General features: G+C 45.5%; 44 protein-coding genes and 1 pseudogene (1 of these 45 running past the window's edge). 21 read left to right on the plus strand and 24 right to left on the minus strand.

Annotation, left to right across the window (positions count from 1 at the left end; genetic code table 11):
- Together ACVBIK_RS14215 and ACVBIK_RS14220 are read left to right on the plus strand one after the other, a co-directional pair.
- Window positions 1-180 (plus strand): integrase core domain-containing protein (locus ACVBIK_RS14215; RefSeq protein WP_447169942.1); only part of this gene is annotated, 180 nt, incomplete at its 5' end.
- Between the two features lie 377 nt (window positions 181-557).
- Window positions 558-1,574, plus strand: a complete 1,017-nt coding sequence (locus ACVBIK_RS14220; RefSeq protein ID WP_447169943.1) for a murein transglycosylase domain-containing protein — start codon at window positions 558-560, stop codon at window positions 1,572-1,574.
- 96 nt (window positions 1,575-1,670) lie between these two features.
- On the opposite strand, the gene ACVBIK_RS14225 is transcribed toward ACVBIK_RS14220, so the two are convergent.
- Complete coding sequence (locus tag ACVBIK_RS14225; protein ID WP_447169944.1) at window positions 1,671-2,819, minus strand: alpha/beta hydrolase-fold protein; 1,149 nt, start codon at window positions 2,817-2,819, stop codon at window positions 1,671-1,673.
- Between the two features lie 398 nt (window positions 2,820-3,217).
- Between ACVBIK_RS14225 and mtnC the strand changes: the two genes are divergently transcribed.
- Window positions 3,218-3,898 carry an acireductone synthase gene (mtnC, locus tag ACVBIK_RS14230; protein ID WP_447169945.1) on the plus strand — a complete coding sequence of 227 codons (681 nt, stop codon included), beginning with the start codon at window positions 3,218-3,220 and terminating at the stop codon, window positions 3,896-3,898.
- A gap of 54 nt (window positions 3,899-3,952) precedes the next feature.
- Here the strand turns inward: mtnC and ACVBIK_RS14235 are convergent, their stop codons facing one another.
- Both ACVBIK_RS14235 and ACVBIK_RS14240 read right to left on the minus strand, forming a co-directional pair.
- The gene (locus ACVBIK_RS14235) at window positions 3,953-4,882 is read right to left on the minus strand and encodes a hypothetical protein (RefSeq protein ID WP_447169946.1); all 930 of its coding nucleotides are present in this window, start codon (window positions 4,880-4,882) and stop codon (window positions 3,953-3,955) included.
- A gap of 336 nt (window positions 4,883-5,218) precedes the next feature.
- Window positions 5,219-5,968, minus strand: coding sequence for a DUF4344 domain-containing metallopeptidase (locus ACVBIK_RS14240; RefSeq protein ID WP_447169947.1), 750 nt, complete (start codon window positions 5,966-5,968; stop codon window positions 5,219-5,221).
- 120 nt (window positions 5,969-6,088) lie between these two features.
- Here ACVBIK_RS14240 and ACVBIK_RS14245 point away from each other — a divergent pair, with 120 nt between their 5' ends.
- Both ACVBIK_RS14245 and ACVBIK_RS14250 read left to right on the plus strand, forming a co-directional pair.
- The gene (locus ACVBIK_RS14245) at window positions 6,089-6,520 is read left to right on the plus strand and encodes an acyl-CoA thioesterase (protein ID WP_447163125.1); all 432 of its coding nucleotides are present in this window, start codon (window positions 6,089-6,091) and stop codon (window positions 6,518-6,520) included.
- Between the two features lie 94 nt (window positions 6,521-6,614).
- Window positions 6,615-6,887 (plus strand): GNAT family N-acetyltransferase, encoded by a 273-nt coding sequence (locus ACVBIK_RS14250; RefSeq protein WP_447159130.1) that lies wholly within the window; start codon window positions 6,615-6,617, stop codon window positions 6,885-6,887.
- 49 nt (window positions 6,888-6,936) lie between these two features.
- Here ACVBIK_RS14250 and ACVBIK_RS14255 read toward each other — a convergent pair whose 3' ends face one another.
- The gene (locus ACVBIK_RS14255) at window positions 6,937-7,341 is read right to left on the minus strand and encodes an acyl-CoA thioesterase (protein WP_447163126.1); all 405 of its coding nucleotides are present in this window, start codon (window positions 7,339-7,341) and stop codon (window positions 6,937-6,939) included.
- A gap of 286 nt (window positions 7,342-7,627) precedes the next feature.
- The gene (locus ACVBIK_RS14260) at window positions 7,628-9,424 is read right to left on the minus strand and encodes an AMP-dependent synthetase/ligase (protein ID WP_447162258.1); all 1,797 of its coding nucleotides are present in this window, start codon (window positions 9,422-9,424) and stop codon (window positions 7,628-7,630) included.
- Window positions 9,425-9,916: 492 nt separating this feature from the next.
- Between ACVBIK_RS14260 and ACVBIK_RS14265 the strand changes: the two genes are divergently transcribed.
- The 5 genes from ACVBIK_RS14265 (at window position 9,917) to ACVBIK_RS14285 (ending at window position 14,017) form a co-directional block, all read left to right on the plus strand.
- A complete protein-coding gene (locus ACVBIK_RS14265; protein ID WP_447169948.1) occupies window positions 9,917-11,500 on the plus strand; it encodes an alpha/beta hydrolase in 1,584 nt (527 codons plus the stop codon).
- Between the two features lie 10 nt (window positions 11,501-11,510).
- Window positions 11,511-12,245 carry an ABC transporter ATP-binding protein gene (locus tag ACVBIK_RS14270; RefSeq protein WP_447169949.1) on the plus strand — a complete coding sequence of 245 codons (735 nt, stop codon included), beginning with the start codon at window positions 11,511-11,513 and terminating at the stop codon, window positions 12,243-12,245.
- 24 nt (window positions 12,246-12,269) lie between these two features.
- A complete protein-coding gene (locus ACVBIK_RS14275) occupies window positions 12,270-13,406 on the plus strand; it encodes an ABC transporter permease (protein ID WP_447163128.1) in 1,137 nt (378 codons plus the stop codon).
- 85 nt (window positions 13,407-13,491) lie between these two features.
- Window positions 13,492-13,743 (plus strand): superinfection immunity protein, encoded by a 252-nt coding sequence (locus ACVBIK_RS14280; RefSeq protein WP_447162262.1) that lies wholly within the window; start codon window positions 13,492-13,494, stop codon window positions 13,741-13,743.
- Window positions 13,744-13,786: 43 nt separating this feature from the next.
- A complete protein-coding gene (locus ACVBIK_RS14285) occupies window positions 13,787-14,017 on the plus strand; it encodes a hypothetical protein (protein WP_447162263.1) in 231 nt (76 codons plus the stop codon).
- An 88-nt stretch (window positions 14,018-14,105) separates the two neighbouring features.
- Here ACVBIK_RS14285 and ACVBIK_RS14290 read toward each other — a convergent pair whose 3' ends face one another.
- Window positions 14,106-15,113: a GlxA family transcriptional regulator gene (locus ACVBIK_RS14290; protein ID WP_447162264.1), complete on the minus strand. Its 1,008-nt coding sequence runs from the start codon at window positions 15,111-15,113 to the stop codon at window positions 14,106-14,108.
- A 144-nt stretch (window positions 15,114-15,257) separates the two neighbouring features.
- Between ACVBIK_RS14290 and ACVBIK_RS14295 the strand changes: the two genes are divergently transcribed.
- Window positions 15,258-15,551: a hypothetical protein gene (locus ACVBIK_RS14295; protein WP_447162265.1), complete on the plus strand. Its 294-nt coding sequence runs from the start codon at window positions 15,258-15,260 to the stop codon at window positions 15,549-15,551.
- 78 nt (window positions 15,552-15,629) lie between these two features.
- On the opposite strand, the gene ACVBIK_RS14300 is transcribed toward ACVBIK_RS14295, so the two are convergent.
- Entirely contained in the window at window positions 15,630-17,288 is a 1,659-nt protein-coding gene (locus tag ACVBIK_RS14300) for a methyl-accepting chemotaxis protein (RefSeq protein ID WP_447169950.1), read from the minus strand.
- Window positions 17,289-17,589: 301 nt separating this feature from the next.
- The gene (gene mog / locus ACVBIK_RS14305; protein ID WP_439268080.1) at window positions 17,590-18,123 is read right to left on the minus strand and encodes a molybdopterin adenylyltransferase; all 534 of its coding nucleotides are present in this window, start codon (window positions 18,121-18,123) and stop codon (window positions 17,590-17,592) included.
- A gap of 345 nt (window positions 18,124-18,468) precedes the next feature.
- Between mog and ACVBIK_RS14310 the strand changes: the two genes are divergently transcribed.
- Both ACVBIK_RS14310 and ACVBIK_RS14315 read left to right on the plus strand, forming a co-directional pair.
- On the plus strand, window positions 18,469-19,794 hold the full coding sequence (locus ACVBIK_RS14310) for a BamA/TamA family outer membrane protein (RefSeq protein ID WP_447169951.1): 1,326 nt from the start codon (window positions 18,469-18,471) through the stop codon (window positions 19,792-19,794).
- Between the two features lie 23 nt (window positions 19,795-19,817).
- Window positions 19,818-20,744, plus strand: coding sequence for a hypothetical protein (locus ACVBIK_RS14315; RefSeq protein ID WP_447169952.1), 927 nt, complete (start codon window positions 19,818-19,820; stop codon window positions 20,742-20,744).
- Window positions 20,745-20,805: 61 nt separating this feature from the next.
- Here ACVBIK_RS14315 and ACVBIK_RS14320 read toward each other — a convergent pair whose 3' ends face one another.
- Window positions 20,806-21,276: an NlpC/P60 family protein gene (locus ACVBIK_RS14320; protein ID WP_447169953.1), complete on the minus strand. Its 471-nt coding sequence runs from the start codon at window positions 21,274-21,276 to the stop codon at window positions 20,806-20,808.
- Window positions 21,277-21,438: 162 nt separating this feature from the next.
- On the opposite strand from ACVBIK_RS14320, the gene ACVBIK_RS14325 reads away from it, so the two are divergent.
- Window positions 21,439-21,600: a hypothetical protein gene (locus ACVBIK_RS14325; protein ID WP_447162270.1), complete on the plus strand. Its 162-nt coding sequence runs from the start codon at window positions 21,439-21,441 to the stop codon at window positions 21,598-21,600.
- Between the two features lie 387 nt (window positions 21,601-21,987).
- Here the strand turns inward: ACVBIK_RS14325 and ACVBIK_RS14330 are convergent, their stop codons facing one another.
- The 5 genes from ACVBIK_RS14330 to ACVBIK_RS14350 all read right to left on the minus strand — a co-directional run bounded on the left by ACVBIK_RS14330 (window position 21,988) and on the right by ACVBIK_RS14350 (window position 29,826).
- Window positions 21,988-23,133 (minus strand): ABC transporter permease, encoded by a 1,146-nt coding sequence (locus ACVBIK_RS14330; protein ID WP_447163132.1) that lies wholly within the window; start codon window positions 23,131-23,133, stop codon window positions 21,988-21,990.
- Entirely contained in the window at window positions 23,130-24,053 is a 924-nt protein-coding gene (locus ACVBIK_RS14335; RefSeq protein WP_447169954.1) for an ATP-binding cassette domain-containing protein, read from the minus strand. The genes ACVBIK_RS14330 and ACVBIK_RS14335 overlap by 4 nt, the downstream gene beginning before the upstream one ends.
- Entirely contained in the window at window positions 24,050-25,000 is a 951-nt protein-coding gene (locus ACVBIK_RS14340) for an HlyD family secretion protein (RefSeq protein WP_447169955.1), read from the minus strand. The genes ACVBIK_RS14335 and ACVBIK_RS14340 overlap by 4 nt, the downstream gene beginning before the upstream one ends.
- 228 nt (window positions 25,001-25,228) lie before the next feature.
- Window positions 25,229-27,073, minus strand: coding sequence for a phytase (locus tag ACVBIK_RS14345; RefSeq protein ID WP_447169956.1), 1,845 nt, complete (start codon window positions 27,071-27,073; stop codon window positions 25,229-25,231).
- A gap of 14 nt (window positions 27,074-27,087) precedes the next feature.
- A complete protein-coding gene (locus ACVBIK_RS14350; protein WP_447169957.1) occupies window positions 27,088-29,826 on the minus strand; it encodes a TonB-dependent receptor in 2,739 nt (912 codons plus the stop codon).
- Window positions 29,827-30,176: 350 nt separating this feature from the next.
- Between ACVBIK_RS14350 and ACVBIK_RS14355 the strand changes: the two genes are divergently transcribed.
- From ACVBIK_RS14355 to ACVBIK_RS14365, 3 genes and pseudogenes are all read left to right on the plus strand, one after another.
- Window positions 30,177-31,109: a GGDEF domain-containing protein gene (locus ACVBIK_RS14355; protein ID WP_447169958.1), complete on the plus strand. Its 933-nt coding sequence runs from the start codon at window positions 30,177-30,179 to the stop codon at window positions 31,107-31,109.
- On the plus strand, window positions 31,110-32,147 hold the full coding sequence (locus ACVBIK_RS14360) for a helix-turn-helix domain-containing protein (protein WP_447169959.1): 1,038 nt from the start codon (window positions 31,110-31,112) through the stop codon (window positions 32,145-32,147).
- 142 nt (window positions 32,148-32,289) lie between these two features.
- Window positions 32,290-32,403: pseudogene (locus ACVBIK_RS14365) on the plus strand (YkgJ family cysteine cluster protein); the annotation flags it as partial.
- Here the strand turns inward: ACVBIK_RS14365 and ACVBIK_RS14370 are convergent.
- The 7 genes from ACVBIK_RS14370 to ACVBIK_RS14400 form a co-directional block, all read right to left on the minus strand.
- A complete protein-coding gene (locus tag ACVBIK_RS14370; RefSeq protein WP_447169964.1) occupies window positions 32,364-32,912 on the minus strand; it encodes a hypothetical protein in 549 nt (182 codons plus the stop codon). The pseudogene ACVBIK_RS14365 and the gene ACVBIK_RS14370 overlap by 40 nt on opposite strands.
- Window positions 32,913-33,091: 179 nt before the next feature.
- Window positions 33,092-33,682 (minus strand): OmpA family protein, encoded by a 591-nt coding sequence (locus tag ACVBIK_RS14375; RefSeq protein WP_447162274.1) that lies wholly within the window; start codon window positions 33,680-33,682, stop codon window positions 33,092-33,094.
- Between the two features lies 1 nt (window position 33,683).
- Window positions 33,684-34,979 (minus strand): TolC family outer membrane protein, encoded by a 1,296-nt coding sequence (locus ACVBIK_RS14380; protein ID WP_447162275.1) that lies wholly within the window; start codon window positions 34,977-34,979, stop codon window positions 33,684-33,686.
- Window positions 34,980-34,991: 12 nt separating this feature from the next.
- Entirely contained in the window at window positions 34,992-36,305 is a 1,314-nt protein-coding gene (locus ACVBIK_RS14385) for an HlyD family type I secretion periplasmic adaptor subunit (protein WP_447162276.1), read from the minus strand.
- Complete coding sequence (locus ACVBIK_RS14390; RefSeq protein ID WP_447169960.1) at window positions 36,302-38,425, minus strand: type I secretion system permease/ATPase; 2,124 nt, start codon at window positions 38,423-38,425, stop codon at window positions 36,302-36,304. The genes ACVBIK_RS14385 and ACVBIK_RS14390 overlap by 4 nt, the downstream gene beginning before the upstream one ends.
- On the minus strand, window positions 38,422-49,338 hold the full coding sequence (locus ACVBIK_RS14395) for a T1SS-143 repeat domain-containing protein (RefSeq protein WP_447169961.1): 10,917 nt from the start codon (window positions 49,336-49,338) through the stop codon (window positions 38,422-38,424). The genes ACVBIK_RS14390 and ACVBIK_RS14395 overlap by 4 nt, the downstream gene beginning before the upstream one ends.
- 483 nt (window positions 49,339-49,821) lie before the next feature.
- Window positions 49,822-51,006: an NAD(P)/FAD-dependent oxidoreductase gene (locus ACVBIK_RS14400; protein ID WP_447169962.1), complete on the minus strand. Its 1,185-nt coding sequence runs from the start codon at window positions 51,004-51,006 to the stop codon at window positions 49,822-49,824.
- A gap of 96 nt (window positions 51,007-51,102) precedes the next feature.
- Here ACVBIK_RS14400 and ACVBIK_RS14405 point away from each other — a divergent pair, with 96 nt between their 5' ends.
- Complete coding sequence (locus tag ACVBIK_RS14405) at window positions 51,103-51,291, plus strand: hypothetical protein (RefSeq protein ID WP_447162280.1); 189 nt, start codon at window positions 51,103-51,105, stop codon at window positions 51,289-51,291.
- A gap of 83 nt (window positions 51,292-51,374) precedes the next feature.
- On the opposite strand, the gene gpsA is transcribed toward ACVBIK_RS14405, so the two are convergent.
- From gpsA to ACVBIK_RS14420, 3 genes are all read right to left on the minus strand, one after another.
- Window positions 51,375-52,394 carry an NAD(P)H-dependent glycerol-3-phosphate dehydrogenase gene (gene gpsA / locus ACVBIK_RS14410; RefSeq protein WP_447169963.1) on the minus strand — a complete coding sequence of 340 codons (1,020 nt, stop codon included), beginning with the start codon at window positions 52,392-52,394 and terminating at the stop codon, window positions 51,375-51,377.
- 4 nt (window positions 52,395-52,398) lie between these two features.
- Window positions 52,399-52,884, minus strand: coding sequence for a protein-export chaperone SecB (secB, locus tag ACVBIK_RS14415; protein ID WP_012157402.1), 486 nt, complete (start codon window positions 52,882-52,884; stop codon window positions 52,399-52,401).
- A gap of 230 nt (window positions 52,885-53,114) precedes the next feature.
- The gene (locus ACVBIK_RS14420; protein WP_447162282.1) at window positions 53,115-53,549 is read right to left on the minus strand and encodes a rhodanese-like domain-containing protein; all 435 of its coding nucleotides are present in this window, start codon (window positions 53,547-53,549) and stop codon (window positions 53,115-53,117) included.
- Window positions 53,550-53,790: 241 nt separating this feature from the next.
- On the opposite strand from ACVBIK_RS14420, the gene gpmM reads away from it, so the two are divergent.
- The 3 genes in view from gpmM to ACVBIK_RS14435 are tightly spaced (at most 33 nt apart) and all read left to right on the plus strand, a layout consistent with a single transcriptional unit that may run on beyond the window.
- Window positions 53,791-55,335, plus strand: a complete 1,545-nt coding sequence (gene gpmM, locus ACVBIK_RS14425; RefSeq protein ID WP_447162283.1) for a 2,3-bisphosphoglycerate-independent phosphoglycerate mutase — start codon at window positions 53,791-53,793, stop codon at window positions 55,333-55,335.
- 10 nt (window positions 55,336-55,345) lie between these two features.
- Window positions 55,346-56,479 (plus strand): murein hydrolase activator EnvC family protein, encoded by a 1,134-nt coding sequence (locus ACVBIK_RS14430; RefSeq protein WP_447162284.1) that lies wholly within the window; start codon window positions 55,346-55,348, stop codon window positions 56,477-56,479.
- A gap of 33 nt (window positions 56,480-56,512) precedes the next feature.
- Window positions 56,513-57,671, plus strand: partial view of a S41 family peptidase gene (locus ACVBIK_RS14435; RefSeq protein ID WP_447162285.1) — the 5' portion only. It continues 47 nt past the right edge of the window; the window shows 1,159 of its 1,206 coding nt (coding positions 1-1,159); the start codon lies at window positions 56,513-56,515; the stop codon falls past the right edge of the window.

Here is a 57,671-nt window from a genome sequence, read left to right on the forward strand (position 1 = left end):
GCGGTAATAGAGCGTTTTTTTAGGAGCTTTAAAACAGAGTGGATGCCTAAATACGGCTACAACAGTTTTAAGGAAGCTAAGTTCGACTGCATCAACTATATCTTGAAGCACTACAATACAAAACGGGGTCATAGTTATAATAATTACATGACACCAACAGCGGCCGAAATGGCTGCGTAAATACGCATCCCCTGTTGGTGTACAGTTTTAGTTGACCACATCAGGATCAACAACTTCGTCAGGGCGGCAGGGGTGATCCAAGAGGGGATTGCTGTTGTCCCCCTTTTGGCCGTGTGTGAGCTGGAAGCTCACGACCTTTATCAAGCACAGCTTGATTAGCCGTAAATATGGGATGGAATCCCACGACTTTGGTTGTTAGACGAAGTCTAACTATAGAGTTCAGGCGTAGCCTGATAGATTTATCAAACGAAGTTTGATGATTAAAAATGAAAAGTTAGCCATCAGCTAACGCCTGAGCAATTACCATTGTATAATCACCCCACAAAAACCTAACCCACTGATAAATGTCTAAATACCTATCACAGCTACTTATACTCGTGTTCAGCGTAATCGCTATCGCCATAGCGAATCACGCTAGCGCTAACAGTAGCAAATTAGACTTGAGCGACTACGATGCCGATGTCGCGGCATTGCTACAGGAGTATCAGGGGCAAGATGCTAACTCGCGGCCAATCGTACCGTCTGTTTTGGTGTTTAATGAGAGCGAACAAGCCTCAACCTACGTCGACTTTAAACGTGGTTTAATCTTGGTCGAAACCAGCAGTAAAGCGCAGCTAAAAGAAGCTGTGGTACAGGTGCTGCTGACCCAAATAGACCCTAAGGTTATCGATGCTAAAACCGCACAAGACTTTGGTTTAATAGGTAAAAAGAAAAAGCCCTTCTTTTGGGGGCAAGTACTCGACCAAGAAGGTAAAGCGATTGAGTTTCAATGGCGGGCATCGCGTTACGCCGACCACCTAGTCGCTAAAAGTAAACGGGTTAACTCGCGCTTTAGAGTCGCGATTCACATGGTGAAAGAACACACCACCATCGCCGGTAACAAGTACATCAACTATGCCCGCAGTGCGAGCCGTAAACACGGCATTAGCACAGATTTAATTATGGCGATTATTGAGACCGAAAGCTCGTTTAATCCACTAGCACGTTCACGCTCGAATGCACTTGGCCTGATGCAGATTAAAGCCAATACCGCAGGTCGTGACTATTTCAGCTTAATCCAAGGCTATAAACATACGCCGTCATCGGCTTACCTTTATGATCCATCCAAAAATATCGAGGTGGGCACTGGCTACTTAAAGATACTCTCAAGCCGCTACCTTAAGGGGATTACCCATCCTAAGAAACGTGAGTACGCGGTGATCTCCAGTTATAACGGCGGTGCGGGTAATCTGTGGAAGAGTCTCGACTCTAGGGGGAATCGCACCAAGGCCTTAGCGCGGATTAATAAGATGACGGTCAGCGAATTTTATTGGTTTTTGACTAACCGCCATAACCGCCAAGAAACGCGTAACTACTTGAAAAAAGTCAGTAGCAAGCAGAAAAAGTACCTTTAACTGCGCTTAAAAAACGTAAAACGCTAACCAAAAGGCTAGCGTTTAAGTTGCCATAAAGGCTCGGGGCTTAAAGGTTAGAAATTTAAGCGTTAGGAGTTAGAGCTTGCTCTGCTGCTTATACATAGCCAGCTTTTCCGAATACTTCTTTTTATAAAAAGAGTGGTTAGTTTTATCTAGCGCTAATCCTTGATATTTTATCGCTTGCTCAAAATCCCCGAGCTTTGCATAAGCGCCAGCAACAGCGTCATAGGCGGAAACCGTTTTAGGATCATCAGTGATTGCCACTTTATATACTTCAATCGCCTTAGTCGGTTCTGTTTCAAGGTAAGAATCACCCAGCTTAATCAATGAGCGAGTCGCTGGCACTTTAAAACCGTATTTTTGCTCAGATAAAAACTGGTAATGCGCCACAATAGCTTGTGGACCTTGCTTAGAAATCTCTGAATCTGCCGTCAATACTTGATGATAGTCATCAAACAAGGCTTCAATCGCATAAGCGGCTGCCAGCACAGGCTGAGTCATATAGTAACTGCCATCAAAACGCTTAATGCGGTAATCCAAAGTATCATTGGCGTTGGCTTCAAGAATGGCTTCCATTTCTGCAAATGCAGCAAGCTGCTGTTGATCATGTTTGCTGTCATTAGTCGTCATAAACAAAAATCGAGGATTACCTTGCATATCAGCAAGCTTTTTCGGCGCATCTTTAATGACATAGGCAAAATCTTTACTTAGCACAGGGCTTGCTACAAAGTAGGCATTAAACAAGCTGGGGCGATTGATTAAGGTATATAATCCCAGCCCTGCATTACCGGTAAAGCCATTTAAAATGCGAAAACCATTAGTGCGGTATTGCTTGTCGATAGCGGGCAGTAGGTTTTGTTCGAGGTAATCGAGTAACTGTTGATTACCGCGTTCTTCAATCGCTGCGCTTTTTAGTTCGCCTAAGCCTTGATGGCCATCAGGCGCCGTGACGATTATCGTCTCTAACCAGGGCCAATCACCGTTATGGCTCATCCAGTCATGCATGCCCGCGAGCAAGGCTTGGCTTCGTGGATGAAAATCAACTAGCACGATATATTCTTTATCTGGTTTGGTGCCATAACTGGGCGGTAACGTCACAGTAAACTCTGCGGGTTCGATTAGCTCTGAAGTTACTGTTAATGGCTCTACCACGCTATGTGTGGCGCTTACATTAGCACTGAAGAGTGGCACGAATAAGCACGCGATAAAAAATATTCTGGTCATTTTCGATCCTTGAAGTTTACTCATTTAAAGCTAGCTATCTAGATCTAGCCATTTAAATTAGCGCCGTTGCCGCCACTCGCTAGCTAGCTAGCTAAGTAGTTAAGCAAATCGTTAAATAACTGACCAAGTTAACAGTAGATTACTTAATAAACAACTACGACTCAGGGTTTAGACAAAATGAACCACGAGCAATCAAAATAACCGCTGCGAGTGTTTTAATGAATAACTCAGCTTGGTTAGTCAATATTAGATATTAGTCGCCAACAATCAGAAAAAACTGTAAATTTAGTACAGGGTGAGCGCCGATTACACTAGCCAGCCGAGCTAATTCAGCTTAGGATCTGAGCACTAAATCGATCTCGACTACAGTAATCCACATTGCGGAGTAACCAAACATTATGGGTATCAGAGCCATCGTCGTAGATACAGCCGGTACGACTACCGACCTTAACTTTATTGAGGATATACTATTTCCTTATTCAGCTAAGGCCTTACCCGCTTTTCTGGAACAGAATCAACATAATGTACTCGTAGATAACTGCATTTGCGATGTGCAAGATATCGCACTGGAGCCTGATGCAAGCCTTGCTCGTGTGACCGAAATTTTATTACAGTGGATTGAAGAAGATCGTAAAGCCACACCACTGAAAACCCTGCAAGGTTTGATCTGGAAACAAGGCTACGCCAATGGTGAGTTTAAAGGGCACATCTTCCCTGATTTTATCGAAGCATTAGATGGCTACAAGCAACAAGGTTTACGTATTTATAGCTTCTCTTCTGGCTCGGTTGAAGCGCAAAAACTACTGTTTAGCCACAGCGATGCGGGCGATCTAAACGATAAGTTTAACGGTCACTTCGACACACGCACAGGTAACAAGCGCTTCAAGCAAGCGTATTGCAATATCGTCAACACGATTAGCCTAAGCCCGAAGCAGATTTTGTTTGTATCTGACGTGCTTGAAGAGCTAAAAGCCGCTAGTGAAGCAGGCTTAAAAGTCGTGCAGATGGTACGTGATGATAGCCAACGCACTGGTGACTTTAGAACCATTACTAGCTTTAGCGAACTGAAAATCGACTAAACTAGAGCACATTAAAAAAGGGCCTTTATGGCCCTTTTTTGTTACTTTTTATGGTCAACTTACCACTGGAAAGGCGGGTGAAATACACTTTTTCACTTCAAACCTAAAGCCATCCAGTTGCGCCTTATCTCGATAAACCTCCATGATCTCATAATCGTTTAGCTCAACCACTCTTGAATCAACATCCTTTTGACACCTAGATTTACTGTCAGCTTCAAACTCAAATGCAAAGAGTGCAATCATCTGTCGCACAAATGCTTGGTACTCATAACGTGTCTGCAAATACTCATCTGTCATACCCTTTAGCTCTGCATCTTCGGCACTTATAGTGGTCGCAGTAGGTACCAAGCCAACAGTGATATCACGAGTAATAGTTTGTTGTAACTGCTCTGCTTCAAGCTCTGGCAATACATATAAAACAAGGTGAGCAAGCAAGCCTGTTGCCAACATTAAACGCAATAGCCAAGTGAGTTTTTGAAAATGCACATTTTGGGTCAACTTAGGCAGTTTTATGCCTAATGGCGCGAGCATTAAAGCAAGCATTAAATAGAAAGGTACCAACAACTGCGCGGCGAGAATAACCAGGGCGGTGATAAACACAAACCATACTGGGATATAAAGCAAAATCGCTAAATTGTGAGTATAAGCAACATGCGCGGCAGACACCCCAATCACATCATTGACGACTCCGCCGGCCCAACTCAAAGCAAAGTTAGCCACCACGGCATAAAACAGCAACAGCACTGCTTTACCAACTAAGCTATGCCAAATTCGCTCAAAAATAGGTAACAGCTCTATCGTTAACGCCAACACAGTTAACACAGCAACCCAACTAAATGAGTCCGCAAAAATAGCAATTAATCCCGCTAACACATATAGGTATTGCGCGAAAGTCAGTACTGATAGCTTTTGCCCTAAGCCTGAAATTCGCTTTTGGTAGAATCCCTTAACCGAAGACAATATGATTTGAAAAGCTGCGGGCATTGTTATTATTTTTGTTGCCGTCATAAAAAAACTGGCCCCATTCATTATTAATTGCACAAGAAGCGTATACCATAAACGCTTGGCAACAATTTACCAACATTTTCTATTACTATACCCAAGCCACCTGAAGATGCAGGGTTCAGTGGGAATTTAATGCGCTTTAAGCAAGGCGTTGATTGCAGTTAATGGTTGTTCCCTTAGCAAGATCAATAACGCAGCAGAAAGTGCATTAAACCCCATCGAAGAAGGCTTTGCGCAAGGCCTCTGAAATGAGCATGTTCAAGTCGTTTGGGTATATAAGTAAACACGCTTAGTATTTGCCGACTTTCAAGTGCATTATTTTGCTAAATAGCGGCTTTTTAACCTCTCCCAGTTATCACTTTGACGAGCGTACTCCTCTTCACACATCACCGCTCTTTCTATGCCTTGTTCAGAGCCTGCCAGCAGACTTGCATATTTCTCAGGATTGCTACCATAAATTAGGCATACGCTTGCATGGTATCGCTGTGCATCTAGGCTATGTTCATCACTAAAATCACCATCTGCCAGCTCATCAATGCCTTCATCTTCGAGCGCAAATAGGTCAGCTGCACTTAACGCAATTTCTGCGCCCTGTTCAAAAGCATTGATAAGTAATAATGTCGCCAAGGTATCCACCGCATCTTCTTCCCGCCCAAGTACGATTACATCATTAGCGTAAATATAGGCGTGGCCATACTCGTGACCTAATGTATGGAGCAGAGCATCTTGAGTGGCGGTTTTTGGGCTTACTCCCGTTTGCTGATATTCATCTTTGGTAAAGCGATTAAGCACCTCAGTGACGAAGTGATAAGGGATTTCTATTTGCATTGTCTCAGGGTCAAACAATGGTCCATCTTGCGAACCAAACACCACGGTTAATTTGTGCTGCATGGGTAAAGTTAAGTACAGCTGTTGCAACTGCGGCTCAATACTTTTAAGCAATCGATATCCCCTAAGCTCTTGTCGAGTTTCAGCCTCAATAAATTGATTTACTACCGCCGCCTGACTCAGTTGCCCAAAGCTGAGCAGTAACGCGATTGCTAACCATTTAGTCATTCTTTGCATATACCCCCACTTATACTAGTTAGCATTATCCATTGCCTTGTTGCCTGATAAACATGCTGTTATGCTGGTCAAAAGTTAAACGTCCGTTTAAATATTGATACGAATCAACTAGAGAGCATTATGGATAATTTTCTTAAGCAATATCCCATCAACACCCAAATTGTAGTCGCTTGGGGCGAAATGGATGCCTTGCAACACGTTAATAATGTGGTGTATTTCCGCTATTTTGAGACAGCTAGAATCGACTTTTTCAATCAAATTAACTTATTGGAAGAGTTACAAACAACAGCAGTTGGCCCTGTGATTAGCGAAAACCAAGCGCGCTATAAGCGTCCGGTCACCTTTCCTGATACCTTAACGGTTGGTGTTAGCATTAGTGATATTAAAGATGACCGATTCATGATGCACTACAGTGTATATAGCCTGAGCCAAAAAGCCGTCACCACACTTGGCTCATCGCAGGTGGTGATGTTTAACTTTAAAACAGGCCAAAAAGCCAAACTCACGCCAGAGTTAATCGATGCCTTAAAAACCTATGAACAGGCAGCATAATATTTAAGTTTTCGTGTTTAAATTTTAGTGTTTAACTTTAGTATCTAGCGCTGTTACTAAAGCACGTATCAGTAAAAAATGGATGGGAGCCTTTATGAGTGAAGTCGTTCACCTAGTAGATGAAAGTCGATTCGTTATTAACCTAGACGGGGCGCAAGCCGTATTAGCTTATGAGCTGTTTGATAATAGCAGCGCTGACTCACCGGCTCGCCGCTGTAATTTCAACAACACCTACGTGCCGCCGGAGCTGCGTGGCAAAGGCTTAGCTGAAAAACTGGTGCGTAATGGCCTAAGATGGGCCAAATCGCAAGGTTTTGAAATTGAAGCGAGCTGCTGGTACGTGCAGAAGTTTTTGAGCAAAAAATAACAACGTACTCAAACTCAAGGCTCATTTTCACGAGCCCATACTCATTACACTACTCGCCTGTCAGCAACGCTAACTGCTCTCGAATATCAGCACTTAGAGGCTGGCTTTTCTCGCTCGTATAGTCGTAATGCACCATGGTCGTTTGCGCTTCCGCGGTCTTTTTGCCGTTCTGCCAACAGCTTTGGGTTAACTCAAAACTGCTATTTCCGATACGGCTCACCCAGGTTTTTACCGTTACGTCGCTGGCAAAGTAGGTTGGCGCATTAAAGCCGATGGTAAAGCCCGCGACAATCAAGTTCCACTTAGTGAGATCTTGTGTTGGGTTGAAAATTTTGAAAATAGGCTCACGCGCCGCCTCAAACCACACCGGTATAACGGTATTGTTGATATGCCCTAAGGCGTCAGTTTCACAAAATCTTGGTTGTAGTGTCAGGCTAAATGCAGTCTCTTGCACGCTGGTATTCCTTGTTGTTATTGTTATTGCTGAGATCATTATTAGAGTTTTATCGGCTCCATTCTACCGATAAATAGCAGGCTTAAAAGGGCCGCAACGCAATTGCGGTTAACTGCGCTGGAATTAAAGATTTGCAGGTGGAAATGCCAATAAATGAATGCAACATTTATGGCCAGACATAAATACCAACACTATCCGTCCATGGGTGTTGGCATAAATGTTCCAGACATAAAAAAGGCACACTAATGCGTGCCTTTTCACTTAATGACGATGACTTAAGCCCGTATTAACGGCTGTACATCTTGTCGATTTCACGTGCGTATTTGTGATAAATCACTTTACGACGTAGCTTCATGGTAGGGGTAATTAAGCCCGCTTCCATCGAGAATGCATCGGGTAACAAGGTAAACTTCTTAATCTTTTCAAAGCCAGCTAGCTCGCTTTGTAATGTCTTAAGACGCTGCTCAAAATGCTCAACCACGTGACTATGACGCAATAGATCCAGCTGCGACTCGTAATTTACGCCTTTCTCTTTTGCCCAAGCCTCTAACGACTCAAATGCTGGCACAATTAACGCGGTTACGTAGTTGCGCGCATCGGCAACAATCGCTACCTGCTCGATGAATGGGCAACAACCTACTTTGCCTTCAACACGTTGCGGCGCAATATACTTACCGTTTGAAGTTTTCATGAGCTCTTTAATGCGGTCAGTGATAAACAAGTTACCGTTTTCATCGATACGACCCGCATCACCAGTTTTCAACCAGCCATCTTCAAATGTTTCGGCTGTTTCTTCTGGACGGTTGTAGTAACCACGCATCACAGTGTCGCCGCGTACTAAAATTTCGTTATCTTTACCGAGTTTAATCTCAACTTCTGGCAGTACCTGGCCGTTAGAACCGGGAACGCGGTTAGCCAAGGTATTACAGGTCGCCGTTGCCGTCGTTTCTGTCATGCCGTAACCACATAGCACAGGTACATCGATGCTTTGGAAGAAAGCACTGACGTTTGGATCTAGTGCTGCGCCGCCACAAGGCATAAACTTAAGACGACCACCTAACACCTGCTTTAACTTACTGAAAACCAGCTTATCGGCTAATTTCCATTGCAAGCTTAAGCCCAACGATGCTTTATGGCGACCTTGGCCCACTTCAGACTGTTTATGACCAACAGACATTGCCCAGGTAAACATTTTTTGGCGCATTTCAGGTGCTTTAATCACCTTATCTTGTACGGCGCTATACACTTTTTCTAAGAAGCGCGGCACCACACATAATGTGTGCGGACGAACTTGAACAATCGCCTCTTTTACCGCCATTGGATTCGACAGGTATACGTTACGGCCACCACGACACAATACATAGAAGCTCCAACCGCGCTCAAATACATGGCTAAGCGGTAAGAATGCTAACGACACATCACCAGGAGTAAAAGGTAATAATGTGTCATGCTGACGCACCATAGAGGCAATGTTGCGGTAATCAAGCATTACGCCTTTAGGGTCGCCCGTTGTGCCTGAGGTGTAGATTAACGTCAGTAGATCATCTAAATTCTTGTCGTTCAAACGCTTTTCAAGTTCGGCGTCTGCTGCCACATCAAGTTCACGCGCAAGCAGTTCATCCAAATAAAAATGGTTTTGCTTATCTTGTAACTCAACTGATTGGTCGAAAACCACCACACTTGTCAGGCTATCGCATTGGGCGGCTAGCTCACATGCCATTGCATACTGCGCCGCATCACCCACAAAAATCAGCTTTGCTGCTGCGTCGTTAACAATGTAAGCCGCTTGCTCCATTGTGCTGGTTGGGTAGATAGGCACAACGACAGCTTTGGCTTTGAGTAAGCCCAAATCGGCACAGGTCCACTGCGGGCAGTTCTGCGACAAAATAACTGCGCGGTCATGGGATTCAATACCAAACTGAATTAACACCCGTGCAATTTTAGAGGTGATGGTATCGAATTGAGTCCAACTCACTTGATGCCAAGGCGCTGCAGTTTCGAATCCTTCGAGCGCAATAGCGTCGCCAAGTGATTGGCTCTGTTGCTGTATTAATCGTACTACGTGATATTGCTCGAGCGACATAAAATAACTACCTTTTAGCTTACAAGTGTTCCGCTTTTCGGCAAGTCTACTAGAAGACGCTCTAAACACTAAGAGTTTTTGCTCTATTTTTGTTAACTCAAACACAAAAAAAGACCGTCCTGCGATGTGAGCGGCCTTTATTTAACAGCAAGTCTTTTAAGCTAAGCATCTAAATTAAAACAAAAATAATTTATTAACACCTGTAGCGATATTGTGCTATTCCCAGCGCAAGCAAATAGATTAAACTTTAACCATCTTGGTTGATCGCTCGATTATCAGTGCTGTTTTAACATTATGACCGCAGTAGATCTCCCCGCCATAACCGTTGTTTTGCAAACCAAAGCGTCTACATGATTTGTAGCCCATTAACTCCCGTACTTGTTCAGTTAGAGCATTGAACTGAACAAAAGTAGTTAGCCACTGCATAAAGACATTGATACATTAACAAGGCTCTTATTTAGATACGCTAAATTGCAAAAAGGAATCAGTATCATGCTTCATGGAATGTACTCTCAAATTCGCGCTCGAGTAGCCCCCGCGCTATGGCATAAAAAACCTTTAGCTACGGCTATCTTACTCGGTGCTGGACTACTCATTCCTTCAGCTCAAGCGGACACATCAGCCAACACTGCACAACTAAAACCTAACAATCAACAAGCTTGCTATGTCGACGGATTATCGGAGCAGATGCAATGCGGCTCTATCTCGGTTCCTGAGAATTACGCCAAGCCAGATGGCAAACAGATCCAAATTCATTACGTGGTGATGCCAGCCATCAAGCCTGGTAGCAAGAACCAAGCCTTGCTCGCAATCGCTGGCGGGCCAGGGCAATCAGCCATCGAAAATGCCCGCGGTTTCGATCGCATGCTGACCAAGGTACGCCAAACCGAAGATGTCATCCTTATCGACCAGCGCGGCACTGGTCAGTCGAGCCCACTGCAATGTATTGGCGATGGCTTTGAAAGTGCTCTGGCGGTTAATGAAAGTGATTTTGATACCCGGGTTGAAACCCAAAAATGCCTAGATAGCCTTGATGCCGATGTCACTCAATACGGCAGCCTTAGCGCACTTAAAGATTTTGAAGCGGTTAGACAGCACTTAGGTTATCAAAAACTGCACCTATACGGCGTGTCTTACGGCACGCGTATGGCACAGCTGTATATGCATCACTATCCGACAAGCCTAGCAACGGTAACCCTAGATGGTGTAGTGCCAATGCAGCAAAGTGTGCTCGCTATTGGCGATGCCATTGCCCGTGCATTCAATCTGCTTATCGAAGATTGCGCCAACAACAGTCTTTGTCATACACAATTCCCTGAGCTTAGTGCCGATCTTGAAAAGGTCGATGCTGAGCTAACACAAGCGCCAAAAATAAGCCAAGTGCCCGACCCTCTTACCGGTGAAATGACCCAACTGACCCTCACTCGCGGTAAGTTTAAAGGCGCGTTGCGGATGGCGCTTTACAATCCCAGCACCCGCTCACTCATGCCCCATGCGATTCATCAAGCGGCTAAGGGTAACTATCAACCCATCACAGGACTCTATGCCATGGGCATAGACAATGCGGGTATCGCCATGGGCATGCATGCTTCTGTGGTATGTGGCGAAGATTGGCAACGCCTGACGCCTGAACTGCGCGAAAAAACAAACCAGAGCTACTTTGGTAAAGAGATGCTAAAAACCTTTGCCGACTCCTGCGCAGTGTGGAATATGCCTGCGGTCGATGCCAGCTTTAGCGACCCCATAGCCAGTGATATCCCAACCCTATTGCTCTCGGGTGAGTTAGACCCCGCTACGCCACCGAGCTGGGGAGAACTTGCCATGGAAAAACTGACCAATGCTAAACACTTTATCGCCCCTTATGCGACACACGGCGTGGCATACCAGTCTTGTGGTAATGACCTTATTGCAGAGCTCGTTGAGCAAGGCTCTGTAGCAGAGCTAGATGCTGAGTGCTTACAGGAAGATATTCGCCGCAACTTCTATCTCAATGCCAGCACTGTAGAAGCCATTCCTAGTGACAGTACTAAGCAAAAAGATGAACAAATAGACAAACAAACAGCCCTGAATAAGTAAGGAAACCACCATGATCAAAGTATCAAATTTATCAAAACGCATCGGAGATGTGCAGGCGCTGGATGATTTAAGTTTTTCAGCGTTAGATGGCCAAATTACCGGTCTACTCGGCCCAAATGGCGCAGGTAAAACTACCTGTTTACGCACCGTGTTTGGCCTTTTAAAGCCTGATAATGGTAACGCCGAAATCGATGGTATTGATATCGCGGTATCACCGGTCGCTGCCAAGCAACAATTAGGCTTATTCCCTGACCCATTTGGTTTGTATGAGCGCTTAACCCCGCGGGAATATATTAGCTACTTTGCCGAACTTAATGGCCTGTCTCGTAAAGAAGCAAAGCTAGCCACCAGCAAGGTTATCGATAGATTACACCTTGCTGATATCGCCGATAGACAGTGCAAAGGTTTTTCTCAAGGCCAACGGATGAAAACGGCATTGGCACAAGCCATTGTCCACCAGCCAACCAATATCATTCTCGATGAACCCACTCGTGGCCTTGATGTTATGAGTACCCGTGTACTGCGCGACATCTTGCGTGATCTAAAAAACCAAGGCCATTGCGTGCTGTTTTCAAGCCATGTGATGCAAGAAGTCGCCGCACTTTGTGACCAGGTGATAGTGATGGCCGAAGGCCGAGTGGTTGCCATTGGTAGCCCAGAAGCATTGTGCCAGCAAACCGGTAAGGACTCGCTCGAAGATGCCTTTATTCAATTGATTGGTACTGATGAAGGCATAGCCGCTTAATACTGGCGATAAAAGGATTTCTCAATGAGTAACAAAATTATTTCAATGGTTCGCAAAGAGCTGATCGACGCGGCTCGCGATAAACGCTCGGTAATGGCAGGGCTTTATTACGCGATTGGCGCACCGCTGCTTATGTGTGGTATGTTTTTTCTGTTAATTGGTCAGCTGACTAGCCCTGAAGATCTTAATATAAAAATGACCAACGCACAGGGTGCACCGGATCTGGTTAAATTTCTATCGAGCCGTGGGATCTCTCAAGGTGATAACGAAGACACTAAGGACATTCAGCTCATCATCAGTGATGACTATGCAGCCAATATGGCCAAAGGGCTTAGCGCTGAGGTAACACTGGTTGCCGATGCGTCAAATGAAAAACTGCAGATCTCGATTCGTCGATTAGAAAAGAGCTTACAAGAATATAGTGGTGAAATGGGCAGCCTTCGCCTTATCGCCCGCGGTATCGATCCTAGAGTAATGCAACCCATTAAGCTCAATGTTGAAGATGAAGCCACGCCAGATTCAAAGGCCGGCATGATCTTAGGCCTAGCCACCATGACCATGATCTACGCGGTATTTATCTCAGGCATGAATTTGGCTATCGACACCAGTGCAGGAGAGCGTGAACGTAATTCATTAGCACTGCTACTCAGTCACCCAGTCTCTACCTGGGAAATTGTTATCGCCAAAATTATTGCGGTGACGATTTTTGCGATGGTGGGCTTAGTCCTCACACTCATTGTATCCAAATTTGCTTATGCCTTTGTGCCCTGGCAAGAACTTGGGTTTGCCGTCAGCCTCAACAGCAACTTTATTGTAATGATGATCATTGTCGGACTGCCTGTGGCAATTATGGCAGCGTGTTTACAGCTGTTTGTCTCTTTTATGGCAAAGAGCTTCAAAGAAGCTCAATCGTATATCACTATCGTGTTGATGGTGCCGATGATGTTAGCCATGGCTGCCAGCTACAATATCGCGCCAGAGACCATTCAGTGGCTGCCGGTATCTGGGCAACTGCAAGCCTTGATTGAATTTATTAAAGGCCGCGAGCTCCCAATGATGCAGCTAGCAGTGTCATCCGCTCTAACCTTGGCTATCGCCCTAGGTCTTGCTGTAGGTATGCAAAAGTCGCTCAAGAGCGAGAAGATTGTATTTGGTTTATAACGAGCAATACGTAACTATCGGAGGGAGCACTCCTCCGATAGTTGCACTCATTTAGATAACTCTCTTATGGAATAAGGAAATAAAAATGGAATTTATCGACAACATCTTAGCCAGTGATAACTATGCTTTTATGGCCATGCTTGCTGTTGCAGTCATCGCTATCTGGTTTCTGCCCGCCATGCTGGCATTAGTATTTAACCGCAAACACTTCAAACTTATTTTACTCGCCTGTATCCCTGCGGGCTTTTCACTGATTGCATGGGGCGGGGTAATGGTGTGGGCGGTTACAGGAAAAGTCGTTGATAAATATGCGAATCGAACTAATGCTCAAAGCTAATGCTCAATAAAAGATTATAGATAACTGAATAAGGAGTACCACTATGGATCTACCCATGATCGTGTTAATTGTCGCTATCGTTGCTATCGCCACCGCAGGTGAGGCCTTTAAGTATTACCTGAAGTCTCGTAAGATCACTGGCTCAGAGATCACCAATAATGAGCTTGAGTTACTGCGTAAGCAAAACAGGCATTTAGAACAGCGAATAGAAGTACTTGAGAAAATCGTCACCGATAATAGCTATGATCTAAAGTCGACGATCAATTCACTGTAACCGGTAACATAAATATAGTCAGGTTCACACACTCATAGTGTTGATGGAATAAGCTTAACGCTCATTCAATTGCGACCAGCAATTACCATTAGCAGCAGTCATGAGTATTGAATTTCTGCCGATAGGCCCTAGGCGACAAACTGGTTGTTTGAATAAATAGCTTTCTAAATGAGCTAACATCCTCATAGCCAACCTGCTCTACTATCTGCTCAATCGCAAGCTCCGTTGTTTCTAATAATCGTTTAGCTTCATCCACCCTAAGCCGTTGAATATAACTGGCTGGTGTTTGATTAATAGCTTTTTTAAACCGCCTAATCAAGGTGCGTTTACCAACGGCAAATTTGTCAGCTATCTCATCAAGTAATAAGTTTTTATTAAGGTGCAACTGCATCCAGTCTTGAATACGATTAACCAACTCATCTTTATGCTGTAGATCTGCATCAAGGGTCATAAAAGCTTGTTGAGAGGTTCGGTTAGGATCGATCAATAAAACCTTGGCCATCTGAGTCGCAATTTGCTCTCCAGCCAGCCTTTGTATCAACTGCAAAGCTAAGCTCAGATTGGCACTGGTTGCCCCCGCCGTATAGAACTGCCCATCATTAAGCACTACATGCTCACTGCATAATTTCACACGAGGAAAGCTGCGTTTAAACAATTCAGCCAACCACCATACACATGTCGCCCTCTTATCATCGAGCAAGCCTGAAGCTGCTAGCATCAAGGTGCCTGAGCAGTAAGCGCCAATAGGTTTACCTGTATGAGAAAAGTCTCTCAAGGTTGCAATATGAGGTTCAAAATCTGTTAGGTAGGCAGTAAGCTGTTGCCGGTTAGTGATCGTTGCCGAAGCCACAACTAAGGCATCGGCATGACTTAGATAATGCTCGGCATCCTCATGGGCTATGACAGGAAGCTTTACGTTATAATCACTTATTATTGGCTCACCATCAGGCGACATCACCGCACACTCAAACAATGCCTCATCAGCATCTGGATGAGTCACTTTCCAATAAGTATTACAAAAGCTGAAAACATCCATAAAACTAAGAATGCCACCAGCCACCGCATTATCGGCAGCTAATACAACTATTCGTTTCATAACCCTTCAGCCTGTCACTTATCACCTTAATTCTGTCAATAATGACACTTAAAAGTGATTTATCTAGTTTTTATACTGACAGTTATTGAAAGCTGTAGTCGCAGGAGCGCTGTTATGAAAAGCAATATGAATATGGATCAGAGAATGAGTAGAATGTTAAGCAAGCGAGTTACCGTTTCGTCAAACGACACCACCAAAAGCAATAACATGCTAAGTGATAGAGCAACTAGATATAAGTCAGCAAGCAAAAAAGCACTCAAATATAAGCCGATTAGTCATAAAGTGTTAAGCTTGAGCTACTTACTCCCAAGCTGGGGCTTGTTGCTTTGGCTTAATTTCAGCACCGAACCGAACTTGTTTGCCCACTTCATTGCAATCCCTAGCCTACTGCTGCTAACGGGCTACAGCGCTTATATTATTGCCCGTAAAGGTGGCTAATATCGACAGTGCGGGTAATCATTTACCTACCCACGCCAGTAGGCCCCTCAAAAAAGAGAGACCGATACTGGATGACAGTTAGATTTTAAACTCTTGTACCAACACTGACAGGCGTTTAGCCATATGGGCTAAGTTTTCACTCTCCTGAGAGCTAATATTCGTGCCATTGGCAGTTTGCTCTGCCGCGTGGCTGATATTAACGATATTAGTATTTATCTCTTCAGATACCGTACTTTGCTCCTCGGCTGCTGTGGCAATTTGAGTATTCATATCGGTAATGGTCGCAATCGCACTGACGATACTTTGTAGTGCCTCACCCGCACCGCGGGCATGACTTACGCTATCATCGACATATTGACGACTATCGGACATCGCACTCGCTGCAAGCTTAGCACCGCCTTGTAGCTTCTCTATCATGACCTGGATCTCTTCTGTCGACTCTTGAGTACGACTCGCCAAGGTTCTCACTTCATCAGCAACGACCGCAAAGCCTCGCCCTTGCTCACCCGCTCTCGCCGCCTCAATCGCAGCATTGAGCGCTAACAAATTAGTTTGCTCGGCAATGCCTTTAATCACATCCAAAATAGAGCCGATTTGATGGCTATCATGCTCTAAATCTTTCACCACTTGCGATGCGCGCTCGATACCCACAGCTAAGCTCTCAATCGCCTCAACCGTACTATTCACAACGGCTAAGCCCGCCTGAGACTGGCCATCAGTTTGCGCCGCGGCATCAGCAGCATCATTGGCATTTTTAGCCACTTCAACCACGGTTGCCGTCATCTCATTCATGGCCGTTGCTACCATCTCTAGTTCGTCACGCTGAGTTTGTACCGAGTTAGCTGCATCAGCAGTTATCTCCGCCATACCTTGAGAGGATTCAGCGAGCGCTGATGAGGTCTCTGCCACCCCTTGTAAACTCGTTTGGAACTTATCTAGCATTAAGTTAAAAGAGCGAGATAGTTGACCGAGTTCATCTTGGGAAGTGATTTTAATTCGGCGAGTAAGATCCGACTCGGCCTCGATTGACGTAATAGAGAATTTCATATCTTCAATAGAACGCAAAATAGCACGCGAAACAAACAACAGAATGAGCCCTGCAATACCAAAACAACCTAGAGTGAAACCAATTAATTGCAATCGCATATTCGACATAGACGTCAATGCGGCATTTTGTATGTGATTGCGTGCATTTTCTACTGAGTCCGCTAAAGATTTAAAGGTCGTTCTGGCCTTATTCGCAAATGGACTTGCCCCTTTACGGTACTCTTGCCAAGCAACTTGTAATCGCTCTGGTGTGCGCTCAACAGATTGCAATGCCAACATACGTGCACGACCATCTTCAAGAAATGCCTCTGTAGCTTGCTTAGAATTTTGAGCTAATTGACTGAGCTCTTGCCTATCTTCAGTGCTGCTCATTTTGCTTAATGAAGATTCTAGATTTTCAAAATGACGGTAGATATCTTGAATACGGGTTTCAAGCAAATTGTAATTCTTATTGAAATCATCGCCGAGCATAATGCTACGAGATAAGCGAGAGACGTAATTCATGTCGCGATTAATAGACAAGATGAACTCTTGGCTCTTAACTCCAGCTTGATCGTACTCATTAAATCGCTGTTCAACTTCTGCAGTACTGACTACCACATCAGTAAAAATTACAGCACCAGTTAACCCAAAGACCAGCATTACAGCCATCAATTTTCGTTTAATAGTCCACGAAGCGAACACGCCCATCTTCACAACTCCTTATGATTTATCGCGCGCAGGCGAAATTAACTCCAGAGTAATGCAACTAAACTCAACTGACTGACCAAAAAACAGCCAAAGAAGCTAAAAGTTTGTGAAAAGATGTAAAAACCATGATAAGTCATAGCTCTACAAGTACGAATGATTAATAAAGATCTGTGTGATTAGTAGAAGGATGCTATATGCGTGTAGATAGTTGAGAGGGTAATGAGAATGCAGTTGGAATAGTAGGGGCGTGCATCGAAACACGCTCACTTAGCCCTACTTCCAACTAACCTGTGGCCTTGCTTTACTTAGCTTTAGGTCTGAACGGCTTAATAACCGACTCGTCACACTCTAAGAAAGGACCGTCCATTAGGTCGATGCAGTATGGAATCGCTGGGAACACGGCATCCAAACACTCGCGAATCGACTTTGGCTTACCCGGTAAGTTAACAATAAGCGAGTCACCACGTAGGCCTGCTGTTTGACGCGATAAAATGGCTGTTGGTACAAACTTAAGCGACTCGGCGCGCATTAGCTCACCAAAACCAGGCATCATACGATCACACACAGCTTCAGTCGCTTCAGGAGTCACATCGCGCTTAGCAGGTCCTGTGCCACCAGTGGTGACAATAAGGCTACAGTTTTGCTCATCAGCCATCTTAATCAGCGTCGCTGAAATCACATCTTGTTCATCAGGGATCACTTCATAAACAGGTTCCCACTCAGACGTGAGGTATTCGTTAAGAACATCGATAATTGCCTTACCAGAGATATCTTCATAGATCCCCGCACTGGCTCTATCACTTACCGTAACAATACCGATTTTAGCTTTGCTCATTCTCTGTTCCTTCAATCTGATCTTAGATAAACTTGGCTTAGTTTATCGTGAACGTTAGCGTCTCTATAGTCTGGCGTTAAAGTAGCACAAAGTTAACTAATTAAACTCGAAAAATATTGGGTTAAATGCAAAAACTGCGACGTCATGATTTATTGGCTATTCACCCTCCAACACCCCATGTCCGCTCACAATAGCAACACAATGAAAACCATTTACTGCAAACGAGATATGGGTCGCAATCTTTTTGATATTCCGCCCTGAGTAATACTTGTTTTCGATAAATTCTACCGTACTCTTGCGCCTACTCGAATTCAGCTGAATTCACACCATGTCAGGGGACACTATTTGAACACCACACAAGGCTTATTGCGCGCCAGTCTAGCGTTAGCAACTATCCTTCTTTGCAATCTCGCCAATGCCACTCAAACCCAGCTAGATCTACCGACTAAAAATAGCGAACTGCCATTTTTTCACAGTCAGGATGAAGCCGAGCAGCGCAGCCAAGCTTATGAACAAGCCATGGACGACCTCAACCATCAAGCTGATGAGTGCCAAAACGATCTAGCATGCGATGAAATCGACAAAGCACAAACCGATCTTGATTATGCCAAGCGTAGCCATATCGCTAAAAACGGCTTAGCCATGTTCGATGTTTTAGGTGGACCCGCATTCACACCGGAAAACGGCTTAATGCTCGCCCTCGGCGGTCTGTATTCCTTCAAAACTGAGCGAGAACAGAGTGACTTGCAGCGCTCAAGCGTGTCACTTTTTGGTATTGCCAATAAAGGCGATGGCGACCTCGGCTACAGCTTACGCTCAAGACAAAACCTATTTTTTGATAACGATGATATTCGCTACAACGGACTATTTGTATTGGCCAGCCAAAGTGAAAACTTCTGGGGAGTGGGTTATGACGCAGGCAAACAGCAATCAGCATCTGACGATACCCTACTGAATAAAACTTCACTGACCTATCATGCCAACTTAGACTTTAAGAGCGATTACGGCTTTTACTTTGGCCCGGCGCTGCGAGTCAATTACTTCGAGCCAGACCAAAATAGCTTGCCGCCAACAGCAATTGCTGATGACAATTTTCAACAATTCAAAGATAAGCCTTTGTCGGTAGGCTTGGGTTTTTCAATCAATTATGACAGCCGTGATGTCACAGTAAACGCTTGGCAGGGTCAGTACCTGAATGTTGAATATATCAACTACAACTCTGGCTTTGGTAGCGATAACCAATATCAAAAAATCTTACTCGGTCATCGCTATTACCTCACTGTAGCGTTAGGGCGAGTGCTGGCTTTTTACAATGCTTATCAGTGGAGTGAAGGCGATGTGCCTTACTATGATCTGCCATCTCTAGGTGGACAGTCTTCGCTACGTGGCCTCTACCAAGGGCGATACCGCGATAAGTCTGCTATCGAACACACCCTTGAATATCGCCACACCTTCTTGCGTGACAACGGCGAACTGTCAGCGCATGGCGCCACCCTTTGGGCGGGCGTAGGCTCCATTGCAGGAACAGACACCCAGCTGTACGAAAAACTGCTATATAGCTATGGCTTTGGCTACCGCTATGAATTGCAACCTAGGATGAACGTACGTGTCGATCTCGGCTTTAGCGATGATGACAGCGGTTTCTACCTTACCTTTACCGAAGCCTTTTAAATAGATTTCTGAGATTGATAAAAATGAACAAACATCTTGTTATTGTGATGCTACTTAATGCCATCACCTTTAATGTGTGGGCCAACAGCGACACCACAGACATTGAACGCCAGCAGCCCGCGCACTGGAGCCATTTGCCTATCTGGGGCGATAAAGCTCGTGAGTTAGGTTATGAACTGCCCATCCCTGTCGGCTTCAATATCTACTACAACAAGCAGTCAGTTGCTTATGACGCCAAAGACAACTTCAACCTTGGCCTCGCAGGCAGCGGCTGGCTGAACAAGCTCAACGCCAATGTTGTGATCCCCGCTGACGATGTGATTATTACCGGGGAAGACGAAAGCATTCAGCTTAGAGCCGATGCCTGGGTACTGCCATTTCTTAACGTATATGGCCTTGCTGGTTATACCAAGGGGCACAAAAACATTCTGGCGGACTTAAGCAACGCCCAAGGTTTAGGTAATGGCGGCATCGATATGGTGCTACCTATCCCTATCGAATATACGGCTTATAACTTAGGTTTAGGTGCAGTGCTGGCAGGGCAAGCCGAAGTGATTCCGGGTATGCATCCGTTTATCTTTACCGGTGTGGCCGCCTTTACCAACTCTTGGACCACCACCACCGACAGCACGATTCAAACCTATATAGGCTCAGTGCGTATGGGGCAAAGATACGATGTCGGCGGCGATAAGCTCGCCTTCTTAGTCGGTTACAACTACCAGATGATTAACCAAAAAATTGGTGGAAGTTACGACTTCAACGTCCCGTTACTCGGCAGGCCTGGCGGGATTAACATAGATTATGACGTCCACCTAGTCAGCTCTGAAAGTCACAATATGTCGCTCAGTATGGTGTACGATTTTGGCCCTAAGGATGAGTGGAACGTGTTTATTGAATACGGATTTTTAAACTGGGATCAATTACTACTTTCTGTGGGACGTCGCTTCTAAAGCGCTAGATCTAAGCTTCCAAAGTGCTAGCTCATGCTGGTTAGCGCTTTGGAATAATCGATCACGGCCTTCTCGATAACCAATATTTTTGCTTCCAGTAACTGTTATTTAAACTAGAGAGCATCACTCCCTGACTCGTGGACGCATGTAAGAATTGCGAGTCACCTATATAAATCCCCACATGGCGTGTACTCCAGCCCGTTTTGAAAAAAACCAGATCCCCCACACGCAACTGACTCTTACTGACGCTTTTACCGATATCTTTCTGCTTTTCTGTGGTTCTAGGTAGTTGCACGCCAAAGCGGCTCTGATATGTCTGCACCACAAATCCAGAGCAATCTATGCCCTTCTTACTCATACCACCTAAGCGATAAGGCACACCTTTCCATTCTCGATGCATTTGTATTAATTGGTTTTTTATCTGTTTTTCACTCGATAGCTGCTGAGCTTTACCCGAGGAGGCAGATTGAGGAGGAGCACTTGAGCAGGCACTTAATATCGCTGCTAACAATACAATTAATAAGGTTCTCATCTTGATCCAATTATTTAAACAATCATTTGAATAATAACTTAGTCATATAAATATAAAATTAAATTCTAACCAATACCCAATAATTTATTTATTAAAACTTTCAAATTGTTATTTTTAAACTATACATAGAGATACGCGCTAAATAACCCAGAGGATTTGATGATGGAAAAACACTTGTTTAACAAATATGTTCAAAATGAATTTATTCACTCTAAAACCAACGAAAAGGGTTCCGCTCTTGTCGAGGCGATGCTTGTCGAAGAAAGCATTCCTTCAGACGAACAGGAGGATGAAACCTCAAGCTACATTCTTGGCTACAACTGAACATAGCGCCGTGCTGAATGTCATTACCACTCATACTCTGGTGACTCTCGCGGCGACATTCCTTATTCCTGCAAATATCACCTCAAATTTCAATTTTAAAAGCCTCTGTATTAAAAGCTACCTTTCGTATTTAATTGCTATTTTTAGCCTAAAACATAATTAATATTTAAAAACAGCTGTCTCTCACATTAATTACCCCGCCAACTGTAAAACTAACAATAAACTCATTATCGAGACTAACAGTCAAAAATCACGTTCAAAACTAGCTCTTAAAACTAGCCATTAAAATAAGTAATCACGCTTTATTCACACATAGGCGAAAATTAACCGCTAATATGCATAGGTGGTAAATATCCATTCATACACATATTTAGCTTAAAGCTATTATTAGCCTAAATTCTTTTTAAACCTCATCGATGCAATAATCAGCCCTATCACGGTAAAAATCGCCAACCAAGTCACGTCATAAGTCATATCGATAATTTCAACATCTCGCAGTACCACGCCCCGAATAAGTCGCATAAAGTGGGTCGCCGGCAGCGCTTCAGCAATATACTGCGCCGCCACAGGCATGCCCTCATAAGGGAACATAAATCCGGATAAAAGAATCGACGGCAGAAGCACAAAAATGGTCATCTGCATCGATTGCAGCTGACTCTTAGCAATCGTCGAGATGACCAAGCCTAAGGTTAAGCTTGCCATAATAAACAGTAACGTAGCACTCGCTAGCTGTAATAGGCTGCCATTCATTGGCACATTAAAAATACTGTAACCTAGCCCCAGAATAATAATGACCTGCAAGATGCCAATAAACATGTAGGGAATGATTTTACCCAACATCAGCTCTATAGGACGAATCGGTGTGGTAATTAGCATCTCTAAGTTGCCACGTTCACGCTCACGCACAATGGCTGCAGAGGTAAACATAATCATGGTCATCGTTAGAATTACCCCCACCAGTCCAGGTACAATATTCACCGCAGTGCGCTGCTCAGGGTTATAAAACAGCGCGACCTCAAAGGTGGGCGTTGTACGATTGGCCGGCTGCCCAAGCAGTTCGGTTAAGGGCATGGCACGCAAGCCCTTTATTGCCGCAGCAACCATGGTATCGGAGCCATCGACGATCCACTGTGCCACAGGGCGACTGGTTTCCTCATCGCTTGAAGGAGGCGTGCCTAATCCTACCGTTCGGTGACGTACCAAACGTTGGCTAACATCATTGGGGATCATCAATACCGCGCGTACTTCACCGCGTGCGATTGCAGCATGAGCGCTCTTGGCATCATAAAAATGCTGAGTAAACTTCACCACCTGAGTGGCTCTTACGGTTTGAATTAATACACGGCTTAACGCGGTTTGGCTTTGATCAACCACTCCAACAGGGATATCGCGAATATTGGTATTGATGGCGTAACCAAATAGCATCAACTGAATAAGTGGGATCATCACCACCATACCAAAGGTCATTCGGTCGCGTTTGAGCTGAGTCAGCTCTTTCATCACAATCGCCTGTAACCGATACAGGGTCTTCATTGGCGCCCCTGCCCCGTACAGGTAACAAATACATCTTCAAGACTAGGCCTGACAATATTCACAGCACTTAAAGAAAGTGAGCTCTGCTCAGACAATAAACCGATAGGGTCACTGCAGCTATCTTTAACTAAGACTCTTAATCTAGAGCCTAATTGCGCGGCGCTTATCACCTCTGGAAGCGCCATTAGCACTTGCTTTAACTGTCTCAAGTCGCTCGACTCAACCTCTACTACCTGTGCGCCCATATTGTGCATCAGCTCGTCGGGCGAGCCATCCGCGCGTTTCACGCCCGCTTCTAAGATCGCGAGCTTATGACAGCGCTCAGCTTCGTCCATATAGTGAGTCGACACCAAAATAGTAGTGCCCTGTTCACACAGATCGAACAGCTTCTCCCAAAAATCACGCCGATTCTCAGGATCGACTGCTGAGGTCGGCTCATCGAGGAACAGTAACTCCGGTTTATGCATGGTTGCAGCGGCTAAACCCAACCGCTGCTTTTGCCCGCCGCTCATGCTGCCAGCAAGTTGATCGACTTTTTCATTTAAGCCATAGGTATGCAGCAACTCTTGAATACGTTCGGTTTGCTCACGACGGGATAGGCCGTATATTTTGGCAATAAATTTCAGATTTTCTTTAACAGTTAGATCATCGTATAGAGAAAATTTCTGGGTCATATAGCCGATTTTTAACCGTAATTTTTCAGCATCTTGAGGCAACTTCAGCCCTAGCACTTCAATCTCACCGGAGGTCGGTAATAACAAGCCCGTTAACATGCGAATAGCCGTGGTCTTACCGCAACCATTGGGGCCTAGAAAGCCGTAGATCTGGCCTTTTTCAACCTCAAAATCAAGATTTTTAATCGCCTTTAAACTACCAAAGTCACGGCACAGCTGAGTCGTTTTGATGACCGACATGCTCATGGCATCTCGACCTGAGCAGGAACACCACTGGGTAATAAGGCCGAGCTATCAGGAAGTTGTACCTCTGCAAGGTACATCAGCCGCGAGCGCTCTTCTTGGTTAAGCGCGTAATAAGGTGTAAATGCTGGCTCATTTGAAACCCACCTTACATGCCCCATAATCGGTTCATCAATGCCATCAACATAAACCAGTAGATTATCGTCAACTTTAATTTTTACTCGATATGGCTCAGGGATATACACTCGCGCAAAAGGCGCTTTACCTGCCAATAGAATCGCTAATGGGCTACCTTGAGTGACCCGTTCACCTAAGTTCCACGGTAAGTTATCCAAAATACCATCGCGGGTGGCTCTAATTGTTAGATCGGCCAAACGCTTTTTCTCCCCGGCCAACATCGCTTTAGCCGCATCGAGGTTAGCTTTAGCAAATCGAATGTCCTCCTCTCTAGTGCCGGAGGTTAATTCTCGTAACTGCTCTTGAGCGTTTTCTAGATTAGCGATACCTGAATCACGGCTAGCAAGAGCACGATCAAGGTTTGCCTTGCTGGCGAGGTTATTCTTCACCATGGTTTGCATCCGGCGGTAATTGGCTTCACTTTCTAATAGCGTTGCCTTAGCGCCAGCGACATTAGCGCTCGCTGCTGCTATCTCCTCCTCACGGGCACCTTTAAGTAGCTTATCGTAGTTAGCAATCGCTTGATCGACATCAGCCTGCGCTTTTAACACCTGTGATTTTTGAAAGGTATCATCCAGTTGGACTAACACTTCACCTTTGCGCACCGCGCTCCCTTGTGCGACGGGCAACCCAACAACAACCTCGTTGATAGTGGCGGTATGGGCGATGCGTTCGCGCTCTAAACTACCTAGCGCGACATGTTTTTCACTACTGTCACAAGCCGAGAGTGAACCGAGTATTAAGATAAAAAAGAGTACGCGCACATTAACCATCCTTATTACATTGCACTTGCTAAAGCTCAAATTTTTAACATATTAACGTTATGCCTCAAAGTACAAGTCTGCAAGTAAAATCCACAACGTAGCGGCCAGTATTAGTCAGTTAATGATCGAGGGTGTTAACTCTTAGTGGGGTTATATTAGGAAGGAAAACACTAAGCCTCGCTTAGACTCAGTGTTTTCGTTTCGATGGGATATACAATTTCAGCTCATTTGGCTTTATCACTCGTCCTTGTTTAACTGCAATGTGTGGCTAATTTCGCTCCAAGGTACCCATTTAAAGTTTTGATTCTGATCCGGCATGCGATTACGGCCATCTTGCACCACCATCATCCCTTGCGACCATGCCCCTTTACCAACCGCACTAGAGGTGACATCAAGTCCGTCGGTCTCTGCGCTACCGTCATGGCCTAAGCTGGCATTAATCCCAATTCTAAAGCGGTCAACGTAGGCATAAGGTGCGGTGCTGTTGTACAACAAATAGCTGTCATTACCTTGGCTAGATACCACTAAATAACCCGTCTCGCCGTCAGCTTGATAAAGCGATATCCCCTCGATATCGGCCACCAGCAGGCCGCCTGTTTTGATGATCATCTGACCATTTAAATGTACAGAATCATCATCAAGGTTAAATGCCCATATGCCGGCACTCTCTTCACCTAAGAACAGTTGTTTATTGGCATCATCAACAACACAACCTTCTGGTTGGCTTGGCACCCTAAATTGCCTAACCTCTGTCGCCTTAAGGTGATTATCTTGCCATTTGAGTTCCATTTGGCTCACCATTCCCGACTTCTCATTGGCAAAGACATACAGCTCATCCTTACTCGGTTGATACATACAAAGGCCGTAGATATCAGTCAACGCGGTTGTTTGTTCAGGGAGTTGAGTTAATGAACCTTGGGCATCAATACTAAAGATACTTAAGCTATTACGGTCACGATTGCTGGCGACGGCAATGTCGCGATATTCGCCGCCCAATAATACCTGCTGCCTTATATCAACATTGTTTACCCGTCCGGCACCAATGGCTTGCAGCTGTTCACCTTGCATCGAAAAGCTCAATAAACCCCAACGCTTATTGGTGCCGAGTACACGGCTTTTTTCCGGCATGGTGGGGTGGACCCATATAGCAGGGTCATCCATGGTATCGCCCGAACGATCAGAAATATCACTCTCAACAGCAGTGGGAACCTCTTTTATCAGCGCTGCGGTGCTAGACTGGATAGTGTTTTTTGACTGCCATTGCGCTTGATAGAATTGATCGTTGTCGTCCGAATAGGCCCAAAGCTGCGTATCTGCCACATACATGCTTTCAAGTGCTTGCCGCTCTTTGAAAGGCGCAGCAATTTTACCTCCCTCGCCATCAAAAATCCGCCCACTTTCATCCATCAAAATGATCTGGCCCGCTTTAACGGCTAACCCCGAGAACTCATTATCGGGCATTGAGAGCACAAGCTCTGACTCTTCTGCCATATGGGGGGCAGCGGGGTAACGCCATAAACCTTGATGATTTTCGAGAACATACAATTGCTCATTATCATCGACAGCGCATTTTAAAGCGCCCATTGATACCGCTAAACTGCGGACTAATTGTGGCTGCCACACCCCATTTGAAGACAGTAACCACTGTTCACTATGGCCTGCATCATCGCCTATCCAACCATAAAGATTGTTATCTGCTTGGCGTGGTTGCAGACAAAGCCACTCAACTTGAAATGCACGTTTTGGTAGTAGTGACAAACGTTGGGTATTGTTCATGCTCAACTTAATCCCCTGCACTTGGTCAACTTGAGTATCGTAAGTCAGTGCGGTATCGCCATGCACGGCTAAATATTCAAATTGGCCTGGAACAATAACGTTTAATTGCTGTTTATCTGCCAATACGAGTCCTAAATGTTCACTGGAAAACAGCGCTCGCTGTTCCCATATTGCCATTTCGCTCGCCGCGACAGGGCCTTGCAAAATCGTTCTGCTCTGCCGCGGTTCTGGATTATCTTTTGCTGCTAGCTGACAACTAAAAAGCGCTGTTATGGCTAACGCTATTATATTTTTGTTATTAATCATGTGAGCCTCTGAGCTTAGTAGTTGATGAACTGAATACCGAGTTGGAATGTACGGCCATACTCTTCGTATTGGGCGTTATAACGGCTCTGTCCGGTATAAGCGTAATAAGGTTCATTGGAGATGTTTATCGCTTTAAAATAAACGGTAATGTCTTCGGTGATAAAGCTTTTAGCGACAAAGTCCCATTGAGTATGTGCCTCTTGATAAATATCAAAGGCGGCATCGTCTAGCTCGGTCACTTCAAGCAGATATTCTGACTTATAAGCGGCTGACAGACGGAAACTAACATAGGGGTTTTCATAACCAAAAGAGGCATTGGCGGCAAGCTCTGACTGACTTGGAAGTGGAATATCACGCCCTTGTACGCCATCATCTTGCCAACTGATATGCGCGGTTGAATCACTTAGCGTTAGGTTGCTGGTAAAGATAAGACCACGCCAGCCCTCTGGCATAAAACCAAATTCCTGCACATAGGCTAACTCAAGCCCTAAAATATCGGCATCATCACCGTTGACATAGGTATCGGCTTTATCAAAGTCTTGGTATTTACCGTACCCCCCTAAATCGGCTTCGTAGATAAAGTGGGTAATGTCTTTGTAAAAGCCACTGGCAGAGATAACACCAAGGCCGCCCATATAGTGCTCTATACTGATATCCCAATTCATCGCTTCTAACGCTTCTAAATCTGGATTACCAAAACTGGCTTCCAACTCGTCATCGTCTTGTTCAATTAAAAAGCCCGGCGCGAGTTGGCCAAATGTGGGACGTACTATGGTGTTTGTCCATGATGCGCGCACCACCGTTTTATCACTCCACTTATAATTTAAGTGCAATCCTGGAAGCCAGTGTTGATAGTCGCGGTCGGTATTAATGTCAAAGAAGTCATCTTTACTTTCATCAAAGCCTGAGCCTTGTGACTGCATTGCAGTGTGCTCAAAACGCACTCCTGCCAGCACCCGCAAGCTATCAATATCAATGTGCCCCATAAAATAGGCCGCGGTAATATCTTCATCGATATCAAAATCATTGATCCGCGATTCAATCTCATCTTTGGCAGCAGTGCTGTCCATACGATTGACCAAATCCCAAACCGGTTCCGCGGCAATAGATGGGCCGAATCGACCGAGGTTATAATTAGGTTCTGCTGCAGAAAATTGACTTAATAATAGCTGTTCATCGCTTATGCCCTGTTCATCAAAGTCCTTAAAGATCCATATATTCTCACGGTTTTCTTTAGCACGAGCACTGTACTTAGCCCCAAACTTTAGCTCTACGGGCTTGTCTGCCACCAGCCATGTTTTACTTAAATCAAACTTGATTGATATCATGGTATCAACAGTGTTCGACTCGGCAATTTCAACTTTATCGAGTTGGTATTCCTCCGCACTATAAAATGCATCTGCAGCTGAAATTTTTGGCACTGTTGCATCCTCATATGCAACATCATCAAACTCGCCCGCAAAGTCGGCGCCACCGATATAGCGCGGCTTATCCGCTTCAGCGCGGCTCCAACTGGTTTGGTAGTTCAGCGTCCATGTGTCGAACCGAGACTCACCGCCAAGCACGATGGAGATTATTGATTGGTCTTCTTCACGTGATTTTAACGAACGAGTAGCTTCGGCAGGAGCAGGGCTATCAGGCAAGACTCCATCGTCCCATTTGATTTCATTGGCATTACGGGTTTCGGTATCGACAAAGCTGCTATACAGCGTTCGAATAAACAGGTCATTGTCATCATTGGGTCTAAAGTCTAGGTTAGCGCCAAGTCCAACACGTTCGCGATTAATCTGATAGTCTCGTTGTTCAACTTCTTCTAGCACTGCAGGGTCATCAAAGCTCCATTTACCACCGGTTTCAACATTGTCAGAACCAAAGTCGCGGTTATACCAACTCGCGGCAATGGCTACGCCGATATCATCTTCAAAAATATCGCTATAACTGCCCGCGAGTTTTGGATTAACACTCTCAGTCATCTGGTCATAACTGCCCTCTGCGCTGACATTGAAGTAGGTATCATCACGGTCAAACGCAGATAAGCTTTTAACTTCGATGGCACCACCGAGTGAGTCGGCGTCCATGTCAGGCGCTAGGGTTTTTGTTACCTCAACCGATTGCAACAAGTCAGATGGCACCACATCCAGCGCCACAGCGCGGCGGTCACTGTCTGGTGATGGTAAGCGCGTGCCATTCATCGATACAGCGTTATAGTCCGGCGCCATTCCGCGGATGCGTACAAAACGGCCTTCCCCCTGATCTCGTTCGATAGATACGCCAGGAACACGCTGTAATGCTTCGCTAATATTGGTGTCAGGGAAGTTTCCTAAGGCATCGGCGCTCAACACACTCACAAGGTTATCTGCTGCACGCTGACGGTTTAACGACTTACTTAGTGATCCTCGCTGGCCGACAACCTGAATATGCTCCACGCCCTGGCCTTTAAGCTCTATTTGCTTATTGATCAGGCTGACTTCACCCACTTGGATCTGCGACCGGTAAGTGGTTCCTCCCAAATACTCCACCACTAAAGTGTATTGTCCCTTGGGTACCTCTTGGAAAAAAAAGCGGCCATCACGACTCGACTCCTGCTGCAGGTTTAGCTCTTCAATACTGATAAGCGCTCCCTCTAATGGCATTTTTGTCGCTTCATCTGTAATCGCACCTTCAACTTTTCCAGCCCATGAGGTTGATGGAAAAACTAAGCTGGCGGCAAAAAGTGCCAGGTAGAGCGGTGATAGCGAACCGAGCTGCTTCATGGGGTTAAATTCCTATTTTAGTTTGCGTTATATGGCTGATTTGCAGGCAAAGCTAAAATAGATAGATGACAGTAACGTGACGTTGATATTTGAACCGGGCAAAAAGAGCGGCATTTTAAACGACTTTACCGGCAACTGAGCTTATTTGACTGCCAATAACAGTCGCGAACCTCAAGAAGGAAGCAAGTAACAAAGCGAGAGCCTTGCAACTAAAGCGCTGTATTTAAAATAAATATACTCAAACCAGTACATCTTCATTTGCCTAGGAATTATCGCTACATTAAAAAAGTTCCCTCCATGAAGAACATCCATTGAGCCCATTTGACTCCTTAAAGGATCATAAAGTCGTCATGAAAGAGCAGTACGTTAGACACAATACTCAGTTCACGAACAAACACAGCATGCATAAATTTGTTACCTCAAAGTTTACTTTAGGCATCACTTTGCTTAGCGGCATATTACTCGGCCTCTGCCTGTTACAGGCCGATACCAAAGTTAGCGGTAGCATCGATTGGCTTGATGTCGCGACAGAGGGGGCTTTGCTGCTGCTGGGATTAAGTTGGCTTGCACTCGTGTTGCAAGCTCGTCCGGGAGGCAAAGTCACTCAACTGCTAATCCTCGGTTTACTGGGTTATAGCTTGGGCTGCTACATGGATCTGCTCGATGAGTTTTTTATTAACCACAGTCTGCCCTCTTGGTTCGCCTTTCTTGAAAAGCTGCCTACGCCCATCGGCTTGCTTACTCTAACAGGTGGCCTATGGTTGTGGCGCGAGGAGCAGATCACCATTAATGAACAGCTGCGCACTCGAGAACAGTTTTTCCGCCAGCACAGACTCGTTGATAGAGTGACAAAGATTTATGATGCCCGGGCAATACGCCACCAAATAGCGCTCAATCGCAGTAATCCAATAAGCTTGATCATGATTGATATCGACCATTTTTCTGAGATAAACCAACGTGACGGCTTCCATCAAGGGGATAAGTTACTCGCCAATATCGCGCAAATGCTCACTTGCCAACTGCGCTCACAAGATCTTGTGTGCCGATTTGCTGGCGACCGGTTCATTATTTTACTACCACATTGTTCTACATCCTTCTCACAAGCCATGACAGCAGAGCTACAACTTGCCATCGCTCGCTTTGGCTGCCAAGCCAGCAGTGCCTATGTTCACTATGATCCATATACAGAGTCAGCCCCAGCCGATGCCGAGAACTTGATAAGCCAGATAAATAAAGAGATGCAGCGCGTCAAACAAGCAAGACCTTGGTCTAAGGCGGTCTAGATGCAATCCATTGCTTATGCGCAAGACAAATGTATTGATAGCCAACTGCTTATCGCCAGTATTGTGGCAATGTTTGAGCATAGACAACTCGATGTAGAGCGCTTATTGAAAGGAACGGGGGTTTTCAGGCAAGATTTGCAACTCACCAATCACAAAATTAGCCCTTTGCAGCTCATGGCGTTAATCGACAATGCATTGGGGCTATGGTGTGGTGATGATTTAGCCTTTTTACTCGGCCAGCAATGGTTACCAGTGCAAAGCGGTTCACTCACCAATGGTCTTTTTTGCTGCAGTGACCTAGCGCAAATGCAGAACTTTTGGCAGCAATACCATTGGGCCAGTCAACCATGGCTGCAAGGGTGGCATTGGCGCACTGAAAACTTACAACACCTGCTACTGCAATTAGATATTGGTGCTCAGCGCCAGCAGCGCTTTTTTATTGAATTGACGCTTTCAAGTTTAGTATCAACCTATAAAAAGCTAAGCCATAACACCTGGCAGGGCCACTTTTCACTGCCTTATGCAGCGCCTAAATTATTAGATCAATACTCCAAATATTTGGGCGAAGACTTGTCATTTAATCAACCTATCTGCGTGATCAGCTACGACCCAGACATACATCAGCATTCATTTGAGCTGGCGAATTCACAAGGGCTAAAACTCGCCCGCCAACAAGTTAAACAGCAGAGGCAAGCTGCCCATTATCAAATAGGACTTCCCGCTGCCATCCGTTTATTGCTCATAAGGCGAAAGACACGATCATATACACTGCCACTGATAGCAGAGCATTTAAGCCTCAGTCCTGCAACATTAAAACGCCGACTCAAGGCTTACGGTATCAGCTTTCAGCAGCTACAAGATCAGGCCAATATGCAACAAGCTATCTTCCTACTCGCGATTTCTGGTGAGAGTAATTTATCCGTTGCCAAGCAACTGCAGTTTGCCGACAACAATAACTTTAGGCGCTCATTTAAACGCTGGACTGGGCAACTCCCCAGCCAATTTAAATATTGGCTAAGCCAAGTTAGCCAGCCTTAACACATAGTCGCGATCACCTAAACCATTAAGACTTAATGCCGCACTTATTAGAAGGCCACTATGACACGCTGAAAACTTAACCTTTTAGTGACTTAGGTATAAAACTATAATGAGGAAGAAATGCACAACAGATTAGCGATGAATGAAAAGTAATAACCTAGAGATAGTCACCCGTCTGCGAGAACGTATTCCAACGTTCGAATGTGTGCCAGGTTGTCACGATTGTTGTGGACCGGTAACGACGTCCTCGGCAGAACGAATATCTTCGACTCGCGAGCCTGCAAGCAGTTCTCGCAGATGCTCCTGTGCATTCTCAAGATTGGCATTACCTAAATCCCGATTTGCCAGTGCGCGGTCAAGGTTGGATTGACTGGCTAAGTTATCTTTTGCCATGCTAGCAATTCGGCGGTAATTGGCTTCACTCTCTTGCTGCGTTGCTTGCGCGCCAGACACATTCGCTCTAGCGGCTGCAATCTCCTCCTCACGGGCACCTTTAAGTAGCTTCTGATAATTTGCATTGGCTTGTGCCACATCGGCAAGCGCCTTAGAGACCTGAGCTTTTTGTAATGTATCATCTAGCTGCACCAGCACAGCCCCTTTACTCACCATGCTGCCTTGCGCCACCGGAAGTGCCACGACCACTTCATTGGCTGTCGCCGTTAGGGCGATACGTTGCCGCTCAAGGCTGCCAAGCGCTACATTTTTGGCGCCGTTGTCACACGCCGTCAGCGTCAACAGCAAAGAAATCATCATCAGTATGCGCACAATTACCATCCTTAAGAATCTGCACCAAACTTAATACTTACCCATCCAAGATACGCGGAATTGATGACTAATCAAGTCATGTTAGTTGTGATTATTTAACTCTTTTTTATGCGGCTGTAGATAAGCAAAAAAGAGCACCTAAGTGCTCTTTTTTGCCGTTATCGATGCCGGATTGAGTTTCACTTTGCGCGCTCAGATGTATAGATATTCCACATCTGAGCAGTCCCCGACTCTTGCCATGTCGCCACAGCAACGAGTCGATGCTCTCGCCCAGCAACAGTTTGAGGTATGTGGTTTTGCTTAAAATAGACCTCTTCTTTTATCGCACTGGCCGGAAAACCTTGCTCAATCGCAAGTTGGGTAATGTAATCCACTCGTCGTTTCGCCAGTGCGTGGTTATATTCTTCACTGCCTTCAACACTGGTATCACCGACTAAATAGAGCGATGGTGACTGCTTTTGAGCCAAACGAGCAATAATACCGCGCCATTTATTCGCCTGCGCACGGCTTAACGTGTCTTTATCAAAGCCAAACATAATGACTCTAACGTCTTCTTTTTCCGTCATAGTCGGGCTCGGGCAGCCTTCATTATTGATGACCGAACCTTTATCTGTAGCGGCACATTTATCACGAGCGTTGATTACGCCGTCTAAATCACTATCGAGCAGATCTCGGGTTTGCGGCTCAACATTAAAGGGCGCAGCGGTATCAGCGCAACCTTGAACTAAGAGTAAGCTCACTAACAATAATTGGGTCAGTAAAGTGCGCATATTACTTATCCTCCGTCCAAGCTTCTGGCGTGTCGACACGGAATGACTCCATTAAATAGCCTGTGGCATTAATAAGGCGATATGCGGCGATGTTGTAGTTGTAGTGCGCGGTAATGTAATGCTTACGCGCTAAAAAGACTTCTATTTGAGCATCTAACACATCAAGCAGTGAGCGGCGACCCAGCTCAAACTGCTTGGTATAACCCCGCTCAGCCTTTACCGATTGGTCGACATTTTCACGATAAAATCCCCGTTGTTGACCAATAAAATCGTACGCGTTCCATGCAAGACGAGTCCCCTCTTCGACCTGCTTTTGGGTATTCTTACGGATAGCCAAAGATTGTTGATAACGCCATGACGCGGCTTCAGTTCGGTCGGTAGTCGCCCCCCCGCTAAACAGGTCATAACTGAGCATCAGCATGGCCCTAGCATCTTCATCTGGACCTTCAATACCACCAATATTATCGTTTTTGTTTGCTTGCAACTCTAAGGATAATGTAGGCCAAAAGTCACTTTTCTCGCGCTCATACTGAGCATTAGCCGCTTGCGTGTCTAGCGTTGCAGCATCGATTTCAGGATGATTTTCTATCGCTAACCGAATCGCATCTGGCAAGCTAGTAGGCACAAAGTCAAAATCGGGTTGCGGGTCGTGCAGATCTTTAGGCATTTGGCCAACTAAATCATAGTAACGTGCCTGCTTATCCATTTGATTATTACGTGCAGAAAGATAACCCGATTGACTGGTGGCTAAACGCGATCGCACTTGCGCAACATCAGAGTCACTACTGAGCCCCTTATCTTTGCGTGATTCGATGTTTTTTAGTATTTTTTGGTGATCGGTAATATTGCGCTCTGTCAGTTCGACAATTTTGTTCGCCATCAATAGCTCAAGGTAAACCCGACTAACCTCTAGGCTCAAATTTTCCGCATCAGAAAGCAACCCTAGACGCTCGGCTTCTTTCTCAAAATTGAGCCTGTCGATCTCCGATGTAGTACGAAAACCATCAAAAATGAGTTGTGATACACGCAGCCCAATTTCAGTTCGATCCAGTTCGGTATCGATACGTTGGCCACTGTTGTAACGCACGTTTTCATAACCTACGCCACCGTATAACTTCACTTGCGGTAAGTACTCTCCTACTGCGGCACGCTTATACCTTATCGCAGCTTCAAAGCTGGCATATTTTTCTAGAATCGTCGGGTGGTGATTGATCGCCTCAGCCACGGATTCCTCAAGCGTCAGCGCATTTACCTGGGCTGATAATGTTAGTATTGGTATGAGTATCAGTCGTCGCATCGTATCCTTACCTTATGGTTCGCGAAGTGCATTCGCTTTAGCGCGTAATAGTGGTTTGAGCCAATAATTTAGAACGGTTTTTTCACCCGTTAATATATCGGTACTGGCTTGCATTCCCGATATAATTGGCCAGCCATTAAGTACATTTTCTTCCGTTTTAATATGAGCTTCAAAATAAGTGGTGCCATCATCTAACTGCTGTGCATCAGAGCTGACGTATATCACCTCACCTTTGAGGCCGCCATAAATCACAAAATCATAAGCGGTAAACTTAACCGTAGCCTTAAGACCTGTATGCACAAAGGCGATATCTTTTGGGGCGATGCGAGTTTCAATAATGAGTGCTCCATCTTGAGGGACCACCCCCATAATCGACTCGCCCGGCTCTACTACCGCACCTATTGAGCGTACTAATATATTGGTTATATTGCCATTTATAGGCGAAACGATTTTAGTTCTGGCTAAACGGTCAGCCAGTGTTTTAATGCTCTCTGTTAGGGCATTGAGCTCATTCATTACCTCGTTGCGCTCAGCTTCTGCGCGCCCCAAAAAGTCTAAACCTACGGTCAAGTATTCTGCTTCAGCCTGATGCTGGGCAGCTTGTAACTGCCTGCTGTTGGCCCTCGATGCAGACAACTCCCCTTTGAGCCTTATCTCATCACGCTCTAGCTTTAGCAGCTCTAACTCGGCGACGGCTCCTTCGCTTACAGCTTCGCGCGTCATAACGATTTCCTGCTTCACCAACTTAAGCCCGCTTAGTTGAGCTTGAGTGGTAATTTGCACCTCTTCTATGGCCTGCACTTTTTGTTCAATCATCTGCGCCGATTGCTCTAATTGCGATGACAACTGAGACAACCTAGAACGGAATACCGCTTTCGAGCGAGAACTTACAGCAACATCGAGTGCGCTGATCGGTTGTCGATTAATCTGCACCTTATCGCGCCAATTACTGGCCGCATCATAGATCACAACACTGTCGATCTCTGCATCTAACCGCGCCTTTTGTCGCTGCAGTGCTGCCGCTTGCATATTGGCCTCATCGAAGGCCGAGGCAAAACGTAGCTCATCTAAAATCAATAACGGCTCCCCTGCGGTTACTGACTGGCCCTCTTTAACCAACACCTGCTTTAAGATACCGCCATCTAAGCTTTCAATCTGCTGCACAGCCAATGTTGGTACCACCATACCCTCACCCACTATGACCTCTTCGAGCTTAGCGAAGGAGGCCCAAATTAAGGTCGTGATAATAAGTGCGACCACCAGCAAAATTAATTGGTTGGCTCGCTTAGCACCTTCAAGATGTTTTATATGGAGACGGCCACTCATTTAACCTCTCCTTTTTGACGAACATTGACGGCCTTAATGCGGCTCTTGCCACGTTGGCGCATCTCTGCAGGCGTTTGCTCCTGGATGATTCTGCCTTTATCCACCACTAAAATACGGTCACACAGACCCAACAACTTAGGGTTATGGGAGGCGATAACCATCGAGCGTTCTGTAACTTGCGACAGACAGGCAATAATTTGATTCTCTGAACGCTCATCCATCGCACTGGTTGGCTCATCTAATAGCAGTAGCTTAGGCTGGCGCAGTAACACTCGGCCTAAGGCTATCGCTTGACGCTGCCCTCCCGAGAGCTGACGACCAAACTCGCCCACTTGGCTATCGAGCCCGCTGCCAAGTCGATCCATTAGCTTATCGATACCTGAACTGACAATCGTGTTGGCCAATAGGTTTTCATCCACTTTCTTTAAACCGAACAATAGGTTGTCCAGCACTGTGCCGTAAATCAGTACCGGCTGCTGCGACATCCAGCCAACCTGTTCACGAATATCACTAACCGACCACTGCCTTGTTTCTAAACGGTTATAAAATAGCTGCCCACTGCTGAGCTGGTATTGACCTGCGATAACAGCAAGCAAGCTCGACTTGCCCGCTCCTGCAGGCCCAAGCAAGCCTATTTTTTCGCCGGGTTTAATCTCAATGTTCACCTCTGTAAAGGCCGGTAAAGGTTGATCTGGATAGGTAAAGCTGGCATGACGTAGAGACACTGCGCCATTAAAACCTACCGCCGTACTGGGTTGGCTGGCTTTACGCTGCTCTTGTGGTAATTCGAGGATAGAGCTAACGGCAGTAATTGCCGACTGGGTCTGTTTAAACTTAAGCAGTAGCATAGAGATTTGGTTAATTGCATTAGCCGCACGGCCGCTTAGCATCACAATGGCAATCAAGCCCCCCATACTCAAATTACCCGCGTGGATCTGGTATACACCAGAAATAATCAACCCTATGGTGACCAATTGCTGGCTGTTCATCACGCTATGACTCAGGGTGTTAGAGGCGATTCGAGATTCATTTTGCCAATCAGCAAGGCTATTAACTGTATCGTCCCATATGCGTTGCGCCTTGGCCTCGCCATTATTCTGCTTGGTTTCAACCAGTAGATTAAGGGTTTCAATCAGATGGGCTTGGCGTTGAGTCGACAGCTGTGACGTATGCTCTATGCTAGCCATAAGCTTTTTTTGCATCACAAAACTTATCATTAACAGCAGTAACATGCAGGCTAAAGGCACTAAGACCATATACCCTCCGAGCCAAGCTATCAGCACTAAAAACAGCAAGGTAAAAGGTAGATCCACTGCCGTGACTAAGGTCGCCGAAGTGATAAAGTCACGAATACTATCGAACTCTTGTAACTGCTTAGCAAATGCACCCGCCGATGCTGGACGATGCTCTAGTCGCATACCTAAGACTTTTGAAAACAAGATATTCGACATTTTTATATCGACCTGCTTACCTGCCACATCGGCTAGCCGTGTACGCGCTTGCTTTAAGAGCCAGTCGAATAAGATAGCAATACTCGCACCTGTCGCTAACACCCACAAGGTATCTATCGCTTGGTTAGGCACCACGCGGTCGTAAACATTCATCGTAAATAACGGTGTCACCAAGGCTAATATGTTGATCGCTAACGAGCCAAGCAAAAAACTACCGTAGAAAGGCTTAACTTCATCGAAAGCGGCCAGTAACCAGTGGCGCTTAACGCTGAGGTGGTGCTCCTCGCTGCGCGCATCGGTGACCATTTTCCGTTTTACATGCCAGCTATCTTGATAAAACTGGGCGTTAAATTCGCCAATCGATATCGGTGATTGGCAACCGTCGGCATTGGTGAGCAGTAGCTCATCGTTACTGTTTTTATTCAATAAAGCGGGTTGCCCCAGTTTAGAAACTACTAAAGCGGGCAGCGCCATTCTGCCAAGAGCAAGTTTTTGCTCTATCGCCTCAATGCCGGCGTTATCGCAAGCCCTTACCAGTTCTGCCGGAGATAACCCAGCTTGAGTCATAAATAGGTGACTAAACAACATCTGCTCACAGCACTCTAGGCCTAGTTGTTGACACAACTGCGCAATCAGATTTGAGGTGACCTCTTGCTCAAACTGCATCATGGTTGCTGACTCAATAATGTCATTTCATCGACTAATCTTGATAGCGCATCATCTGCTACAGCGGCATATTCAAGATCTTGATCAAGGCTAGAATGTATATGCTGCGGCTCGCCACTGTGACTCACACTTTGCTTAATCGCCTGAGATAGCCGCGTCTCTTGCGCTGCAATACCGGCCTCCATCAATAACTCTGCACGCAGATCCTCTTCTATACTGCGATCGGCAAGTAAAGTACGTCGGTCCTCAAGCAAATCAAGAGCACTGGGGCCAGCCATAAAACTAGAGAAAATGGCCGGAGGAACATCGACACTGACAGTAATGGTTTCAACAACCCCCTCAGCCGTGTCGGTGCCGAGTACTGCGGTAGGATCTAAAGTTAGATTTAAAACGTCACCATCTTGTAAACCAATAATCGTTAGTGTGGCGACATCATCAAAATCCACCACCCACTTATCGCCGTTTTTATTACCAGACGATAGCGCCATGCCATCCGGTACACCGTATATGGTTAGCACTCCCGTCTCATTAATGGCTGGGTTTTGCAGCTCAAGCCCAAGATTTAATGCCACGTTATTGACGTCAGTGGCGATAACATCACCGACTTGAGTCCATATTGGTGCATCAACCTCTGGCGTTATTTCAACTTCAAAATTAAGTACTTCAGCAGCACTTAAATCGGTTTGTAAGCTACCTAAAACCGTCGCACTATCGATAGATGAGAGCTCGAGTTGTACATCCAAGCTGCCAAAAGCCAGTTCGCCAGGGTACAGCGCTAATTGAGTTAACGGGCTTAAGGTTGAGATAAGCGCATAATAGCTGTCGTTACCGGCATCATAGTTAAAGGATACAAACTGTCCGCCAATTTTTACTCCTTCTAAGCCCACTAGCGCAGAGGCATCATTAGACGTCAGGATAACTTTTACCAAAATCGCTTCGGTAGCATCAAACTCGTTGATTTTGGCATTGAAATCGATAGTGATAACTTCATCTTCAATGCTGGTGTATTGGTTCTCTGGCGCTGTAATGATGTCGATACCATCGGCAACAGGTGATACCCCGACGACAATATCTGCACTTGTGGTCACAAAGTCTGTCGTACCTAATTCTTGAGTAATTGCTTGAATAGAGAGTGGAATATCCCCGCTGAAATCTAATGGCGGCTGCAATACAAGCCCAGCCAGCTGAGCTGGAGTCACCGACCAGGAGTAGGTTGGTGAACCGTTAAAACTCCCGCCATCAGTGCCTTCATTGGGCAGCTGTACTAAGTTAGCACCGTCTTGGTAATACAACACCGCACCACTGGGCACACCATGAACAGTAAGATAGATAGCCTCTGAACCATCTTGGTCAATTAAGCCAAGACTCGGCAAATCCAGCCCAGATAAATCAATCAGACTATCTTCTTGGCCTGTTAGGATCAGTGTATTACTGGGTAATTCTGCGGCATCGGTAACTGGGGTGACCTCAATGGTAACGGTATTTTCAAATGACGCTTGATCGATTACCTCTGCGCCATTAATGGTCGCGGTGTCGATACTGGTCGCCGAAAATTTCAGCCTAAAATCACCACTGAGGTGCTCTGTTGGCACAAACTCTAACAAGCCTAAAGACAAGTTCAGTAGCGCCATATTATTGCCTGTAAACTCCCAAGTATCTGTCGTTCCGCTCTTGAGCGACCATAAACCTGTACTATCAGAAATACTGCCCCCATCGAGTAGAGTTAGGGTGATCGGGTTGGCAGTGTCGCCAAACAAAATTTGTTCAGAACCACCGGTTGTTGGGCTTGGATCTGGGTCATCAAACAACAAGCTGATCCCAAGTGGAACTGGACTATCTTCAAGCATGACGCGATTGGCCACCTCGACACTCACACCATCAGCAACTGGGGTAATCTCAATCTCAAGGCTTTGAGAATCATCAATTCTAGTATCACCACTCACTGTATCGGTGGCGATTATACGGATAGGAATATTCAGCTCACCGGCATAGTCTTCGCGAATATTGTGTAGCTTAAGACTGCTAAGCGAGGCGGTGGTAAACACATACTCAATCACGTTCTCACCAGTGGAGTCATACACCGCCTTGACATCACTACCACTAAAATAGCCGCCTTCAGGTAAATCTGAAGCTAAAATCCTAAAGCTAATCATGTCATTATTATCAGGGCTAAGCAATTGATTTAAATGACCGGAAAAGTCGATGGTCGTATCTTCTATGGCATCAACCGGCGTTAACTGTAACGATCCAACGGCTGTTGCCTGACTATCTGGCGCGCCTTGATCAAAGCGCACAAAAAAGTTAGTGCTGATGATTTCTGGGTCATCACGATCTAATACTCTCGCTTCTACAGTGACTTGCTTTAAACCGGTAGCAAACTCGCTAATAATCGTCGCACCAGCCAACACATCTAGCGCGTACTCTTGCACTGTATCGCTGGTCATGCCGCTAACAGGTATAATCCAGCGCCCATCACCATCATCAATCGCACCATTGGGGTGTGATACATACCAGCCGTCGCCACTTGGCACTATGATGACGACATAATCCAGCACCTCTGAACCATCGATATCACCATCGAAAAAGAGTGCCTGACCCGTTAAATTTATCGCCGAGCCATCGGTGCTCACTAGGGTTGGCAGCTCGCTCTGTAGGTGAGTCGTAAAATCAACAACAGCATCGACCAATACGATAACTTGAGAAGAAACATACTCGCTAACCTGTACGCCCGTTTGCGAGGTATCAGTGACTTGGTAGCTCACATCAAAAGAGAAACTACCATCGGCATCTTCTGGTGGTACAGCAGCGAGTCGCCCTGAGTTAAGTAAAGCGGCTAATGTTGGGCTAGTACTGTCGACTAAGGTGCTGACATCTAAACCTGAAACAGGAATCGTTACCTGTGAGCCATCTAAGGTTAAAATAAAGCCACCAGCCCCTTGAAAAGGAATAATCAAGCCCGTAATGGTCTCACTACCATCGATATCAACATTCAGATTTGGGGTAAAGTCTAGTGGAATAGCCCGATCTTCAAAGCCGTAACTCACCGTTGAAAGCGATCCTGCATTCTCATCGATCACCGGAACTATCTCGATATTAAGCGTTAACTGGTAGTCGGCTGAATCACCATCTAACTCGGTGCTTTGTGCAAATATGGTCAAGCTCACTTGGCCACTAAAGTCTTCAACAGGTTTTAGACTCAAACTCGCTAGTAGCGCCGCAGAAACGCCATACACAGGTTGATTATTAATAAAGTCGACGACAGGTAGATTTACAGGCATACCACTGGCATCAACGAATATAACCCCATCCGGTAAACCTGAAATTCGCAGATCTAACGACTCTGAGCCATCATCATCAGATGTCACGATTGTGAAATCTAACGGAATTAGCTGATCTTCATTGAAATCAACCACATTCGATATGACGCCAGTATTGTTATCTATGGTCCAAACATTGGGGTCGCCATTAATGACAGGCCTATCATTGGCAACACCCGTTAATGTAATCGTTATTTGTTCCACATCGCTATAGCGAGGATTAGGATTAATAATGCCATCAGCGGGCTCGACACCATCTTGTAAGGTTTCAGTCGCAAAGCTTCTTACTGCTATTGAAAAATCCCCAAGATTTGCTGAACTCGCATCAGCAGCTGGCAGCAGCTTGGCCAGCCCGGAGTCAACTTCTGACGCCAATACCGTCCACACGTTGCCATTCATTGTGGCCGAGGGGGAGTCGATAGACCAACCGTCAGGCAGAGTGAACTCATAGCTTAAAATTTCAGAGCCTGAATTATCCGTTAGCGCGCCAGAGACCACCGATTTGAGCAATATCGGTGCATCTTCATCGCTACGAATATCTTCAGTGGTTAGCGTGGGTTTATCAGCAACAGGAGTCACATCAATAGTCACGGTCTCAAGTGTGCTCAGTGCTGTGTCTTTGTTGTCATTTTCTGTGGCTCTCGCCTGCACGGTAAAGCTAAATTCACCGGCTAGATTTTCACCCACGGTTGCCAGCAGGTTATCTAGCTGGAGCTGGCTAATTGACATTCCGTTAGTGATTGTCAGTCCAATCGCGACAAGCGTTAGCCCCGCGCTGATATTATCGATGACATACGTCACTGTTTCGGAGCCTTGAGCATCGGCCCCCATTTCATCTTTTGATGTCGCACTCAGTTTAATATTAAAGCTGGCTGCATCTTCATTGACCGAATAAATAAACTCGCTAGACGCGTCCCACAAGGGCACATCGGCAACTGACTCCACATTAATAGGAACGGTCGTAGTGATAGGCGGCTTGCCTGCGATATTAACGGTGATGACAAAAGAGGCATTGGCGGTCGCATCAGATCCATCCTCTACAGGTTGATAGCTTAAATCACCATTGGGTATGGCCACTCGAGTCAGTGGATCTTCCTGCAGCAAACCGTTCAGTATAGACAGGATGTAATTACCATCTGCATTTTTGGGTACCTCTACGCCGTTAAGCAGCAAAATACCGCCCTGGAGGGCTGCGGCATCAAATACCATGCTAAGAATAAACTCACTTTCGTCTATGTCACCGGGCTTGGCTTCGACACCAAAAACGGTATTAGTATCTTCAATAAAGTCGGTATTAAAGACGGTAATTGAGCCTTGTGCATCTTTAGCAATTAATGTCAGCGTATCGGTGGTGATATCACCATCGGTATCCGTAATTTCCAACAATACATCTTCACTAAACTGTAACTCATTGTAGGCAAACTCAAGCGTTGTTACCGTCGCTAAACCATTTTCATCAACCACCAGCTCACCGTATTTAACCGCATTGGGGTTAGCATCGGTAAATAGCTCTATCGTCGTTCCAACCGCGTAAGAAACCCCTTTATAGCTGATATCTGTCACCTTGGCGCCATCTGCTCCCTGCTCTACTTGAGAAAACATTTGCACGCTATACACTTCATTTACCGCTTCAAAAAACGCTAACGTTTTAGCGGTACTTTCTGGAATATCATCGGTAACGGTAACGGTTATTGTTTGGGCTGCTGACTTATCGTGGTCCGCATCAATCGCATTCACTTCAAATTGCAGGTCTAAGCGATTTTCGCCACTAGCATCTGCATGGTCAAAAGGCCTAAACTGTTTGAACTCCACTTTACCGTTGGCGTTAAAACGGATCTGAAATACCTCCTCTCCACCCGTTTCACGCGTCCCCACATACCAGCCATCACCATTAGCCGTGGTGTTGAGCAACACCTTTTCCCCACCACTATAGTAGGTAGCAAAACTGAAACTGTCGGTTAGGGTTATCTCGGTGATACTGTCACTTCCCGACGAGGTCGATAACACTTGTGAAGTCGAGATAGGGGTTGTGCTCGTTAGATTCCCCTCATTAATGTTGAGCTGCAGCGCATCAGGTAAAATTGCACTCTTGCCATCATAGATATCAACAGATACCTCAGCAGAGGAGAGAGTATTATCGCTATCTCGGATATCGACCGTCACCTTAAGCGTATCAAATAGATCTGCGGTTCCTAAATGGTCTATCGGTCCGAGTAAGTTAAAGTCTATCGTAACCGTGCCCGCCGTTTCGGGATCGATCACTATGTTGGCGGGTAATTGCATGGTGAAGACCAACTGGCCCTCTTCCGTCACTGCATCGATTGAAGCGCCACCATCTTTTACAACCCAAAAAAGCTTGGAGCCATTTTGGGTCAATGTGACACCCGATGCATTTTTCACTTCAGCGCCATCAACTAGGCTAAATGCGATATCGATAATGGGGTCATTACTGGCGGTTATATTGAAAGAACCTACGGCAGTATTGTCATAAGCCGTGACCGAAGGCTGCTCACTCACGTTGAGACTAATATCATTAATGGATGCGGCATCAGCATCTTTTACGGTGACGGTCAACGTCGCTGTAGACACATCACCATCAAAGTCAGACACTAACAGGCTAAAATCAATATCTTCGCTTAGCGTCTGGTCGAAGGCTTGGTACAGGGTGAAGTCATAGTTTTGATTTAAGCTATCAGCATTTGAGCTCCAACTTTCACTCAGCTCAATCACAAATACCGGATCATTAGCGTTACCCAAGTGTGCCGTTAGCGTTAACCCGTCGGCACTTAAGCTGTACAGGAGTGCGATACCTCCCACCGTGAGTTTTGGCTGCTGAACCGTAGCTGAAAATGACACCGCCGACACGGCATCACTCCCGACCAACACATCAAATGTGCCGCTCTGTGTAACGGGGGCGCCCACCAGTAAATTCTCTTCAAACGTAAGCTGAGTAATATTAGTAAGCTCTGGTGAATGGCCGTCGCTCACATTCCAGGTTAATGCGCCTTGCTTAATTTCCGTGCCATCCAGATCCAGCGCTGTAATTTGAGTGATAATCTCAACCACATTGCTTCCAATATGGTCAAGAGGAGCAAACTGAGTGAAGTTGGCATCAACACTCAGATCATCAGCCACATTCGTTGCCGATAGCACCATAGTAAACACCGTGATAGGTACCGCTTCATCTGTGATGGCCGTTAATGTTTTACCATCATTGGACAGTACAAATTGAAGTGCGATGCCATTGCTTGTTAAGCCTTGGTTTTGTAACTGAAACGGTGTTAAAGCGGTAAATCGAATCGTGTTAGCTTGCAGCATGTCGGAGCCTGCACTAATGCTAAATGTTTTATAGGTTACCTGTGGACTCGCATCAATATCAGCCTCTTGATTAGCACCGATAACATCAAGCATTTCACCTTGTGCACCATCAACAACGGTAAAAGTGACATTTGCAGTGGCAACACTACCGTCAGAGTCCAATACTGTATATACCAGCTCCACCACTTGTGGCTGAGTGTTATCAAGGCTGCCTGCAACATCAAAACTCCAACTACCATTGGATTGAATCGTGAGATTTCCCTGCGACGTAGAAATCACGGTAGGTGTACCCGATATGACCGGGTAATCGGTACCGTCGAAATGGATAGACGTCAGCGTTAATGGCCCTTCTACTGTGTAATCATTACCTAAAAAAGAACCTACTGCTGTCGTATCTTCAATAACAAAATCTTGATCATCAAACGCAAAGGGACGAGCATCTAATATATTCAGCACTGCGTAGGTAATAATCTCTTCAGTGGTGCCATCGCTGTCAGTTTGTAAACCACTTAAGCGGATATAACTCAGTGCATTAGTATTGTTTAACTCATCCATTGGCTGAAACAAAGACACGTTTAAGTCGGTTCCGGATAAGCTTGCCGTCATCACCGTTTTACCATCACCTAAACGAGTGAGAATAAATGACTGCCCATCTGCAGCAACATTGATACTTAACGCTTGCCCCTCAGAGGTCAGGGTTAATAGCCTGCTCTGCTCTGCCGTTATCGCCAAAGCGGCGTCAAAGATCTCGATAGGAATAGTGGCGCTGTCACTGGGACTGATATTGAGGATTACTTCATATAACGAAGTGATTGGCGGAACCAGTAGTGTTGGCATCGCGTCATCAGCACTATTGCCTGATGCATCATCAACATTAACATTGAGCGCCCATGACCCCTGACGATCTAGCCCTGTCACATCTATCCCAGAAAACAACCAGCTACCATCCACCTCAACGAGGGTGGTAAAGGTTAAAGTGTTACTGCCATCAGTGAGGGTCAGCTCGACGGTTTGGCCAGCTTCTACACCCGTTGTGACACCACCGAGTGATTTCTCAACACCATAGATAAACAGCCCAGCATCAAAACCATCGACTCCGGTATCGATATCGATACTGATTTGAGTGTCGAGGGTGGCACTGTTTGTTCCAATAGCGGGGTTACCCGCTAAATCAGATGTCACCGCCTGTAAGGACAGCTGCCCATCGGCAAATATCGACAGGTCGACATTGGGAACTTGCCATTCACCATTGACCACTACGGCATTAAAGGTTGCGATTTTACCGTTAATATCAACCAGAGTTATGGTTACAGGTCGACCATCTTCGATATTAGTGACCGTTCCTGCGAGTGTGGCATTTGTCGACTCAAAGCTATTGATTAAGCCGTTATCATCAACAATTTCAACACTGATACTGGCTAGGCTATCTTTAGCGGCTGCGACATTAGCCGCCACTAAGTTACCCGCTATATCGGTAGCGCTAGCCACAAAGCTTAAATTACCATCGCTTAACGTAGAGATATCGGCATCGTCTATCTGCCAACGCCCATCAATAGCACTTGTGGTAAAAGATAACGTTTTACCGTTAATGTCAGTCACAGTAATCGTGACTTGCTGATTATCTTCAATATCAGTAACGACACCAGAGAGATCCAGCACTAACTGCTCACTGGCATTAATGACGTTATCAGCTCCGGTATTAACCTCGATGGTAATAGAGGCTAAAATATCCACCGCTATGGTATCGCTGGCCGTGGCTACGTTACCTGCTAAATCTTCAACTGACACCGTAGCGCTTAGACTACCATCCTCAAAGCCAGATAGATCAACGCCAGTCAGCTCCCACCGACCCGCCATAACAACGGTAGTGAAGCTGCGCTCGTTACCTAGGCCATCACTAAAAATAACACTCACAGTCTGGCCATCTTCGATATTACTAACGCTACCGCGCACATGAACGAGCTGCTGTTCATTGGCGTTAATCACATCATCGCTATCGACAAACGTTATCGTCACTTCACTTAATGTATCTTTGATGATGGTATTGCTATTGATGGCAATATTACCTTCAAAGTCTGAGGTCACTGCCCTTAGCGTTAACTCGCCTTCAGCAAGTGATGACAGGTCGATACCATCAAGCAGCCAAGTACCATTGCGGGTTACGCTACTAAAAACTAAGGTGTTACCATTACTATCTGTAACCGATACCTCAACTGGACGGCCATCTTCAACGTTGAACACTTCACCCGCTAAAGTGGATGTGTAAACTTCAATTTGATTCAGTAAGCCATTATCATCAACTGCCTCAATCGTGATCGCCGCTTGTGTTTCCTTATAGGCTCCATCAAATCCTGCAGCAGGGTTACCCGCAACATCGTAAGATAACGCAGTAAAGTTAAGCTCACCGTCACTTAAGCTTGAAAGATCCACATCATCTAATTGCCACTTACCATCAACGACTGTAGTACGAAATATCAACCTATCGCCATTCACATCACGCACAATCACAACGACATTCTGGCCATCCTCGATATCAGTGACAGAGCCTGACATCGCGACTGACACCGCTTCACGCGTATTGATTACGGTATCGCTTCCGGTGTCGACCTCAATGGTAATCGTGGCTTGAGTATCGACATTGATACTGGTATTGGTCGTCACCGGATTACCAGCTGAATCAACCACGTCAGCCGTGGCATAGAGTTGCCCATCGGCAAAATCGCTCAGCTCAATATCTTCTATGACCCACAGGCCACTAACAACAACAGCTTCTACCATCTCGCTGTGACCTTGACCATCAAAAAGAGTCACACTAACCACAGCACCATCTTCGACGTTATTAACAACACCTTGTACTTTTACGAACTGCAACTCAGCAGCATTAATCACATTATCGTCGTCGATAATACTGATCGTGATAGAGGCTTGAGTATCTTTGGTAACACTGCCAGTACCTACACCAATGTTGCCCTCTAAATCTGATGTTATCGCTCTTAGACTCAACTCACCATCTGCAAGAGATGACAAATCAACGCCTTCTAAACGCCATACTCCATTTAAAACCACACTGCTAAACAGTAATGTTTTGCCATTACTGTCGGTAACTGCAACTTCAACCGGGCGGCCATCTTCGACGTTGTGAACCAGACCAACAAGCACAGACTGCGGCGCCTCAAACTGATTCAAGACCCCATCATTATCTATCGCTTCGATGGTAATTGACGCTTGGCTCTCTTTATAGGCTTCACCTGTGGCGTTGGCAGGATTACCGGCAATGTCTGTCGCATCGACACTAAAGATGAGCGGACCATCAGCAAGACTAGAGAGATCTTTATCTTCTAATTGCCAGGCAGCATCGAGAATTGATGTCACAAATGAAAGTTGTTGGCCATTTATGTCGGTCACAACGACGGTGACGCTTTGACCCTCTTCAATATTTTTAGCGACACCAGTCATATCGACACGCAACATTTCGCGCTCATTAAGCACGGTATCGCGCCCGGTATCGACCTCTATCGAGATGTGCGCCTGGGTATCTTTAATACTGTTATCGACGCCATTGGTCACATCACCAGGGTAAGTAATGGCCGTAATGGTCGCGGTTAGGTCCCCTTCAGCAAAATGTTGAAAGTCAACGTTTTGTAACTGCCACCGTTGTTCCTGTGCGACCACCTCAAAACTTTGCTGCAAACCGAGACTATCAACAATTATTAGTTCTAGAACCTGTCCGTCTAACGCATTGGTCGCTTGACCCGATAAGCCGGTGCTGGGAGATTCGAATTGATTGATGTAACCATCAATATCGGCAAATTCAACCGTGAGAATGATAGGTACAAATGAGTCTTGTTGATTAGCATTAAACTGACTATCAGTGGATTTTACTAAGCTATCGCCCTGGGTATTAAAGCCTGAATCAGCAATTACAGCATCATTGCCTGATTTAACTACCTGATAGAAAAAATTTACACCTTGTTGCTCACTAGTTGATTCACTTTGATTATTGGTAGTAGATTGGTGCTCAGTTTGCGCATGTGTAGCATCACTTTCTTTACTGATATTGCTGCTGATACTTTGAGGAATGAATACCCTGGTTCCGTCGATGACACTGAAGAGTTCACCGTTGGCACTCACTTGCAATTGCTCAGGGCTGAGAGTGTAGATAGGCAGGTCCGACTGGAGCTGATGAGGTAAAACCATGGCCCACTGGCCATCAGCCGTTACAGCCCATAAAGCTGAATCGAGCTGCACATAATAAATCACCTTGGCACTTAAAGTAGGCATCTGAAAATATCCTTTTCACATCAGTCACTACGAATATATCGGCAAAACATCATCACCAACACACTACCAGTTTTCGCAATCTGCTATAACAAGTTTGACACAAGATGGCGCCATTGATAACAACTGAGTGTTCAAAAATGCCATTACAACTAAGGTTCCAGCTCAGACGCACCACTTATTTTGTTAGCAGCAAATGAGCAGAAGAAAAATAAAACACTTAAATAATTGATTAAAAAGAATAAAAATAACTACGTGTAACCGAGAAAGCGAAGAGATTGATTGCTATCTAACGAGATAAGAAAGCCAGCGAATATAGAGGCTAAAAGGAGTGTTAATCGGTATCTAACCTACTAAGCTTAGATACCCTGAAGAGATAATGAAGAGATAATGAAGAGATAGTGAAGAAACGACAACAACACTAGGATAGAAACGTTACGGCCTAAAAATGCCATTACGGGCAAACTTTATTGTCTCTACACACAACTACACAGCCTGCCCTGCAGCCACGCCTGAGCTCCAGGCCCACTGAAAATTAAACCCGCCTAACCAACCACTTACATCCATTACTTCGCCAATAAAGTATAGACCAGAGACTGACTTTGCCTCCATGGTTTTAGATGATAGATCATTAGTATCGACGCCACCCAGGGTGACTTCTGCAGTGCGATAGCCTTCGGTGCCATTCATTACCAATGTCCAAGCCTCAAGATCGACAGCCAACTGCTCACGCTCGACATGTATCAGCTGATTGAGTGCTTTGTTAAGCAGCGCCTCTTCAAATAATACTTCAACCAAGCGCTTTGGTAGCCATTGCGACAAGGCATTACGTAGGCTCTGCTTTGGACTCGCTTCAAGCGCTTGCTCAATCTTGGCACGCACATCTTCGCCAGGAAGAAGGTTGATACTTATCGCCTCACCTGGGTTCCAGTAATTAGAGATTTGTAGAATCGCTGGGCCAGATAAGCCACGGTGGGTAAATAGCAGAGCTTCACTAAATTGAGTGCCATTTTTTGCGGTAATGGTGCAGGGTACGGCAATACCCGATAGCGGTTCAAAGCGCTGCTTTTGGTCACTATGCCAAGTAAAAGGCACGAGCCCGGCATGAGTCGACAACACCCTTAAGCCAAACTGCTCTGCAATATGGTAGCCGTACGGCGATGCACCTAGCTTTGGCATTGATAAACCGCCCGTTGCCACAACCAGTGATTCACAGCTGTATTGCTCTTTATCGGTTTGCACTTCAAACAAGCCATCGGCATTTTTACTTATCGCGCTGATTTCAGTGCGTAGTTTAATCTGCGCGCCAGCCCACTCACACTCGGTAAGCAGCATGGTAACGATCTCTTTAGCAGAGTCATTACAAAACAGCTGACCATGATCGCGCTCATGATACTCAATGCCATGGCGCTCAACCAGTTCGATAAAATCACTTGAACGATATCGAGCTAATGCAGATTTTACAAAGTGGCCGTTACCGCAAATAAAGTTTGCAGGCTCAACTTTTTGATTGGTGAAGTTACAACGGCCACCACCACTAATCAGGATTTTGCGGCCCGCTTGTTTAGCGTTATCGAGCACTAATACATCACGGCCACGGTAACCTGCAGTAGCCGCACACATAAGCCCAGCAGCTCCAGCACCAATAATGATGACGTCATGATGTTTCACTCGAAAACTCCTAAAAAAACTTTGCCGAACGCTTGTAAACGCAAGGCATAAAATAGGGCGCTATTTTAGCATTGTTATTTGTACATGGAAGTATTTATGCCGCTATCAACATCTACACCATGGATGGCATCAAATGGTAGTTGTACATGGAAGTACTTATGCCATCTTCGCCATGGATGGCAAGAAGTGGTAGTTGTACATATAAGTACTTATGCCACTATCAACATCTACACCATGGGTGGCATTAAAGTGGCATCTGTAAAGAGAAGTACTTATGCCGACTAGAGAATACGCTAAAAACAAAAAACCGAAGCTAGGCTTCGGTTTTCAATCAACTGAACAAATTGTTCAACCTAATAACAGCAAAACTATTCTGCCGACGACGTCTCAGACTTTTGTTCACGGCTAAGTAGCTCTTTGGCTGCATCAACCGGAGACTTGCCCTTATAAAGGACTTGGTAAACCTGCTCGGTAATCGGCATTTCGACGCCTAAACGCTTAGCTAGCGTGTAAACCTCTTTTGTATTGCGATAACCTTCAACCACTTGGCCGATCTCTTTCTGAGCAGCTTCAACATCTGAGCCTTTGCCCAATGCTAAACCAAAGCGGCGGTTACGAGACTGGTTATCGGTACACGTTAGTACCAAATCACCAAGTCCTGCCATGCCCATAAAGGTAGGGGCTTGTGCCCCCATCGCTTCACCTAGTCGAGTCAACTCAACTAAACCACGGGTGATAAGCGCCGTTCTAGCATTCGCACCAAAACCGATACCGTCAGAAAGGCCTGCACCAATCGCGATAACGTTTTTAACTGCGCCGCCCAATTGCAGACCAATAAAGTCATCATTGGCGTAAACACGCAGACGTTTCGGGCTATGTAACAACTCAACTAAATCTTTAGTGAATTGTGGGTCGGTACCCGCAATCGAAATCGCAGTCGGCATGCCTGCTGCAAGTTCTTTAGCGAACGTCGGCCCCGATAACACAGCTAATGGATACTCATCGCCTAACACTTCACGGGCAACATCTTGTATTAAACGGCCAGTTTCAGGCTCTAAGCCTTTAGTTGCCCATACAATACGAGAGTCATTACGCAAAAGCGGCTTCGCCTGGCTAAGCACCAAACCAAATACATGGCTAGGAACGACCACTAGTACATTATTTGATGCAGCTAGCGCAGTAGCCAAGTCAGCTTCAGGGATCAGCAAGTCTGGTAGCGGAATACCCGGTAAAAACGCTTCGTTACACTTGTCGTTTTTCAGGTTTTCAATGTGCTCGGGTTCGTGGCCCCAAAGCATGGTTCTGTGGCCATTACTCGCTAAAGAAATGGCAAGGGCGGTCCCGTAAGAGCCCGCCCCCAGTACCGTAATGTCGGCAGTGTTTTTCATGCGATTAAGCGTTAGCTTCTTCTGCTGGTGCTTCAGCTGCAGCAGCTTGACGCTGTTGAACATACTGAGCAAATAGTGCGTCAAAGTTAACTGGCGCTAGGTTTAGTTGTGGGAAAGTACCACGGCTAACTAGGCTACCAATTGCTTCACGAGCATATGGGAAAAGAACGTTAGGGCAGTATGCACCTAGAGAGTGAGCTAGCTGCTGTTCAGTAAGACCAGCGATAGCGAAGATACCCGCTTGCTGAACTTCACATAGGAAAGCAGTTTCTTCACCGTTCTTAGCTGTAACAGTCAAAGACAGTACAACTTCATATACGTCATCAGATAGTTTGTTGCTGCGAGTATCTAGATCAAGCTTAACTTCTGGGTTCCACTCTTTTTGGAAAACAGCTGGGCTGTTTGGTGTTTCAAAAGAGATATCTTTTGTGTAAACACGTTGAATGTTGAATTGTGGACCTTGTTGTTCGTTGTTTGCTACTTCAGCCATACTATCCTACCTTTAAAATATGTTAATGAGGCTACTTCAAAAGAGCCAGTCTCAGGGCTTGGTAAGCCAGGTAAACACCTAATTTACTGTCCCAGTTTTTGATTTATTTAGTCAACAGACGCTTTTTTGGAGGGAACGCTCCCTCAGTTCAATGCCGGTAACCACAATAAGTTGAGAGCTAACACTCTAATCAATAACTCAACAAAAAAGCAATGGCTACACTAACACTTCTATCTTTTGCTTTTTGAAACAGGCAAATTATTTGACTGCCATTCACCCATACCACCTTTCAGGTTGTTCACGTTTTCAAAACCGTGCTTAACCATCAGCTGAGCAGCTTGAGACGAAGTCATGCCAGCGTTGCATACCATTATAATGGGACTCGCTTTTGAGTTTTCAAGGGCAGTCAGCTGATTATTTTTTATATCGGCTAGCGGCACGTTGATTGCGCCAACTATATGACCCTTCTTAAATTCTTCTTTTCCGCGCACGTCAACGACTTTCGCGTCTTGCTTATTCATCAGCAATGTTGCTTCTTGATGATTAACATTTTTAACTTTAGAAACGCTAGACTTAAACACTACAACGATAAGTCCGACGAACAAACCAACCCAAGCCAAACTTAACATCGGGTTCGCTTTAAAAAATTCCATATATTCTTGCATCGTTAACTGCCTACTATTTTTAGGGCCAAATATAATGAGGGCACAGAGTATACCATCGCTTGAGGCAGAATACAGAATGTTAGTCACGCTTGTGGCGACGCGTCTGCGTACTTATATGGCAGCAATAGCGCAATCCGATAACGGCAATCTAGGTAAATTTCTTTATGCGTGACCGTAATTGGTAGTAATATTTAACCAATTTCGATTTAAATCTTATTTTTTTAAACTTAAAGGTACTACCATGACGACACGCAAGCGCCCACTGGCACTGCTGATCCTCGATGGCTGGGGTTACCGTGAAAACACACAGAAAAATGCTGTTTTTCATGCTAAGACACCGGTTCTAGACCAGTTAAATGCCAAATATCCACACAGTTTAATCTCAGGTTCGGGTCTCGATGTTGGCTTACCTGACGGCCAAATGGGTAATTCAGAAGTCGGACATATCAATATTGGCTCTGGTCGCATTGTTTACCAAGAACTCACTCGTATCGGCAAATCAATTGATGATGGTGAGTTTGATAACAATCCCGCACTGACAGAAGCCGTCGATGCAGCAATCAAAGCTGATGGTGCAGTGCATATAATGGGACTCTTGTCTCCAGGTGGCGTTCACAGTCACCAAAATCACATCGAAGCTATGTGCCGTCTAGCGGTAAAACGTGGTGCCAAGAATGTTTACTTACATGCATTCTTAGATGGTCGCGATACTCCACCTCGCAGCGCCAAGTCTGGCCTGGCTCACTTTGAAGAACTATTCAACACATTAGGCACAGGTCAGGTCGCTTCACTTATTGGCCGTTACTACGCCATGGATAGAGATAATCGCTGGGATCGCGTTTCACAAGCTTATGAGCTCATTACCGAAGGCAAAGGCTTGCACCAAGCAGCAACTGCCGTTGAGGGGCTTGAAGCCGCTTATGCCCGTGATGAAAATGATGAGTTTGTTGCTAGCACCGTTATTCCTGATGCTCAAGGCAACATTGCCACGCTTGCCGACAACGACTCGTTGATTTTCATGAATTTCCGCGCCGATCGTGCCCGTCAAATTACTCGCAGCTTTGTAGATGCTGACTTTGATGGTTTCGAGCGAGCCGTGACGCCAAAAATCAACTTCGTTATGCTGACAGAATATGCTGGCGACATTAAGGCTGCAATCGCTTACCCATCAAGTGACCTGGTTAATACCTTAGGCGAGACATTGCAACAGCGAGATCTCACTCAGCTACGTATTTCCGAAACGGAGAAGTATGCCCATGTGACCTTCTTCTTTAACGGTGGTAAAGAGGAGCCGTTTGAGGGAGAAGATCGTATTTTGATCCAGTCACCCAAAGTCGCGACTTATGATTTACAGCCAGAGATGAGTTCTACTGAGTTAACCGACAAGCTAGTAGCGGCCATTGAGTCAACTCAATATGACGTCATCATCTGTAACTATCCCAACGGTGATATGGTCGGCCATACTGGTAACTTCGATGCTGCAGTTAAAGCCTGTGAAGCGGTAGATAGCTGTATTGGTCGTGTTGTAGAAGCACTGCATAAAGTTGGTGGAGAATGCTTGATTACCGCCGATCACGGCAATGCAGAACAGATGACCGATGAGTCAACTGGCCAAGCTCATACTGCACACACCAGCGAGCTAGTGCCATTAATTTATGTAGGGCGTGACGCAGAGATAGAAAAAGGCGGACGTTTGAGTGATTTAGCGCCGACTATGTTAACCTTGATGGGACAAGAAGTGCCTGAAGAGATGACAGGCCGCGCGATAATAAAAATCAAAGAGTAAAAACTAACACGTGAACATTCGATTTTTTATAAAAGCCAGCATCATTGCTGGCTTTCTATCACTTCCTTTAACGGTTAACGCCACTGATCTAGAGCGTCGTCAGTCTGAGCTTAAATCGATTCAAGCGCAGATCAACAAGCAACAGTCCGCGGTTCAAAACACCAGTAAACAAAGAGAGCGATTAATTTCTTTATTAAAAGAGGATGAAAAAGCGATTGCTCAAGCGGCAAAAAAAGTCAACACCACCAAGCAAGATCTTGGCAAAACCGATAAGAAAATTGCAGCACTAGACAGCAAACAGGTTCAATTAGAAAAATTAAAAACAGCACAGCAAAAGTCGCTTTCAAATCAACTTGCTAGCGCCTATTTGGCCGGTAATCACGATTACAGTAAAATGCTGTTAAATCAGCAGTCACCAGCCAGCATTGAACGACTACTGGCGTATTATCAATATTTGAATAACGCGCGCATTGACTCAATTAATCAGTTACAGACAACCTTAAAAGAGTTAGACCAAATTCAAGCTGATCAGCAAGAGCAACAAAACCGGCTTAATAAACTGGTGCTTGAACAACAGCAACAAGCTCAAAAGCTCAACCAAGAGCAGTCTCAACGGCAAAATACGCTAACCCAACTGCAAAGAACCCTAAGCAATAGCGGTGCGAAACTCGAACAACTACAGATCGAGGAAGCCAGCCTTAAGAGGGTGGTCGAGCAAGCTCTGCTCGCAATGAAGAACAACCCTTCATATGAAGGGCTATCTAGCCGTAACAAATTAAAGTGGCCCACTCAAGGCCGCATAAAATCAGCTTTTGGCAGTAGGCGCTCCGGTCAGGTCAAATGGAAAGGTGTCACCATTGCTGCAGCAGAGGGACAAAATGTCACCGCGATTGCTGGCGGTAAGGTCATTTATGCCGACTGGTTACGCGGTTTTGGTATGGTTTTAGTTGTAGATCATGGCAAAGGTTACATGAGCTTATATGGCCATGCGCAGGCATTATTAAAGAATGCTGGAGACTCGGTAAGCAAGGGAGAGTCGATTGCTTTGGTCGGACGATCGGGTGGACAGACAGAGGCTGGCCTATACTTTGAAATAAGACACAAGGGGCAAGCTGTCGATCCTGCAAGGTATTGCAAACGTTAGACCATATAACCCCTTACGATATAAGGGGTTTATATGTCTCAATTAATTCGTTACTTTTGTTGCGTTACCGCTGGCTTAGCGCTGGGCTTATCCATAACCTTATCCGGACAGGAACACACTCAACAATATAACTCCCGTGTAAATTACCCTGTGCTGCTCGATGTTATCGACACCATAGAAACCTACTATGTACAAAAACTCACTGAAGAGGAGCTTATCGAAGCGGCCATTGAGGGGATTTTTAATAAACTGGATCCTTATTCAAGCTTTCTAGATAAACAAACCTTCAGCAATATGCAAGACACCAATAATGGTGAGTACTTTGGGTTTGGCGTCGAAATCGCCACTGACAATGATCAAATAACCATAGTCACCCCCTTTGCAGAGTCCCCAGCAGAAGCAGCAGGGATAAAACCGGGTGACCGTGTTATCAAGCTCAATAAACAGCTGGTTACCGCTGACAAATTAGAAAGTATTCTCAAAGAAATCAAACAGCATAGTGTCGACAAACGCCCCATTGAGCTTGAGATGATACGCGCCAACTCAGATGCTCACTACACCGTCACCATCAGTCCAAGTCTTATCGCAATAAACTCTGTTGAAGCAGAGATCCTAGACAACCAGATTGGCTATATTCGTCTTTCAAGCTTTCAAGAAAATACCACTCCAGAACTGGTCAAACAGCTGTCAGCATGGCAATCAGAAAAACTAAACGGCATTATTCTCGATCTTCGAAACAATCCAGGTGGGCTGCTCGATCAAGCGATAACTATCGCCGATATCTTTCTCGACAAAGGGCGGATAGTTGCTACTGAGGGGCGATTTTTTGATGCGAACTCAGACTACTACGCCTCACCACAAACTATGGCGACCAATATTCCACTGTCAGTATTAATCAATAAAGGCTCCGCCTCCGCCTCTGAAGTGCTAGCAGCTGCATTACAAGAAAATGGTCGCGCCAAGTTAATAGGCCAGACGAGTTTCGGTAAGGGCACGATACAAAGTCTGATCCCCACCCTAATGGATGGCAATGCAATTAAGCTGACTATTGCCAAATACACGACGCCAAATGGTAAAGACATTAACTCTAAAGGTATTGAACCTGATATAAAAATCGAGTTAGAGGCTGTATCGGATGGGGAAAGTATGCCTATAATCGAGTCAAATTCACTCCGTGAGTCTGTTGCTCAAG

It is taken from the genome of Shewanella sp. 125m-1 (assembly GCF_052977065.1).

Coding starts and splice junctions, on each gene's coding strand:
- ACVBIK_RS14225 (WP_447169944.1), bottom strand. CDS start 2,819: ATGACCAGAATATTTTTTATCGCGTGCTTATTCGTGCCACTCTTCAGT.
- mtnC (WP_447169945.1), top strand. CDS start 3,218: ATGGGTATCAGAGCCATCGTCGTAGATACAGCCGGTACGACTACCGAC.
- ACVBIK_RS14235 (WP_447169946.1), bottom strand. CDS start 4,882: ATGCCCGCAGCTTTTCAAATCATATTGTCTTCGGTTAAGGGATTCTAC.
- ACVBIK_RS14240 (WP_447169947.1), bottom strand. CDS start 5,968: ATGCAAAGAATGACTAAATGGTTAGCAATCGCGTTACTGCTCAGCTTT.
- ACVBIK_RS14245 (WP_447163125.1), top strand. CDS start 6,089: ATGGATAATTTTCTTAAGCAATATCCCATCAACACCCAAATTGTAGTC.
- ACVBIK_RS14250 (WP_447159130.1), top strand. CDS start 6,615: ATGAGTGAAGTCGTTCACCTAGTAGATGAAAGTCGATTCGTTATTAAC.
- ACVBIK_RS14260 (WP_447162258.1), bottom strand. CDS start 9,424: ATGTCGCTCGAGCAATATCACGTAGTACGATTAATACAGCAACAGAGC.
- ACVBIK_RS14265 (WP_447169948.1), top strand. CDS start 9,917: ATGCTTCATGGAATGTACTCTCAAATTCGCGCTCGAGTAGCCCCCGCG.
- ACVBIK_RS14270 (WP_447169949.1), top strand. CDS start 11,511: ATGATCAAAGTATCAAATTTATCAAAACGCATCGGAGATGTGCAGGCG.
- ACVBIK_RS14275 (WP_447163128.1), top strand. CDS start 12,270: ATGAGTAACAAAATTATTTCAATGGTTCGCAAAGAGCTGATCGACGCG.
- ACVBIK_RS14280 (WP_447162262.1), top strand. CDS start 13,492: ATGGAATTTATCGACAACATCTTAGCCAGTGATAACTATGCTTTTATG.
- ACVBIK_RS14285 (WP_447162263.1), top strand. CDS start 13,787: ATGGATCTACCCATGATCGTGTTAATTGTCGCTATCGTTGCTATCGCC.
- ACVBIK_RS14290 (WP_447162264.1), bottom strand. CDS start 15,113: ATGAAACGAATAGTTGTATTAGCTGCCGATAATGCGGTGGCTGGTGGC.
- ACVBIK_RS14295 (WP_447162265.1), top strand. CDS start 15,258: ATGAGTAGAATGTTAAGCAAGCGAGTTACCGTTTCGTCAAACGACACC.
- ACVBIK_RS14300 (WP_447169950.1), bottom strand. CDS start 17,288: ATGGGCGTGTTCGCTTCGTGGACTATTAAACGAAAATTGATGGCTGTA.
- mog (WP_439268080.1), bottom strand. CDS start 18,123: ATGAGCAAAGCTAAAATCGGTATTGTTACGGTAAGTGATAGAGCCAGT.
- ACVBIK_RS14315 (WP_447169952.1), top strand. CDS start 19,818: ATGAACAAACATCTTGTTATTGTGATGCTACTTAATGCCATCACCTTT.
- ACVBIK_RS14320 (WP_447169953.1), bottom strand. CDS start 21,276: ATGAGAACCTTATTAATTGTATTGTTAGCAGCGATATTAAGTGCCTGC.
- ACVBIK_RS14325 (WP_447162270.1), top strand. CDS start 21,439: ATGGAAAAACACTTGTTTAACAAATATGTTCAAAATGAATTTATTCAC.
- ACVBIK_RS14330 (WP_447163132.1), bottom strand. CDS start 23,133: ATGAAGACCCTGTATCGGTTACAGGCGATTGTGATGAAAGAGCTGACT.
- ACVBIK_RS14335 (WP_447169954.1), bottom strand. CDS start 24,053: ATGAGCATGTCGGTCATCAAAACGACTCAGCTGTGCCGTGACTTTGGT.
- ACVBIK_RS14340 (WP_447169955.1), bottom strand. CDS start 25,000: ATGGTTAATGTGCGCGTACTCTTTTTTATCTTAATACTCGGTTCACTC.
- ACVBIK_RS14345 (WP_447169956.1), bottom strand. CDS start 27,073: ATGATTAATAACAAAAATATAATAGCGTTAGCCATAACAGCGCTTTTT.
- ACVBIK_RS14350 (WP_447169957.1), bottom strand. CDS start 29,826: ATGAAGCAGCTCGGTTCGCTATCACCGCTCTACCTGGCACTTTTTGCC.
- ACVBIK_RS14355 (WP_447169958.1), top strand. CDS start 30,177: ATGAAAGAGCAGTACGTTAGACACAATACTCAGTTCACGAACAAACAC.
- ACVBIK_RS14360 (WP_447169959.1), top strand. CDS start 31,110: ATGCAATCCATTGCTTATGCGCAAGACAAATGTATTGATAGCCAACTG.
- ACVBIK_RS14375 (WP_447162274.1), bottom strand. CDS start 33,682: ATGCGCACTTTACTGACCCAATTATTGTTAGTGAGCTTACTCTTAGTT.
- ACVBIK_RS14380 (WP_447162275.1), bottom strand. CDS start 34,979: ATGCGACGACTGATACTCATACCAATACTAACATTATCAGCCCAGGTA.
- ACVBIK_RS14385 (WP_447162276.1), bottom strand. CDS start 36,305: ATGAGTGGCCGTCTCCATATAAAACATCTTGAAGGTGCTAAGCGAGCC.
- ACVBIK_RS14390 (WP_447169960.1), bottom strand. CDS start 38,425: ATGATGCAGTTTGAGCAAGAGGTCACCTCAAATCTGATTGCGCAGTTG.
- ACVBIK_RS14395 (WP_447169961.1), bottom strand. CDS start 49,338: ATGCCTACTTTAAGTGCCAAGGTGATTTATTATGTGCAGCTCGATTCA.
- ACVBIK_RS14405 (WP_447162280.1), top strand. CDS start 51,103: ATGCCGCTATCAACATCTACACCATGGATGGCATCAAATGGTAGTTGT.
- gpsA (WP_447169963.1), bottom strand. CDS start 52,394: ATGAAAAACACTGCCGACATTACGGTACTGGGGGCGGGCTCTTACGGG.
- secB (WP_012157402.1), bottom strand. CDS start 52,884: ATGGCTGAAGTAGCAAACAACGAACAACAAGGTCCACAATTCAACATT.
- ACVBIK_RS14420 (WP_447162282.1), bottom strand. CDS start 53,549: ATGCAAGAATATATGGAATTTTTTAAAGCGAACCCGATGTTAAGTTTG.
- gpmM (WP_447162283.1), top strand. CDS start 53,791: ATGACGACACGCAAGCGCCCACTGGCACTGCTGATCCTCGATGGCTGG.